General features: G+C 68.0%; 54 protein-coding genes and 1 tRNA gene (2 of these 55 cut by a window edge). 25 read left to right on the top strand and 30 right to left on the bottom strand.

Going from position 1 to position 54,808, the window contains the following annotated elements; translation table 11 throughout:
• On the bottom strand, positions 1–191 hold the beginning of the coding sequence (locus tag ACX9OW_RS14645) for an MFS transporter (RefSeq protein WP_053518114.1). 1,024 nt of this gene lie to the left of the window's left edge; only the first 191 of its 1,215 coding nucleotides appear in the window; the start codon lies at positions 189–191; the stop codon falls past the left edge of the window.
• Between the two features lie 104 nt (positions 192–295).
• Here ACX9OW_RS14645 and ACX9OW_RS14640 point away from each other — a divergent pair, with 104 nt between their 5' ends.
• A complete protein-coding gene (locus ACX9OW_RS14640) occupies positions 296–1,198 on the top strand; it encodes a LysR family transcriptional regulator (RefSeq protein ID WP_053518115.1) in 903 nt (300 codons plus the stop codon).
• Between the two features lie 92 nt (positions 1,199–1,290).
• Here ACX9OW_RS14640 and ACX9OW_RS14635 read toward each other — a convergent pair whose 3' ends face one another.
• Positions 1,291–3,411, bottom strand: a complete 2,121-nt coding sequence (locus tag ACX9OW_RS14635; protein ID WP_459062434.1) for a methyl-accepting chemotaxis protein — start codon at positions 3,409–3,411, stop codon at positions 1,291–1,293.
• A 184-nt stretch (positions 3,412–3,595) separates the two neighbouring features.
• On the opposite strand from ACX9OW_RS14635, the gene ACX9OW_RS14630 reads away from it, so the two are divergent.
• Complete coding sequence (locus ACX9OW_RS14630; protein WP_053518119.1) at positions 3,596–4,051, top strand: Rrf2 family transcriptional regulator; 456 nt, start codon at positions 3,596–3,598, stop codon at positions 4,049–4,051.
• Positions 4,041–4,943 carry an NAD(P)/FAD-dependent oxidoreductase gene (locus ACX9OW_RS14625; protein WP_164150470.1) on the top strand — a complete coding sequence of 301 codons (903 nt, stop codon included), beginning with the start codon at positions 4,041–4,043 and terminating at the stop codon, positions 4,941–4,943. The genes ACX9OW_RS14630 and ACX9OW_RS14625 overlap by 11 nt, the downstream gene beginning before the upstream one ends.
• Positions 4,944–4,991: 48 nt before the next feature.
• Here ACX9OW_RS14625 and ACX9OW_RS14620 read toward each other — a convergent pair whose 3' ends face one another.
• The 4 genes from ACX9OW_RS14620 to ACX9OW_RS14605 all read right to left on the bottom strand — a co-directional run bounded on the left by ACX9OW_RS14620 (position 4,992) and on the right by ACX9OW_RS14605 (position 9,417).
• Positions 4,992–6,212 carry an RtcB family protein gene (locus ACX9OW_RS14620; protein WP_459062433.1) on the bottom strand — a complete coding sequence of 407 codons (1,221 nt, stop codon included), beginning with the start codon at positions 6,210–6,212 and terminating at the stop codon, positions 4,992–4,994.
• Between the two features lie 56 nt (positions 6,213–6,268).
• Positions 6,269–7,393, bottom strand: coding sequence for a slipin family protein (locus tag ACX9OW_RS14615; RefSeq protein WP_459062432.1), 1,125 nt, complete (start codon positions 7,391–7,393; stop codon positions 6,269–6,271).
• A 356-nt stretch (positions 7,394–7,749) separates the two neighbouring features.
• A tRNA-Gln gene (locus ACX9OW_RS14610) sits at positions 7,750–7,823 on the bottom strand.
• Positions 7,824–8,460: 637 nt separating this feature from the next.
• Entirely contained in the window at positions 8,461–9,417 is a 957-nt protein-coding gene (locus ACX9OW_RS14605) for an aldo/keto reductase (protein ID WP_180876485.1), read from the bottom strand.
• A 170-nt stretch (positions 9,418–9,587) separates the two neighbouring features.
• Here ACX9OW_RS14605 and ACX9OW_RS14600 point away from each other — a divergent pair, with 170 nt between their 5' ends.
• The 3 genes from ACX9OW_RS14600 to ACX9OW_RS14590 all read left to right on the top strand — a co-directional run bounded on the left by ACX9OW_RS14600 (position 9,588) and on the right by ACX9OW_RS14590 (position 11,399).
• On the top strand, positions 9,588–10,445 hold the full coding sequence (locus ACX9OW_RS14600) for a class I SAM-dependent methyltransferase (RefSeq protein WP_459062431.1): 858 nt from the start codon (positions 9,588–9,590) through the stop codon (positions 10,443–10,445).
• A gap of 85 nt (positions 10,446–10,530) precedes the next feature.
• On the top strand, positions 10,531–10,791 hold the full coding sequence (locus tag ACX9OW_RS14595; RefSeq protein WP_065174290.1) for a hypothetical protein: 261 nt from the start codon (positions 10,531–10,533) through the stop codon (positions 10,789–10,791).
• A 68-nt stretch (positions 10,792–10,859) separates the two neighbouring features.
• On the top strand, positions 10,860–11,399 hold the full coding sequence (locus tag ACX9OW_RS14590) for a pseudouridine synthase (protein ID WP_197600288.1): 540 nt from the start codon (positions 10,860–10,862) through the stop codon (positions 11,397–11,399).
• Positions 11,400–11,458: 59 nt separating this feature from the next.
• Here the strand turns inward: ACX9OW_RS14590 and ACX9OW_RS14585 are convergent, their stop codons facing one another.
• Positions 11,459–11,848 (bottom strand): hypothetical protein, encoded by a 390-nt coding sequence (locus ACX9OW_RS14585; RefSeq protein WP_459062430.1) that lies wholly within the window; start codon positions 11,846–11,848, stop codon positions 11,459–11,461.
• A 118-nt stretch (positions 11,849–11,966) separates the two neighbouring features.
• Positions 11,967–14,471, bottom strand: a complete 2,505-nt coding sequence (hrpB, locus tag ACX9OW_RS14580) for an ATP-dependent helicase HrpB (protein ID WP_459062429.1) — start codon at positions 14,469–14,471, stop codon at positions 11,967–11,969.
• A 67-nt stretch (positions 14,472–14,538) separates the two neighbouring features.
• Here hrpB and ACX9OW_RS14575 point away from each other — a divergent pair, with 67 nt between their 5' ends.
• The gene (locus tag ACX9OW_RS14575) at positions 14,539–15,351 is read left to right on the top strand and encodes a TatD family hydrolase (protein WP_459040690.1); all 813 of its coding nucleotides are present in this window, start codon (positions 14,539–14,541) and stop codon (positions 15,349–15,351) included.
• Here the strand turns inward: ACX9OW_RS14575 and ACX9OW_RS14570 are convergent.
• From ACX9OW_RS14570 to ACX9OW_RS14555, 4 genes are all read right to left on the bottom strand, one after another.
• Entirely contained in the window at positions 15,342–16,274 is a 933-nt protein-coding gene (locus ACX9OW_RS14570; protein WP_459062428.1) for a Rossmann-fold NAD(P)-binding domain-containing protein, read from the bottom strand. The genes ACX9OW_RS14575 and ACX9OW_RS14570 overlap by 10 nt on opposite strands.
• Positions 16,271–17,209, bottom strand: coding sequence for a 2-dehydropantoate 2-reductase (gene panE, locus ACX9OW_RS14565; protein WP_053519584.1), 939 nt, complete (start codon positions 17,207–17,209; stop codon positions 16,271–16,273). Before panE ends, ACX9OW_RS14570 begins: the two co-directional genes overlap by 4 nt.
• A gap of 71 nt (positions 17,210–17,280) precedes the next feature.
• Positions 17,281–18,072, bottom strand: coding sequence for an ABC transporter permease (locus ACX9OW_RS14560; RefSeq protein ID WP_053519566.1), 792 nt, complete (start codon positions 18,070–18,072; stop codon positions 17,281–17,283).
• Complete coding sequence (locus ACX9OW_RS14555) at positions 18,069–19,037, bottom strand: ABC transporter ATP-binding protein (RefSeq protein ID WP_164150561.1); 969 nt, start codon at positions 19,035–19,037, stop codon at positions 18,069–18,071. Before ACX9OW_RS14555 ends, ACX9OW_RS14560 begins: the two co-directional genes overlap by 4 nt.
• An 84-nt stretch (positions 19,038–19,121) precedes the next feature.
• Here ACX9OW_RS14555 and ACX9OW_RS14550 point away from each other — a divergent pair, with 84 nt between their 5' ends.
• The gene (locus tag ACX9OW_RS14550) at positions 19,122–19,871 is read left to right on the top strand and encodes a ferredoxin--NADP reductase (RefSeq protein WP_080375334.1); all 750 of its coding nucleotides are present in this window, start codon (positions 19,122–19,124) and stop codon (positions 19,869–19,871) included.
• A gap of 50 nt (positions 19,872–19,921) precedes the next feature.
• On the opposite strand, the gene ACX9OW_RS14545 is transcribed toward ACX9OW_RS14550, so the two are convergent.
• Both ACX9OW_RS14545 and ACX9OW_RS14540 read right to left on the bottom strand, forming a co-directional pair.
• Positions 19,922–21,091, bottom strand: coding sequence for a lytic polysaccharide monooxygenase (locus ACX9OW_RS14545; protein WP_065174295.1), 1,170 nt, complete (start codon positions 21,089–21,091; stop codon positions 19,922–19,924).
• A gap of 213 nt (positions 21,092–21,304) precedes the next feature.
• Complete coding sequence (locus ACX9OW_RS14540; protein WP_111187199.1) at positions 21,305–21,805, bottom strand: DUF1203 domain-containing protein; 501 nt, start codon at positions 21,803–21,805, stop codon at positions 21,305–21,307.
• A gap of 211 nt (positions 21,806–22,016) precedes the next feature.
• On the opposite strand from ACX9OW_RS14540, the gene ACX9OW_RS14535 reads away from it, so the two are divergent.
• From ACX9OW_RS14535 to ACX9OW_RS14525, 3 genes are read left to right on the top strand one after another with little or no spacing between them, the layout of a single operon-like run.
• A complete protein-coding gene (locus ACX9OW_RS14535; RefSeq protein ID WP_128989921.1) occupies positions 22,017–23,543 on the top strand; it encodes an alpha/beta fold hydrolase in 1,527 nt (508 codons plus the stop codon).
• Positions 23,540–24,286: an ABC transporter ATP-binding protein gene (locus ACX9OW_RS14530; RefSeq protein ID WP_065174298.1), complete on the top strand. Its 747-nt coding sequence runs from the start codon at positions 23,540–23,542 to the stop codon at positions 24,284–24,286. The genes ACX9OW_RS14535 and ACX9OW_RS14530 overlap by 4 nt, the downstream gene beginning before the upstream one ends.
• The gene (locus ACX9OW_RS14525) at positions 24,283–25,467 is read left to right on the top strand and encodes an ABC transporter permease (RefSeq protein ID WP_065174299.1); all 1,185 of its coding nucleotides are present in this window, start codon (positions 24,283–24,285) and stop codon (positions 25,465–25,467) included. Before ACX9OW_RS14530 ends, ACX9OW_RS14525 begins: the two co-directional genes overlap by 4 nt.
• Before the next feature lie 72 nt (positions 25,468–25,539).
• Here the strand turns inward: ACX9OW_RS14525 and ACX9OW_RS14520 are convergent, their stop codons facing one another.
• On the bottom strand, positions 25,540–25,968 hold the full coding sequence (locus ACX9OW_RS14520; protein ID WP_459062427.1) for a DUF7832 domain-containing protein: 429 nt from the start codon (positions 25,966–25,968) through the stop codon (positions 25,540–25,542).
• A gap of 67 nt (positions 25,969–26,035) precedes the next feature.
• Entirely contained in the window at positions 26,036–26,821 is a 786-nt protein-coding gene (locus ACX9OW_RS14515) for an AraC family transcriptional regulator (RefSeq protein ID WP_368865415.1), read from the bottom strand.
• 77 nt (positions 26,822–26,898) lie between these two features.
• Between ACX9OW_RS14515 and ACX9OW_RS14510 the strand changes: the two genes are divergently transcribed.
• Positions 26,899–27,153: a hypothetical protein gene (locus ACX9OW_RS14510; protein ID WP_065181451.1), complete on the top strand. Its 255-nt coding sequence runs from the start codon at positions 26,899–26,901 to the stop codon at positions 27,151–27,153.
• A 59-nt stretch (positions 27,154–27,212) separates the two neighbouring features.
• On the opposite strand, the gene ACX9OW_RS14505 is transcribed toward ACX9OW_RS14510, so the two are convergent.
• Both ACX9OW_RS14505 and ACX9OW_RS14500 read right to left on the bottom strand, forming a co-directional pair.
• Positions 27,213–28,211 (bottom strand): energy transducer TonB, encoded by a 999-nt coding sequence (locus ACX9OW_RS14505; protein WP_053519576.1) that lies wholly within the window; start codon positions 28,209–28,211, stop codon positions 27,213–27,215.
• A gap of 201 nt (positions 28,212–28,412) precedes the next feature.
• Positions 28,413–29,018: a TIGR00645 family protein gene (locus ACX9OW_RS14500; protein ID WP_053519577.1), complete on the bottom strand. Its 606-nt coding sequence runs from the start codon at positions 29,016–29,018 to the stop codon at positions 28,413–28,415.
• Between the two features lie 109 nt (positions 29,019–29,127).
• Here ACX9OW_RS14500 and ACX9OW_RS14495 point away from each other — a divergent pair, with 109 nt between their 5' ends.
• From ACX9OW_RS14495 to ACX9OW_RS14480, 4 genes are all read left to right on the top strand, one after another.
• A complete protein-coding gene (locus ACX9OW_RS14495) occupies positions 29,128–29,817 on the top strand; it encodes a glutathione binding-like protein (protein WP_283219116.1) in 690 nt (229 codons plus the stop codon).
• A gap of 193 nt (positions 29,818–30,010) precedes the next feature.
• Entirely contained in the window at positions 30,011–32,239 is a 2,229-nt protein-coding gene (locus ACX9OW_RS14490) for a S9 family peptidase (RefSeq protein WP_164150492.1), read from the top strand.
• Positions 32,240–32,264: 25 nt separating this feature from the next.
• Positions 32,265–32,783, top strand: coding sequence for a cytochrome c oxidase assembly factor Coa1 family protein (locus tag ACX9OW_RS14485; protein ID WP_053519580.1), 519 nt, complete (start codon positions 32,265–32,267; stop codon positions 32,781–32,783).
• Positions 32,784–32,862: 79 nt separating this feature from the next.
• On the top strand, positions 32,863–34,665 hold the full coding sequence (locus tag ACX9OW_RS14480) for a DUF885 domain-containing protein (RefSeq protein WP_346480506.1): 1,803 nt from the start codon (positions 32,863–32,865) through the stop codon (positions 34,663–34,665).
• A gap of 92 nt (positions 34,666–34,757) precedes the next feature.
• Here ACX9OW_RS14480 and ACX9OW_RS14475 read toward each other — a convergent pair whose 3' ends face one another.
• Complete coding sequence (locus ACX9OW_RS14475) at positions 34,758–35,216, bottom strand: hypothetical protein (protein ID WP_053517962.1); 459 nt, start codon at positions 35,214–35,216, stop codon at positions 34,758–34,760.
• Between the two features lie 182 nt (positions 35,217–35,398).
• On the opposite strand from ACX9OW_RS14475, the gene ACX9OW_RS14470 reads away from it, so the two are divergent.
• From ACX9OW_RS14470 to ACX9OW_RS14455, 4 genes are all read left to right on the top strand, one after another.
• The gene (locus ACX9OW_RS14470; protein ID WP_006475755.1) at positions 35,399–35,647 is read left to right on the top strand and encodes a hypothetical protein; all 249 of its coding nucleotides are present in this window, start codon (positions 35,399–35,401) and stop codon (positions 35,645–35,647) included.
• A gap of 121 nt (positions 35,648–35,768) precedes the next feature.
• Positions 35,769–36,686 (top strand): bestrophin family protein, encoded by a 918-nt coding sequence (locus ACX9OW_RS14465; protein ID WP_111187206.1) that lies wholly within the window; start codon positions 35,769–35,771, stop codon positions 36,684–36,686.
• 19 nt (positions 36,687–36,705) lie between these two features.
• Positions 36,706–37,695, top strand: coding sequence for a porphobilinogen synthase (gene hemB, locus ACX9OW_RS14460; RefSeq protein ID WP_053517964.1), 990 nt, complete (start codon positions 36,706–36,708; stop codon positions 37,693–37,695).
• Positions 37,696–37,728: 33 nt separating this feature from the next.
• Positions 37,729–37,998: a hypothetical protein gene (locus tag ACX9OW_RS14455; RefSeq protein WP_053517966.1), complete on the top strand. Its 270-nt coding sequence runs from the start codon at positions 37,729–37,731 to the stop codon at positions 37,996–37,998.
• Positions 37,999–38,019: 21 nt separating this feature from the next.
• On the opposite strand, the gene ACX9OW_RS14450 is transcribed toward ACX9OW_RS14455, so the two are convergent.
• A complete protein-coding gene (locus ACX9OW_RS14450; protein WP_459062484.1) occupies positions 38,020–38,883 on the bottom strand; it encodes a TolB family protein in 864 nt (287 codons plus the stop codon).
• A 48-nt stretch (positions 38,884–38,931) separates the two neighbouring features.
• Here ACX9OW_RS14450 and aroE point away from each other — a divergent pair, with 48 nt between their 5' ends.
• The 3 genes from aroE (at position 38,932) to dinG (ending at position 42,455) form a co-directional block, all read left to right on the top strand.
• Positions 38,932–39,777 carry a shikimate dehydrogenase gene (gene aroE / locus ACX9OW_RS14445; RefSeq protein WP_459062426.1) on the top strand — a complete coding sequence of 282 codons (846 nt, stop codon included), beginning with the start codon at positions 38,932–38,934 and terminating at the stop codon, positions 39,775–39,777.
• 3 nt (positions 39,778–39,780) lie between these two features.
• On the top strand, positions 39,781–40,137 hold the full coding sequence (locus ACX9OW_RS14440) for a hypothetical protein (RefSeq protein ID WP_065181457.1): 357 nt from the start codon (positions 39,781–39,783) through the stop codon (positions 40,135–40,137).
• 215 nt (positions 40,138–40,352) lie between these two features.
• Entirely contained in the window at positions 40,353–42,455 is a 2,103-nt protein-coding gene (gene dinG / locus ACX9OW_RS14435; RefSeq protein WP_459062425.1) for an ATP-dependent DNA helicase DinG, read from the top strand.
• Positions 42,456–42,511: 56 nt separating this feature from the next.
• Here the strand turns inward: dinG and ACX9OW_RS14430 are convergent, their stop codons facing one another.
• Both ACX9OW_RS14430 and ilvD read right to left on the bottom strand, forming a co-directional pair.
• Entirely contained in the window at positions 42,512–43,123 is a 612-nt protein-coding gene (locus tag ACX9OW_RS14430) for a hypothetical protein (RefSeq protein WP_346480508.1), read from the bottom strand.
• A gap of 216 nt (positions 43,124–43,339) precedes the next feature.
• A complete protein-coding gene (ilvD, locus tag ACX9OW_RS14425) occupies positions 43,340–45,178 on the bottom strand; it encodes a dihydroxy-acid dehydratase (protein ID WP_459062424.1) in 1,839 nt (612 codons plus the stop codon).
• 234 nt (positions 45,179–45,412) lie between these two features.
• Here ilvD and ACX9OW_RS14420 point away from each other — a divergent pair, with 234 nt between their 5' ends.
• Together ACX9OW_RS14420 and ACX9OW_RS14415 are read left to right on the top strand one after the other, a co-directional pair.
• Complete coding sequence (locus ACX9OW_RS14420) at positions 45,413–45,985, top strand: DUF1190 domain-containing protein (RefSeq protein ID WP_053517972.1); 573 nt, start codon at positions 45,413–45,415, stop codon at positions 45,983–45,985.
• A 7-nt stretch (positions 45,986–45,992) separates the two neighbouring features.
• Complete coding sequence (locus ACX9OW_RS14415) at positions 45,993–47,171, top strand: glutathionylspermidine synthase family protein (RefSeq protein WP_065174309.1); 1,179 nt, start codon at positions 45,993–45,995, stop codon at positions 47,169–47,171.
• Positions 47,172–47,263: 92 nt separating this feature from the next.
• Here the strand turns inward: ACX9OW_RS14415 and ACX9OW_RS14410 are convergent, their stop codons facing one another.
• The 8 genes from ACX9OW_RS14410 to mnmG form a co-directional block, all read right to left on the bottom strand.
• Complete coding sequence (locus ACX9OW_RS14410) at positions 47,264–48,562, bottom strand: DUF58 domain-containing protein (protein WP_459062423.1); 1,299 nt, start codon at positions 48,560–48,562, stop codon at positions 47,264–47,266.
• Entirely contained in the window at positions 48,559–49,545 is a 987-nt protein-coding gene (locus tag ACX9OW_RS14405) for an AAA family ATPase (RefSeq protein WP_053517976.1), read from the bottom strand. The genes ACX9OW_RS14410 and ACX9OW_RS14405 overlap by 4 nt, the downstream gene beginning before the upstream one ends.
• Positions 49,542–50,726, bottom strand: a complete 1,185-nt coding sequence (locus ACX9OW_RS14400; RefSeq protein WP_459062422.1) for a DUF4350 domain-containing protein — start codon at positions 50,724–50,726, stop codon at positions 49,542–49,544. The genes ACX9OW_RS14405 and ACX9OW_RS14400 overlap by 4 nt, the downstream gene beginning before the upstream one ends.
• The gene (locus ACX9OW_RS14395; RefSeq protein ID WP_053517978.1) at positions 50,723–52,312 is read right to left on the bottom strand and encodes a DUF4129 domain-containing protein; all 1,590 of its coding nucleotides are present in this window, start codon (positions 52,310–52,312) and stop codon (positions 50,723–50,725) included. The genes ACX9OW_RS14400 and ACX9OW_RS14395 overlap by 4 nt, the downstream gene beginning before the upstream one ends.
• Positions 52,302–53,294, bottom strand: a complete 993-nt coding sequence (locus ACX9OW_RS14390; protein WP_053517980.1) for a stage II sporulation protein M — start codon at positions 53,292–53,294, stop codon at positions 52,302–52,304. The genes ACX9OW_RS14395 and ACX9OW_RS14390 overlap by 11 nt, the downstream gene beginning before the upstream one ends.
• Positions 53,291–53,980: an RDD family protein gene (locus ACX9OW_RS14385; RefSeq protein ID WP_053517981.1), complete on the bottom strand. Its 690-nt coding sequence runs from the start codon at positions 53,978–53,980 to the stop codon at positions 53,291–53,293. Before ACX9OW_RS14385 ends, ACX9OW_RS14390 begins: the two co-directional genes overlap by 4 nt.
• 122 nt (positions 53,981–54,102) lie before the next feature.
• Positions 54,103–54,633, bottom strand: coding sequence for a gamma carbonic anhydrase family protein (locus tag ACX9OW_RS14380; RefSeq protein ID WP_053517982.1), 531 nt, complete (start codon positions 54,631–54,633; stop codon positions 54,103–54,105).
• A 90-nt stretch (positions 54,634–54,723) separates the two neighbouring features.
• Positions 54,724–54,808, bottom strand: the 3' end of a protein-coding gene (mnmG, locus tag ACX9OW_RS14375; RefSeq protein ID WP_065174313.1) for a tRNA uridine-5-carboxymethylaminomethyl(34) synthesis enzyme MnmG. Its footprint extends 1,805 nt past the window's final position; the window shows 85 of its 1,890 coding nt (coding positions 1,806–1,890); the start codon falls outside the window, past its right edge — the gene reads right to left on this strand; the stop codon is at positions 54,724–54,726.

The raw sequence follows: 54,808 nt of genomic DNA, 5'->3' as shown, positions 1-54,808 counted from the left end.
GCGGTCAGCACCGGCGCGCCGATGGCTACGCCCAGGGCGTACAGCGAGACCAGCAGGCCGGCCGAAGGCAGGCTGACCTGCAGGTCGGCGGCAATGGTCGGAATCAGGCCGACGATGACGAATTCGGTGGTGCCGATGGCGAAGGCGCCCAGGGTTAGCGCCAGCAGGGCGAGAGGAATGCCGCGGATCATGGCGGGCTCCGGAGGAAGGAAGGCGCGCAGTGTGCGCGGCCCACCTTTGCCGAAAAACCGGTCTTCACGCCAATCACTCTTGCCTGGTGGTCAATAATGGCGCCATGAAGACCACCCTCGATGAAATGCAGGCCTTTCTGGCCGTGATCGACAGCGGTTCGATCAGTGCCGCCGCCGAGCAGCTGGGTCAGACCCCTTCCGGGGTGAGCCGGGCGCTGGGGCGGCTGGAGGACAAGCTGGGTACAACGCTGCTGACCCGTACCACGCGCCGGCTGCACCTGACCGCCGAAGGCGAGGCCTACCTGCGCCATGCACGGGCGATCATCGACGCGGTGGAGTCGGCCGAAGAGCAGATGGCGGCGCGCCGCGAGCGCCCGGCTGGACGCCTGCGGGTGGATGCGGCCATGCCGTTCGTGCTGCACGTGATCGTCCCCCTGGTGGCGGGCTACCGCGCGCGATACCCGGAGGTGCAGCTGGAGTTGAACAGTTCCGAACGCTACATCGACCTGCTGGAACGACGCACCGACGTGGCCATCCGCATCGGCCCACTGGCCGACTCAACGCTGCACGCGCGCTCGCTGGGCCGCTGCCGGCTGCAGCTGCTGGCCAGCCCGGGCTACCTGGCCGAGCACGGTGAACCGGCCAGCGTGGCGGCGCTGGGTCAGCACACGCTGCTGGGATTCAATGAACCCGAATCGCTGAACCGCTGGCCCGTGCCGGGCGACGCCGACGGCCAGCTGCTGGTACGGCCGGACATCGCCGTATCCAGCGGCGAGACCCTGCGCCGGTTGGCGGTGGAAGGGGTGGGCATCACCTGCCTGTCGGACTTCGTCACCGAACGCGACCGTGCTGCCGGCACGCTGGTGCCGGTACTGGCTGCACAGACGCTGGATGTCTACCAGCCGATCCACGCCGTGTACTACCGCAACACGGCGGTCTCGGCGCGGATCAGCTCGTTCCTGGACCATCTCGGTGACGCGATGGTGCAGTCGGATTACCTGCGCTGAGGCATGCCGCGCTCGCCGGGCATGGCCCGGCGTTACCTGCGCGTTCGGCAGAGCCGGACCCATGCTCGGCTGCACAGGGTCCATGCAGTCCTTCAGGCCGCGCGCGCCAGCGCATCGCCGCTCGCCGCGGGGGGCGACAGATCGAACACATCCACCGCGTCCATCAACCGGTCCGCCTGCTGCTCCAGGCTGCGCGCGGCGGCGCTGGCCTCTTCCACCAGCGCGGCATTCTGCTGGGTCGCGCCGTCCATCTGCACCACGGTCTGGTTGACCTGTTCGATGCCTGCACTCTGTTCCTGCGACGCGGCGGAGATCTCGGCCATGATGTCGGTCACGCGCTGCACCGAGGCGACGATCTCAGCCATGGTCATGCCCGCCTGGCGCACGCGTTGTGCGCCATCGGCCACCTGGTCCACCGAGGTATCGATCAGCGTCTTGATCTCCTTGGCCGCATTGGCTGAACGCTGCGCCAGCGTACGCACCTCACTGGCCACCACGGCGAAGCCCCGGCCCTGCTCACCGGCACGCGCAGCCTCCACCGCTGCGTTCAACGCCAGGATATTGGTCTGGAAGGCGATGCCATCGATCACGCTGATGATGTCGGCGATCTGCCGCGAAGAAGCTTCGATCGCCCCCATCGTCGCCACCACCTGCGTGACCACCTCGCCCCCCTGCGAGGCAACCTCGTGCGCGCCGATCGCAAGCTGGTTGGCCTGGCGTGCGTGCTCGGCGTTCTGGCGCACGGTGGAGGTCAGTTCCTCCATCGATGCTGCCGTCTCCTCCAGGTTGGCAGCCTGCTGCTCGGTGCGGCGCGACAGGTCGTTGTTGCCGGCGGCGATCTCGGCGGCCGCGGCATGGATGCTGCCCGAAGTGTGCTTGATGTCGGTGACGATGGTGGCCAGCTGCGCCGCAGTCGTGTTGGCATCGCCAGCGATGCGGGCGAACACGCCCTGGAAGCTGCCGTGCATGCGCGCGCCAAGCCGGCCATCGGCAATCGCGCGCAGCATCGTTGAGACCTCGCCGAGATTCTGCTCGGTGGTCTGCATGAGCTGGTTCAGGCCCTCCACCATCGCGCGGAAGTCATGCTCGAAGCGCGCGCTGTCACCGCGCTGGCTGAAATCGCCGGCCGCAGCGGCGGCGGCAAGGCGGCGGATCTCGCCGTTGATGGTGCCAAGGTTGGCCTTGGCAGTATCCAGCGCTTCGGTGATGACGGCCTTCTCGCCTGGCAGGCGCTCCATGTCCTCGCTGAGATCGCCCACCGCATAGCGGCCCATGATCGTGATCGCGCGCATCTTCACCCGGATGTGCGCGTCGACCAGCGCGTTGCTGTCGGCCACCATGGTTCCGAATGCGCCAGGGAAGGCGCTGGCATCCATGCGATAGCTGATCGAGCCGGCGTCATGCGCCTTCGCCATTGCCGCCTGCGCCTCGAGCACGCCGCCCACCGTGGCCTGCACGGCCTGCATGGCCTGCGCCAGCCGGCCCACTTCATCGCGGCTGCGAACCTGCACGACGTGCTGCAGGTCGCCAGCGGCCACGGCGCGCGCAGCCGCCTCCACCGCCAGCACCGGTTGCACCACCGCGCGGCGCAGCCACCAGGCCAGGCCCATCAGCAGCAGCGCAGCGGCGACCACGGTCAGCACCGCGCACAGCAGCAGCATCTGCCTTGCCTGCTGCGCGCGCGTGGCCACCGCGGCCTCGGCCACCCGGGCGGCCTGCGTGCTCAGCGCGTCCAGCGATGCGGCCACCGCGCGGTCCTTGCCCCGCACCAGGGTATCGCCGGCAGTGGCATCGTAGCCGGCCGCAGCAAACGCCTGCAGGGCAGCGTGATAGTCCTTCTGCAGCTGCGCATGCAGGCCAGCGAAGGCGAGGGCGAGCTCGCGCGTACGCGAATCGGGGCTGCTGGCCAGCCCGCGTGCCAGTCCATCGACGATTCTGCCTTCGCTGTCGAATGCATCCAGATGACGCTGGCGCAGGACCGGATCGTGGCCCCGCAGCAGCACGTTCTTCCATTCCTGCACCTGGCCACGGAACTCGCGCTGCAGGCGTTCGGCATCGCGGCCATGGGCGACTTCGGCAGGCACCTCGGCAGACAGCTTCAGCCAGGCCGACGCCAGGCCGGCCAAGGCACACAGCAGGATGACGGCGAGGCCAAGGGATACGGCGCCGAGCAGCTTCGTCTGCAGTCGCGGCGCATGGGGAGAGGCATTCATGGGGCGAGATCTCGGAAGGGGGGCGATGCGGTATCGACCTGATCTCGCGTGCTCTGAAGTGCGATAAGGATCACATTATCGTTTCGTTCAATGAGGTGAAGGAAATGTTTCATAGGACAGATGTGTCCATATGGAACGAAACAGGACGCTCGACAGGGGATATAAATGTAACTATTGTTGTTACATGAAATCCTCGAACCCGCTTTCCGACGCGCTGCACGTGATGGCCCATCTCGTGGGCCAGCAGGGGCCGCGCACCTCCGAACAGCTGGCCATGTGCCTGCCGACCCATCCGGTGGTGATCCGCCGGCTGCTGGCACAGATGCACAAGGCCGGGTTGGTGCGCAGCACACGCGGGCACGGCGGTGGCAGCCAGCTGGCGCGCGATGCCACCCGCATCACGCTGCACGACATCTACCTGGCGGTCGGCGCACCGCCGCTGGTGCAGATCGGCACACGCGGCGCAGGTCGTGGCTGCCCGATCCAGCAACTGGTCGACTCGGCGCTGCTCGATGGTGCCCGCGAAGCGCAGCGATTGCTGGAACACCGCCTGCAGTCCACCACGCTCGACCAGCTCGGCGCGGAGTTCGCGCGCCACCTCGCCCATCACCGCTCCCTGGAAGGACACCATGAATCCTGAAGTGATCATCGTCGGCGGCAGTTACGCCGGCATCGCCGCGGGCCTGATCCTGGCCCGCGCACGCCGCGCGGTCACCGTCATCGACGCCGGCCTGCCCCGCAACCGTGCGGCCAGCCATTCGCATGGCGTCCTCGGCCTGGACGGCATCAGTGGTGCCGAGCTGTTGAAGACGGCGCGCCAGCAGCTGCTGGACTATCCCAGCGTGCGCTGGATCCATGCCGAGGCCGCGCACGCCACCGCCAGCCCCGACGGTGTCGAGGTCCGCACCGCGGATGGCCAGGTGCTGGCCGCACGCAAGCTGCTGCTGGCCAGTGGCATCAGTGACCAGCTGCCGGACCTGCCCGGCCTGGCCGAGCGCTGGGGCAGCACCGTGCTGCATTGTCCCTACTGCCATGGCTACGAAGTCGGCGGCGGAGCGATCGGCGTACTCGGCGGCCATCCGATGTCGGCCGGCAAGGCACCGCTGTTCGCCGACTGGGGCAATGTCACCTTCTTCAGCCAGGCGGGGGAGATCAGTGAAGAGGAACGCGCGGCCATGCAGCAGCGTGGCGTGCAGATCGAGATCTCGCCGGTGATTGCCGTGCAGGGCGACCAGCCGACCTGGCTGGAAGTGGAACTGGCCGATGGCCGTCGCATCGCCCAGCGCGCGCTGTTCGTTCCAGCCACCCAGGCGATGGCCACGCCGCTGGTGCAGCAGCTGGGCTGCGCGCTGGTCGAAAGCCCGCTCGGCGTGCTGATCGAGGTGGACGCGATGAAGCAGACCTCGGTGCCGAACGTGTACGCCGCAGGCGACGCGACCACGGTTGGCAACATCACCCTGGCCGCCGCCGAAGGGGTGCGTGCCGGGATCGGCGTGCATCACGCGCTGGTCAGCGAAGACAGCATCGGGTGACGGAAAGGGCCGGATTCCGCTCTCTTGAACGACATCCGGCCCGCCCCATCAGCCTTTGACGCACAGCACCTGGCGCAGTGTGTGGACCACGTCCACCAGGTCGAGCTGGGCGGCCATCACATCGTCGATCGACTTGTACGCCGCCGGCGATTCATCCAGCACGCCGCTGTCCTTGCGGCACTCCACATGCGCGGTCGCCTCGCGGTGCTGGGCCAGGGTGATCCGCTCGCGTGCCGTGCCGCGGCTCATCACCCGGCCTGCGCCGTGGCTGCAGCTGTGGAAACTGTCTGCATTGCCCTTGCCACGCACGATGTAGCTGCGCGTGCCCATGCTGCCGGGGATGATGCCCAGCTCGCCCTGGCGTGCACTGACCGCACCCTTGCGGGTGACCAGCAGTTCCTGCCCGGCGTGCGTTTCCTTCTGCACGTAGTTGTGGTGGCAGTTGACGGCCATCGCCGCCAGCCGGAACGGCGGCAGCCGATGCCGCATCTCGGCCAGCACGCGCGCCATCATCGCCTCGCGATTGTGCCGCGCGTAGTCCTGCGCCCAGGACACCGCTTCCACGTAGTCGTCGAACAGCGGCTCGCCTTCCATGAAGAAGGCCAGGTCCTTGTCAGGCAGATGGAAGCCGAGCACGCGGCGCTCCAGCTCGCGACGCGCCTGCTCGATGAAGTACGTGCCGATCAGGTTGCCGGTGCCACGCGAGCCGCTGTGCAGCATTACCCACACGGCATCCGCTTCATCCAGGCACAGCTCGATGAAGTGGTTGCCACCTCCCAGCGTGCCCAGCTGGCGATCGAGCTTGTCGGTGCGGATCCGGCGATGCCTGTCCTTGATCTTCTCCAGGCCAGCGGCCAGGCCGGACTGCACCAGCCGCGTGTGGATGCTGTCGGGCATGCGCTGATGCTCGCCACCGCGACCGTTGCCGACCGGGATGCTGCGCTCGATGCTGTTGCGCAGCTGCCGCAGGTCATCGGGCAGGTCGTTGGCCTGCAGTGTCGTGCGCACTGCGGCCATGCCGCAGCCGATGTCCACGCCCACCGCCGCCGGAATGATCGCCCCGCGGGTCGGGATCACCGAGCCGACGGTCGCGCCCTTTCCCAGGTGCACGTCCGGCATCACGGCCACCCAGGGCCCGACGAATGGAATGGCGGCGATGTTGCGCAGCTGCTCATGGGCCTGCGCTTCCAGCGGCACGCCGTTCACCCAGCCCTTGATCGGCGTGGTGCCCTCGGCATGCAGCCATTGATAGGTGTGTTGAGTATCCATGTTGCAATCCATCTCCTTGATGGGCCGGCGGCGCGTCCCTGCGCCGCCCCAGCCCCCTACTTCATCGTCACCAGCTGCTTCAGCACGCCATCCAGGCCGCCGAACACGGTGAGCTTGTCGATCTTCTCGGTGACCTTCTCCAGCGCTTCCAGCTCCTTCAGCCGCATCAGCACCGGGTTGTCCTCGATCAGCCTGGCGGTATTGAGCTGCGAGCGGGTGGCGTTGGCCTCCTCGCGGCGGCGGATCACGCTGGCCTGTGCCTGCTTCTCGGCCAGCACCACGCCGTTGAGGATCTCCTTCATCTCGCCCGGCAGGATCACGTCCTTGATGCCGACACCCAGCAGCTGCACACCGTGGCCCTCGATCGCGGCGCGCACGTGCGCGGCGATCTCACCGTCCAGCGCCGCCTTCTCGCCCAGCAGCTCATCCAGGCTGCGCGTGGCGATTGCCTGGCGCAGCCCGAACTGCAGCTGCCGGTAGATGAACTCGTCGGCGTTGCTGAGCGTGCGGTGTGCACGCACCGGGTCGACCACCTGCACGGTCGCGGCCAGGTTCACCCGCAGGGTCACCTTGTCGCGGCTGAGCAGCTCCTGGCCGGACACGTCGAGCGAACGCGCACGCAGTTCGACGCGCTCCACCGACACGTTGCCGTTGAAATTCCAGAACGCGTGCAGTCCGGCATCCAGGGTCTGTCGCAGCGTACCGTCGACGAACAGCAGGCCGACCGACTCGCTCGGCACGGTGCTGATCACCGCCACGCGCGGCAGTACGCCCAACTGGCCCAGGCGCTGCTGCACGTCGGCCGGCACGCGCGGTTCGTCATCCAGGGCCATCACGCGCACCGCGGTCTCGACCGAACCCCGCCAGTAAAGATGGCGGCTGCCGGGCGGCAGGACATCGTCGATACGGCCATTGCGCAGCAGCAGACCCACCTGTGCAGCGCCGATATCGGCCAGCACGAAGTGTTCGTGCAGCTGTGCTCCCAGCGCGTCGATCAGGCTGTCCTGGTCGCTGCCGCTGTAGGCGCTGCCCTTCGATGCGTTGTGCACGGTCACGTGCGGCGAGCCGCCGAACCGCGACAGGCGGTGCACGCCCGGCAGCAGCACCTGCTGGAAACGACGGTTGCGATACACCAGGCCGCGCTCGCCGTCGCCGATCACGACCTTGATGGTCCAGAACATGGGAGTCTCTCCTTGTATGGCTCTGGTGGTTCGACCCGATGGAAATCCATCGCCGCGACCCGGGCCGATCAGGTCGTGGCGAGGCGGCCTGCACACCCCGTGCAGGCCGCGGAAGAGGGCGGCCACCGGTGGACGGTCCGCGCGCGGAGCCTTCGGTGCGCCGGCAGTACCGCCATGGGCGCCGCCGGCAGGCAGCACCGGGGTGGACCAAGGCGGGCAGTGACGGCGGACCGGGGCCCGGCGTGCGGTCCGTTGCTTCCACTTCTCCGCCCGAAGGCGATGTCCGTGGATGGCGACGATGGCCGCTGGGACGTGCGTCCCGGGTGTTGCTTCAAGTCATGACGTGACAGGTCATGTGGTTTGGAGTGGGAATTGAACCCACGACAGACGGACTCAGGATCCGTTGCTCTGACCAGGCTGAGCTATCCAGTTGGGAACCGCGCGGAATCGAACCGCGTGCCGGCGAACCGGCGCCTGCGACCAGCAGGCGATCCAGGCGAGGGCATGTCCGCGACCTCCGGCATACGCTACGGCAGCGCCGCGCGCACCAGCCCGCCATTGAAGCGGGACCGTTGGAAAATCGAGGGTGCAGGCCATCGACATTATCGGCGGGCGATAATGTTGTGAGGCGATGCAGATAATGTCCGGGCACGGCCGCCCGCGCGAAGATAAACTCCGGCGTGCAGGTAATGGCCGATCAGTGTGCGGCGGAATGCCGCGCGGGGTGCAGTTCTGGCATCGCGGGTCCTTGTGCCGACGCAAACGAAAACGCCCCCGAGACATGCGTTCCGAGGGCGTCGTCAAGCCTCGGAGATCGGGGTGGCCGATCTCCGCAGGGCGGGTATCAGGCCGTTGTGGGCAGTGCTTCCTTGCCGGACGCGCGCGCCAGCACATCCATGCGCAGGCATGGCAGCAGTGTGGCGATGGCGGAGAAATGCGCGTTCAAGGGAAACATCCAGGCGGGTGTTGAAACGAGGTGCGCACGATAAACCACGATTTAGTCGTGCGCAACCATTTTGTTGAATTATTTTCTTCTGCCCGATGCCGGCGACCGCCCCCGGCCAATCTCAGCCTTCCGCGCTTGCCGCGTCCAGCTGCGCGACATCCTGCACGCTCAGCGATACATTCGCCGCGGCCAGCAGGTCGTGCAGCTGTTCGACGCTGGTGGCGCTGACGATCGGCGCGGTGATCGACGGCCGTGCGATCTGCCATGCCAGTGCGATCTGTGCCGGGCTGGCAGTGTGCTTGCTGGCCACGTCATCCAGCGCTTCCAGGATGCGCAGGCCGCGCGGGTTGAGATAACGCTTCACCACGTTCTCGCCCCGCGCCGGGCTTTTGCCCGCATCGGCTGCCGTGCGGTACTTGCCGCTCAGGAAGCCGCTGGCCAGTGCGTAATAGCCGATCACGCCGATCTGCTCGCGCTGCACCAGCGGTTCCAGCGCGGTCTCGTAGCCGGCGCGGTCGTAGAGGTTGTACTCCGGCTGCAGGGTTTCGTAACGCGGCAGCTTGTAATCGGTGGATACCTTCAGCGCATCGGCCAGGCGGGTGGCGCTGTAGTTGGAGGCACCGATGGCGCGCACCTTGCCGGCTTCGATCAGGCGACCGAACGCGGCCAGCGTGGCTTCCAGCGGTGTCGACTCATCATCCTCGTGCGCCTGGTACAGATCGATCACATCGGTCTGCAGGCGACGCAGCGAGTCTTCCACCGCCGCATTGATGTTGTCCGGGGTCAGCCCCGGGCGCTCGGCCCATTTGCCGACCTTGGTCGCCAGCACCACCTTCTCGCGCTTGCCGCTGCGGGCGAACCACCTGCCGATCAGCGTCTCCGATTCGCCGCCTGCATTGCCGGGCACCCAGGCCGAGTACACGTCGGCGGTGTCGACCAGGTTGAAGCCGGCGTCGACGAAGGCATCGAGCAGGGCGAAGCTGGCCTTCTCGTCGGCGCTCCAGCCGAACACGTTGCCTCCGAAGGCGAGCGGACGTACATGCAGGCCGGAACGGCCCAGTTCACGGGTTGCCGTCATGGGCACGGTCTCCTTGGGGGAAGTGCTCCAGAATAGAACGCGTTGTGTTACCGCGCTGCGGCGCTGACCACAAAACAGTGTTCCGCGACGGGCGCGCGGCTAACGATTTGTGAACACCTGGCGCGCGGTGACTGCTAGTCTCGCCGCATCATTCCGCTGGAGTCGCCCCGATGATGCCTGCTTCGTCCCTGCGTGGTTGCCGCCTGTTGCTTGCTTCCGCCCTGCTTGCTGCCGTGCCCGCGTACGCTGCGCCGACCTTGGTGGCGCCGGCGCAGATCCAGGTATCGCCCGCCATCGACGCTGCGGTGAAGGCGTCGACCCGCGATCCGGCCAACGTCAAGCGTGATGGCTACCGTCATCCGGCACAGTCGCTGGCCTTCTTCTCGGTGGCACCGGAGAAGACCGTCATCGAAATCACTCCGGGCAACGGTTGGTACTCGGAAATCCTCGCGCCGCTGCTGCATGACAAGGGCCGGTACGTGGCATCCGTGGTTGACCCGATGGCGGTGGCAGAAGGCCGTGGCCGCGATTACCAGCAGCGCAGCCGCGATGGCCTGGAAAAGAAGTTCGCCGGTGCGCCGGCACAGTTCGGCAAAGCAGTCGTGGTCGCCTACGATCCGGCCACGCCGGTGTTCGGACCGGCCAACTCGGCCGATGTGGTGCTGACCTTCCGCAACGTGCACAACTGGCGCAAGGCCGGCCAGGCGCAGGGCATGTTCCAGGGCTTCTTCAACGTGCTCAAGCCGGGCGGCGTGCTGGGCGTGGTGGAGCACCGCGCCAAGGCCGATGTGGCCGACGATGATGACACTGGTTATGTCGGCCAGCAGCAGGTGATCGCCCTGGCCGAGGCCGCCGGCTTCAGGTTGGATGCGCGCAGCGAGATCAATGCCAACCCGCGCGACACCAAGGATCATCCCAACGGCGTGTGGACCCTGCCGCCGACCAACCAGCATGACAAGGCCGACGCCGCGAAGTACCAGGCCATCGGCGAAAGCGATCGCATGACCCTGCGCTTCATCAAGCCCTGAGGCGAAGCCTCGCAGCCGCAAGCGGCAATGGACACACGTGTATCCGCCGGGCCTGGCCCGGCGCGACAGTCAAAGGAGTGAGCGGTTGAAGAAGATCCTGTACATCGTGATCGCAGTACTGGTGCTGGTACGCCTGTTCGACTTCACCTTCCATGGCGGCAATACCTATGACCTGCTGGGCGCGGTGGGGTTCGCGGTGCTGTTGATCGGCATCCTGCAGGATGAACGCGCGCGCCGTGCGAGCCCGCCATTGGCGTCCCAGCGGCGGCGGGCGGCGATCGCATCGGCCTGTGGCATTGCGCTGGTGCTTGTTTCGTTCCTGCTGAAGTGGAAAGTCTTCGGCTGAGGCGCCCGTGATCGCGATGGCAGCGCCGGGATGGGACAATGCCGCATCCACCGCCTGCCGTGCCTGCGATGCTGATTGCCTTCAACAAGCCGTTCAATGTGCTGTGCCAGTTCACCGATCGCAGCGTCCCGCCGCGCCCGACCCTGGCGGGGTTCGGCCTGCCGCCGCGTGTGTATGCGGCCGGCCGGCTGGATCATGACAGTGAAGGCCTGCTGCTGCTGACCGACAACGGCCCCTTGGCGCACAGGTTGACCGATCCGAAGCACAAGGCCGACAAGACCTACTGGGTGCAGGTGGAAGGCACGCCTGGCGAGGACCAGCTGCAGCGCCTGCGCAGCGGCGTGATCCTCAATGACGGGCCGACCCTGCCGGCGAAGGTCGAACGGCTCGATCCCGCGCCGGAGCTGTGGACGCGCGATCCGCCCGTGCGTTTCCGCAAGACCGTGCCGGATACCTGGCTGGCGATCACGATCCGTGAAGGGCGCAACCGCCAGGTACGGCGGATGACCGCCGCCGTGAACCTGCCCACCCTGCGCCTGGTGCGGGTGGCAATGGGTCCTTACCGGCTGGATGATCTGCGCCCCGGACAGTGGCGGCAGATCGGCTGAAACGAAACGGGCCGGAGATCACCCACAGGCGATCTCCGGCCCGGATGCAGCCGCCTGCCTCAGGCGTCGCTGCCGATATCGCTGTGCTCGTCGACCACGGTGTCGTTGCGGCGGTCGCGGGCACTGATGCGCTGCGCCTGGCCATCGACGACGTGACCATTGGCCGCCTTCTTCTTCTGCTGCTTGCGATACAGGGCATAGCCGAGCAGACCCACACCCACTGCCGCGGCGGCGATGGTCACTGCCGGATTGCGGCGGGCGAACTTGCTGGCAACCTTGCCACCGGTCTTCACTGCGCCGAGTGCGGCTCCCGTCTTGATCCAGTCGCTGGCCTGCGGACCCAGATGGCGCAGGCTGCCGCCGGCACTCTTCAGGCCGTCGCCCGCAGTGTGGGCCAGGTCCAGGGCGCGCTCCAGGGCGCGGTCGGTAATCACGGTCAGTCTGCTCATGCGGGGGTCCTTTGCCTCGGGTCGAAGTCCAGTGTGGCGCGTTGCCCGTAAACGGTATGTCAGTCGGGCAGTCACACGGCGTGACTCTACGCGCTCCATTCAGGATCAGGCAGGATTGCTATGTTCCCCGTGGTTTGGCCCGGTGGGTGGCGGTGGCCGTCCACGGGTCGTCCGGCCAGGGATGGCGGGGATAGCGGCCCTTCATCTCTTTCTTCACCTCGGCATAGGTGTTTTCCCAGAAGTTGCGCAGGTCCTGGGTGACCTGCAGCGGACGACCGCCGGGTGACAGCAGGTGCAGGGTCAGTGGCACGCGCCCATCGGCGATGCGGGGAGTGTCTGCCAGTCCGAACAACTCCTGCAGCTTCACGGCCAGCACCGGTGGCAGCGGTTCGCCGGACTCGCTGTCCAGTGCATAGGTGATGGGCCGCTCCAGCCCGGAGGGCACAGTGATGCGGGTTGGCGCATGCCGCTCCACGAGCTGCCGCTGTGACCATGCCAGGGGCGACTTCAGCGCTTCTGCGAAGCTGGCTTCGTCCAGCGCATCGAGGCGGCTCTTGCCGGCAAACGCAGGCTGCAGCCACTGCGCGCGGGTGGCGAGCAGCGTGGCATCGCTGCAGTCGGGCAGCTCCAGCTCGGGCATCCAGCGACGCAGCGACTCCACCCGTGCCTGCCATTGGCGCAGGGCCTCGGTCCACGGCAGTGCCTGCAGGCCGAGCTCGGCAACAGCCTCGGTCAAGGCGCCGGCCGCGTGTTCCGGGTCGACCCGGCCCGCCGAGCGACTGTCCAGCACGATGCGATCGAAGCGGGTTTCGCGCAGTGCGACCAGCGCACGCCGTTCGCCGTCCCAGCGCACCGTGTCGGTGGTGACGAAGCGCTGCGGGTAGATCCTGCGCAGATGGTCCTCATCGACCGGCGCGGCGCGCAGCAGAAGCGCATCGCGGGCCTCGAAACGCAGTTCGCTGGCGACCAGCCACGGTTCGCCACGCAGATCGCTCAGTTCATGCAGGCGCGCGCTGCGCCCGTTGGCGAGCAGGTAGCGCAGCGGATCGCCCGGATGCTGGAAGCCGATACGATCGGGAAAAGCGTGCGCCAGCAGATCGCCCAGCGCGTGCGCTTCGATGCTGGCAGGGGGCGCGGCATCGCAGCGCAGCCGACGCCGCCACTGGCGCGCGGCGGCATCAATGGCAGCCAGTCCACCACGACTGGCATCGGCCGGCGCGCGGCCAGCACGGAACGCGGCCAGCGCGCGCCAGCGTGCCGCCAGTGCGTCGCCGCCCTGGCGCAGGGGGTCGCGTGCTTCCAGCAGCGCCGCCAGATCGGCCGCCAGCGCCTGTGCGTGCGGGTCAGGGGCGGCGAGCAGCATCGCAGCCATGCGTGGATGGGTACCCAGCGCCAGCACGCGTCGGCCCAAGGCGGTGATCGCGCCCGACTCCGACAACGCGCCCAGGCGGTGCAGCAGCTCGCGCGCCGCACCCATCGGTCCGCTTGGGGGCGGATCGAGAAAGCGCAGGTCGCTGCTGCCCCACGCCGCCAGCTCCAGCGCCAGTCCTGCCAGTTCGACCTGGTCGATCTCGGCACGCCGCTGAGGCTCCAGCCGCTGCGACTGCGGCCACAGGCGCCAGGCCACGCCCTCGGCCACGCGGCCGGCACGACCGGCACGCTGGTCGGCCGAGGCCTGCGCAATGGCCACCACGTCCAGGCGGGTGAAGCCGCTGTTCGGGTCATAGCGGGGCTCGCGTGCCAGGCCGCTGTCGATCACCACGCGCACGCCGGGCAGGGTCACCGAGGATTCGGCCACGTTGGTGGCCAGCACCACGCGGCGGCGGCCCTCATCTGCGGGTTGCAGCACGCGCGCCTGCTGCTCCACCGGCAGTTCGCCATGCAGTGCCAGGACCTCGGTGTTGCCGCCGATCGATTCCTGCAGACCGGCCTGCACGCGGGCGATCTCCCGCTGGCCAGGCAGGAACACCAGCACGTCGCCCGGGTGCTCGACCAGCGCCTGCTGCACTGCACGGCGGACCTGCAGTTCCAGCGATTCTTCGCGACGCGCCGGGAAGTGGCTGACGGTCACGGGGTAGCTGCGGCCCTCGCTGCTCAAGCGGGGTGCGTCGAGGAAGCGTGCCAGCCGCTCGCCATCCAGGGTCGCCGACATGACCACCAGCCGCAGGTCGTGGCGCAGCTGTGCCTGTACGTCCAGCGCCAGTGCCAATCCCAGGTCGCCGCTGAGGTGGCGCTCATGGAACTCGTCGAACAGGATCGCGCCCACCTGTTCCAGCAACGGGTCGTCCTGCAGCATGCGGGTCAGGATGCCTTCGGTCACCACCTCGATGCGGGTGCGCGCGGACACCCGGTTCTCGAAGCGGATGCGGTAGCCGACGGTATCGCCGACCTCCTCGCCGAGCTGCCTTGCCATGAACATCGCTGCGCTGCGCGCGGCCACCCGGCGCGGCTCCAGCAGGATGATCCTGCGGCCCTGCAGCCACGGTGCATCGAGCAGCGCCAGCGGTACCTGGGTGGTCTTGCCGGCGCCCGGTGGTGCCTCCAGCACGAGCCGTGGCTGTGCGGCCAGATGCTGCTGGATCTGCGGCAGCAGCGGAGAAATGGGGAAGTGCGGGGCGTCCATGCGCAAAGGATAAGGGGCCACGCTGGGCGCGGGTACAATGCGCAGGCACATTTCCTCCGCGATGACCATGCACCTGATCGATATCGGCGCCAATCTGACCCACGACTCCTTCGACCGCGACCGCGACGCCGTGCTGCAGCGTGCCCGCCAGGCCGGGGTGGTGCAGATGGTGGTCACGGGGGCCAGCCGCGAGCACTCTCCGCTGGCGCTGCAGCTGGCCCAGCAGCAGCCGGGATTCCTGTATGCGACGGCCGGCGTACACCCGCATCATGCGGTGGAGTACACCGAAGAATGCGATGCAGAGATGCGCGCCCTGCATGCCCACCCGGAAGTGGTGGCGGTCGGCGAGTGCGGACTGGACTACTTCCGTGACTTCTCGCCGCGACCTGCCCAGCACCGTGCGTTCGAGCGCCAGCTGCAGCTGGCGGCGGAGAACGGCAAGCCGCTGTTCCTGCACCAGCGCGACGCGCACGCCGACTTCATGGCGCAGATGAAGAACTTCGAGGGTCGCCTCGGGCCGGCGGTGGTGCACTGCTTCACCGGTGAACGGGAGGAGTTGTTTGATTACCTCGACCAGGACTGGTACATCGGCATCACCGGCTGGCTCTGCGACGAGCGTCGCGGGGCGCACCTGCGCGAGCTGGTGAAGAGCATTCCAGCCGATCGCCTGATGATCGAGACCGATGCGCCGTACCTGCTGCCGCGCACGCTCAAGCCGATGCCGAAGGATCGCCGCAACGAACCGATGTTCCTTTCGCACATCGTCGAGGAGTTGGCCCGTGATCGTGGCGAGGACGTCGTGCTGACCGCAGCCCATGCAACGGCGGCGGCCCGTGCCTTCTTCCGGCTGCCCGACGCCGACACTACACGTCAGCCGTGAATGCCCGGATCCGGTAACGCTCGGCCATGCCCGGCGAGCGAAGCGGCAAGATCCGTCAGCCCTTCCCGATACGTCGGAAACTGCGGCGCCCACCCCAGCGCTTCGCGCGTACCGCGGCTGTCGATGCGCTTGCTGCCTTCGTAGAAGCGGCGCAGGGCCGGGCTCAGCGCCGGGTCGTCCCACGCCATTGCCGGTGGCATCGCAAAGCCTCCCAGCTGCGCGGCGAAGGCCAGCACGTCCTGTGGCGGTGCCGGCTCATCGTCGCTGGGCAAGTACAGCGCCTGCAGGGCGGGTCGCCGCATCGCCGCGATGATCACCGCCACCAGGTCCTGCACATGCAGGCGGTTGAACAACAGGCCCGGCTTCAGCACATGGCGGGCACGTCCCTGCGCGAGCTGCACCAGTGCGTTGCGGCCGGGACCATACAGCCCGGGCAGCCGGAACACTGCCGAGGCGATGCCGCGCCGGCTGGCCAGTGCGCGCCATTGCGACTCCGCGCGCAGGCGCTGCAGGCCCGCAGGCCCGGTGGCGTCGGCCACGCTGTCCGCATCGATCCAGCCGCCCTGGCGGTCGCCGTACACCGACGTTGACGACAGATAGCCCACCCACTGCAATGCGGGACTGTCTTCCAGTGCCGTGCGCAGCATGCGCACTGCCGGGTCGCCGTCGGCATCGGGCGGTATGCTGCCCAGCACCGCATAGGCGCGCGCGATGTCATCCAGAAGCGCGGGTGCAGGTGCTGTTCCAGCGCAGAGTCGATGGCAGCGCAGGCCATCCACGGCTGCCGTGGCCGGATCGCGTACGGTGCCGGCGACCTGCACGCCCAGCGCTTCCAGGCGAGCCGCCAGTACGCGCCCGCTCCAGCCCATGCCCAGGATCAGCACCCGTCCGGGCAACGGACCGACCGGCAGCGTCAGGCTCACGCCCGGCGCTGCGCCTGGTAGGCCTGCAGGCTGCTGTAGGCGACCTGCAGCAGCACGCCCTGCTGGCCGGCGCTGCGTGCACGCGCCAGCATGTCACCGACGATGTGGCCGGCCTCCACCTGCTGCCCGGCCTCCAGGTCACGCAACATCGAGGCCTTCAATGCCGAGCCGGCCTGGGTCAACGTGCCGCGCGCAGTGTCCTGCGCTGCCGCCGGGACTGCCTCACCGGCCGCCTCCGCCACGGCCAGGCACTCGTCGTACAGGCCCTGCACGATGGCCGTGCCATCATCGGTCGCGACAATCGTGCCGATGTCCGCGCGCAGCAGGCAGGTCGCCGCGGCAAGCGCAGTGAGGAAGGTGTACTTGATCCACTGCTCCTGGCCGATGCGTTCGCTGGCCAGGTGATCGAGGTTGGCCTGCGTGCAGGCGGCGGCGAAGGCACGCACGCGCGCCGAGAGCGCGCCACCGTCGCGTTCCCCGAAGGTGAGCTTGGCGGGTTTTCCCAGATGCACCACCGCACCGTCCGGTGCCTTGGTCGCACTGATGAAGCACAGCCCACCCAGCACCGCCTCGCGGCCGAAGCGTGCATCCAGATCGTTGTAGTGATGCAGCCCGTTGAGGATCGGCAGCACGGTGGTGCGGGGGCCCACCGCCGGCGCGATGGCCTCGATCGAGCTGTCCAGGTCGTAGGCCTTGCAGCTGAGGATGACCAGGTCGAAGGGCCTCTCCCGGGCCAGCGCGGGCAGCGCATCGGCTGTCACGTGCTGCACCGGGAAGGCGGCATCGCCGACCGGACTGCGGATCACCAGTCCATCGCGTGCAAGCTGCCCGGCGCGGGCAGGGCGGACCAGGAAGGTCACGTCCACACCGGCCTGGGCCAGGCGGCCGCCGAAGTAACCGCCGGTACCGCCGGCGCCGAGAATCAGGATGCGCATTGCACGTTCACCGTTGTCTGCGGAACCAATGTTGCGGGTGTGCCGGGGATCGCGACCCCGGCGATCGGCGCTCAGCTGCGCATGCCCACGCCGCGGCGCAGCAGCCACAGCGCCACCGCCGTCAGCACCACCACGAAGCCGATCATCAGCGCATACGCGACCCACAGCGGCACGTCACTGCTGCCCAGCAGGCCGTAGCGGAACGCGTTGACCATGTAGAAGATCGGGTTCGCATGGGTCGCCGCTTCAGCCCAGGCCGGCAGCAGCTTCACCGAATAGAACACGCCGCCCAGATAGGTCAGCGGGGTCAGGATGAAGGTCGGAACGATCGCCACGTCGTCGAACTTCTTCGCGTACACGGCATTGATGAAGCCGGCCAGCGAGAAGATGGTGGCGCCCAGCAGCACCGTGGTCAGTGTCACCAGCGGGTGCGGGATGCGCACGGGGGTGAAGAACATCGCGATGATCAGCACGATCACGCCGACCATCAGGCCGCGCAGTACCGCACCGGCCACGTAACCCCACAGGATCACCCAGTTCGGCATCGGGCTCACCAGCAGCTCTTCCACGTGGCGGCCGAACTTGGCGCCGAAGAAGGACGAGCTAATGTTGCCGTAGCTGTTCTGGATCACGCTCATCATGACCAGCCCGGGCACGATGAACTGCATGTAGCTGTACCCGCCCATCTCGCCCACGCGCGAGCCGATCAGGCCGCCGAAGATGAGGAAGTACAGGGTCATGGTGATCGCCGGCGGCACCAGCGTCTGGCCCCAGATGCGCATGATCCGGGTCACTTCGCGGCGCACGATGGTCAGCAGCGCGACGCGGTTGCGCTGGCCGTCGGTCAGCTCGGTGGTGCTCATGCGGATTTCTCCTGGTTGCCGGTGAGGCGCACGAACAGCTCCTCCAGGCGGTTGCTCTTGGTACGCATCGAGCGCACGCGGATGCCGGCTTCATTCAGCGCGGCGAACACGCGGTTCAGATCCATCGCCCGTGGCATGTCGATGTCCAGGGTGTGCGCGTCGGGCGCGCTGAGGGTTGCGCCCTCGATCGCCGGCAGCTGCACCGGCAGATCGCCATCGATGTCCAGCAGGAAGCCTTCCACGTCCAGCTTGGCCAGCAGCGCACGCATCGGCCCCTGCTCGACGATCCGGCCGTGGTTGATGATCGCCAGATGCCGGCACAGGTACTCGGCCTCCTCCAGGTAGTGGGTGGTGAGGATGATCGTCGTGCCAGCCGCATTGATCTCCTTCAGCACCCGCCACATGTCGCGGCGGATCTCGATGTCCACGCCCGCGGTCGGCTCATCCAGGATCAGCAGGCGGGGACGCGTCATCATCGCGCGGGCGATCATCAGCCGGCGCTTCATGCCGCCGGACAGGGTGCGGCTCATCACCTGCGCCTTCTCCCACAGATGGGCACGCTTGAGTTCCTCTTCCGCGCGCTGCTCCGCTTCCTCGCGCGGTACGCCATAGAAGCCGGCGTAGTTCACAAGAATGTCGAAGGGTTTTTCGAACAGGTTGAAGTTGATCTCCTGCGGCACCAGGCCGATCAGGCGCATGGTCGCGCTGCGGTTGCGCACCAGGTCGCTGCCGAAAACCTCCACCTGGCCCTCGCTGAGGTTGACCAGGGAGCTGATGATGCCGATCAGGGTGGACTTGCCAGCCCCGTTGGGGCCCAGCAGGGCGAAGAAGTCGCCCGGGGCGACCTCCAGCGAGACCCCCTTCAGGGCCTGGGTTCCGTTGTCGTAGGTTTTGCGCAGGTCGCGCACGCGCAGGGCGGGCGCCGTATCGTTCAGGGATGCCAAGCTCGAAGCCTTCGCGCCTATGGGCTGGCGCTGGAGAGGGGCGGGGAAGGGCTATTATAGAAGACCCCGAGGGCTCGCCCCGGCTACACACTGTCCCGAAAAGTCGTGCCTGTTCAATTCCCCCTCAAGCTGGTCGGCCGCCGCATGCTGGCCCCGACCGTCGGCCACTACCAGTTCGTGCGCGACGATGGCCAGCCGCTGGATTTCCAGCCCGGCCAGTTCATCCAGGTCCATTTCAGCTACGCCGATGGCACCGAGACCAAGCGCAGCTATTCCCTGGCCACCCTGCATGATCACGCACTGGGGCCCGGCGAAGCCGTGGATATCGCGGTCAGTTTCGTGCCCGGCGGCGCCGCTACAGCGCTGTTCGAGGCGCTGGAAACCGGCGGCCAGATCAGCGCGTCCGGCCCGTACGGGCGGTTCTGCCTGAACCCCGGCGATCACAACGCGCGCTATCTGCTGATCGCCACCGGTACCGGCGTGACCCCCTATCGCTCGATGCTGCCACTGCTGGAAAGGGCCATGACCGAACGCGGCGTGCAGGTCGTCCTGCTGCAGGGTGCACGCAGCCCGGGCGAACTGCTGTACAGCGAAGATTTCTACAGTTTCGCCGAAAAGCACGCGAACTTCCGCTATGTTCCGTGCCTGTCGCGGGAGTTGCCGGAACAGGCCCACGCCGACGTCCATCATGGCTACGTGCAGCAGGCCCTGGCTGGTTTCACGCCGGACCCGGCCACCGATATCGCCTACCTGTGCGGCAACCCGGACATGGTTGATGCCTGCGCCGAGCTGCTCAAGGCGGCCGGGCTGGGCAACCCGCAGATCCGCCGCGAGAAGTACGTCAGCAGCAAGTGAGTGCGCTGCGGAGAGGCGGCGCCAGCCGCCTCCCGCAGACCGCGCCGGTCTCAGTACGGCACCCAGGCATCACGCCAGGCTGCGCCCACGCCCGGCCGGTACGCGTCGGCGTTGACGTTGCACCACGCGCCTTCAGGGAACGGACGGCAGGCGTACAGCCGGCCATCGCTGCCCTTCACCACGGTCTGCCCGGGCACATAGCTGCCGATGCCTGCCGGGTACACGTAGTCGAAGTCGCCGCCCGGCGAAGGCGTGCCCGGATCGGGTACCCGGGTGTCCAGCTGGAAGCGGTTGCCTTCTTTCAGATAGACCCGGTTGCCGGTCGCCGACGCCGTCGGCGTGATCGTGCCGTTGGACAGTACGCCCACCCGAGCGTGCTGGCTGGCGCCATTGACCTTGCGGGCCAGCACCAGCGGCCACTGCGCGGCCGCCGTCTGGCCGCTGGCCAGTGTGGCCTCCACCCGCTCCACATCGTTGCCGCTGGCGTTGAACACGCGCAGCGCCAGGACGGTGCCGACCGGCAGATCGCCACGCGCGGTGAGCGGGCCGGCATCCTGCCACTGCGATGCCGGGGGAGTGCTGCCGCCCTCGAAACGCACATCCATGCAGGTGTAGAACGCTTCGGTCGAATCCGCGCGCTGCCACGTGTTGTAGATCACGTGCTGGCCCGTGCGCTGTGGCAGCGGGCACTGCAGCCTGTACGTGCCATCGGCGGACAGCGGAGTGTTGCCCAGTGTGCAGAACTCCTGCAGGTCCGCCCAGCGCAGAGGACTGCCCGGTGTCCAGCCTTCGCGGGTAACGAAGAATCGCCAGTCACGCGTGGCATGCGGTGCGGTGGCCTTGAACACGAAGGTGAACCTGCCGTTCGCATCGGGTTGGATCGGCGTGGTCTGCCAATCACTGCGGTTCAGATCCAGGCCGCGGAAGGTCGGGTTGTTGCCGCTGCACAGCGTGCCGTCGGGTACGACGGCCTGATGGTTGCCATTGGCGTTGGCCTGGTTGATGCCGTTCCAGTCGTAGAACGCCTGCGAGCCGGCGAGTGCTTTCGCGGCGGCGCAGGCCGGGTTGGTTGGATTCTCCGGATTGCCCTGGAAACAGGCGTAGACGCGACTGGCCGGCGTGGTCATGGTGCCGTGCGCGAATGCGCTGCTGGCCAGGCAGATCAGGCCGGCGGCTGCGAATGAGCTGGCCAGCACTACACGTGTGGATCGGAATGACATGGCGCATCCTTGTGGTCGTCGATGGGAACGGTGACCGCAGGCGTTGCGCTGCGCAGCGGACGGTCGGCGGCACCTCGGCGAGTATCGAGGTGCGTTGCATCGCGCGGTACCTTGGAAGTGCCGTTCCGTGACTGCCTGCGTGAAGCCTTTCCCACAGGCTTCACGCAGGCCTGAACGGATGCGCAGAAGGTCACGCGTCGTGCGTGGTGCCGATCACGCGACGCCGTGTGTCAGCGCGTCCTGATCCACCCGGTCCGCCTGGCACGAAAAACACCCGTAGCCTGCGTTGTGCAACTGCACGAAGGCCACCGCGGGATCGGCGAACAGCACATCGAGCTGCACCCCGACCTCGTTGCCGGGGCAGACCTGCCCGCTGATCATCAGTGCATCCTCGTCGTAGGCGCGCAGTGAGATCAGCCGTCGCTCGACGTAGGGCGGAACGACCCCGGCGGGCAGGACGCAGCGCGTAGCGCCGCGCTGCACGAAGATCGGACCGGACGCGCGATAGGGCGAGTGCGTGGCCAAGTGGGTATGGGGCAGCAGAAGCAGTTCGGCGCCACTTGGGGGGTCGGACAGGCTGACCCGGCACGGATGGCCGCCGCGATCCCCGGCCCAGCGTCGCAGGATGCCCTGCGCAGCCAGCGCGCGGTCGCTCTGTTCGAACAGGTGCTGGAAGGGGCGGTGATCGAGGCCGCTGAGGTACCACGCGTTCATGGGAATCTCCTGGGTTCTCCATGAGTCTGCGTGGCCGACTGCTGCGCTGCTCGCCATGATGCGACGCCGCATTCGATCCGGCCGACATGGGCCTGGCTTTCCAGTGACGATTGCCCATCGCCGCCAGCCTCCTGCCCGTGTAAGTTGGGTCACATCTTCCGCGGCAGTCCGTCGTGGTCGACAGGAACGTCTTCCAGGGGAAACGAGCACGATGCAAAGACACCACCTCGCACTGGCCGGCGCGCTGGCCAGCCTGCTGCTTGCCGGTTGCGGCGCAGCGCCTTCCGGCAGCGCCGATGCGGCGGCGGAAACGCCCGGCCGCCGCTACGGACAGATCGACTTCCAGCCCTGCACATTGACCACGATGGGCGCCAGCGCCAACGTCGAGGCACAGTGCGCCACCCTGCAGGTGGCCGAGGACAGGGCGCAGCCGCAAGGGCGGAAGATCAACCTCCGTATCGCCTGGCTGGAATCGGGCAACAGTGGCTCCGGCCAACCGGATCCGGTGTTCTTCCTCGCCGGCGGGCCCGGGCAGGCGGCCAGCGAGGTGGCGGTCATCGTCGATACCGCCCTGCGCCAGGTTCGCAAGCAACGCGACATCTTCCTGATCGACCAGCGCGGCACCGGTGGCTCCAACCCGCTCAACTGCCTGGGCGCAGATGGCAAGGAACTGGCGTTCGACGAAGAGGCCCCCCCCAGCGAGGCGCTGCTGCGCGACTACGCCCAGCGCTGCGCAAGCTCTCTGCAGGGACGTGCCGATGCGCGGTTCTACACCACCCGCGACGCCGTTGCCGATCTGGATGCCGTGCGCCAGGCGCTGGGCGTGGATGCGCTGAACCTGGTGGGTGGTTCCTACGGAACCCGCGTGGCCCAGCGCTATGCCGCGGCCTATCCGCAGCACACCCGCAGCATCGTCATCGACGGCGTCGTTCCGAACGAGCTGGTGGTCGGGGGTGACTTCGCCAATACCTTCGAAGACGCGATCAATCTGCAGTCGGCCCAGTGCCGCAAGGACCCGGCGTGCAGCAAGCGCTTTCCGACCGACACCGGCAAACAGCTGCGCGGCGTGCTCGATACGCTCCGCGCCGCGCCGGTGACCGTTGACTACCGCGACCCCGGCACGAACGCGCCGCGGCGCGACGTGCTGACGCCGGACAGCGTGATGGGGCTGGCGTTCGCCTTCTCCTATGTTCCGCAGTACGCCTCGCTGTTGCCGCTGGTGCTGGACGAGGCTGCGCAGGGCCGCTATGCACCGCTCGCCTCGCTGGCACGCGGTGCCAACCGCAGCATGGGCTTCCAGATCAACCGCGGCATGCAGTGGTCGGTGATCTGCAGCGAGGACGCTCCGCGCTACCACGCGCCAGCCGCCAATGCCGAGCGCCTGTTCGGCAACGAGGTGGCCAGCGCCTTCTTCGCGCCGTGTGCTGTCTGGCCGCACACCGCGGCCCCCGCCGCGGATGCCGCACCGCTGCGCAGCGAGGTGCCGGCGCTGCTGCTGTCCGGTGAACTGGACCCGGTCACGCCACCGCGCTACGCCGCACAGGTGCTCAAGGGGCTGCCGCAGGGGCGCGCACTGGTCGCGCGCGGCCAGGGCCACGGCACGCTCTCCGCCGGCTGCATGCCCCGCCTGCTGGGCCAGTTCATCGACAGCACCGATGCCAAGGCGCTGGATGCCAGCTGCCTGGATACGCTGAGCTACGTGCCGGCGTTCACCTCGTTCAACGGATGGGAACCATGATCGTCGCCGACAACCTGCACAAGGCCTTCGATACCCGCACCGGCCGCATCCAGGCAGTGGCCGATGTCGGCTTCCGCGCCGAGGACGGTCGCATCACCGGTCTGCTTGGCCCGAACGGTGCCGGCAAGACCACCACCATGCGCATGCTGTACACCCTGATGACGCCTGACCAGGGCAGCATCAGCGTCGACGGCATCGATGCCGCGCGCAATCCCGTGGAGGTCCGTCGCCACCTGGGCGTGCTGCCCGATGCGCGGGGCGTCTACAAGCGGTTGACCGCGCGCGAGAACATCGCCTATTTCGGCCGGCTGCACGGCCTGTCCGAAGCACGCATCCGCGAGCGCATCGACGTGCTGTCGCAGGCGCTGGACATGGGCGACATCCTCGACCGCCAGACCGATGGCTTCTCGCAGGGCCAGCGCACCAAGACCGCGATCGCGCGCGCACTCGTGCACGATCCGCGCAATGTGATTCTCGACGAGCCGACCAACGGCCTGGATGTGATGACCACCCGTGCACTGCGCCGGTTCCTGCTGGGACTTCGTGAGGAAGGGCGGTGCGTGATTCTGTCCAGCCACATCATGCAGGAGGTGGCTGCACTGTGCGACCACATCGTGATCATCGCCAAGGGCACGGTCATGGCCGCCGGCAGTGCCGATGAGCTGCGCGCGCAGTCCGGCGAAGCCAATCTGGAAGATGCGTTCGTGAAACTGATCGGCAGCGAAGAGGGCCTGCACGCATGAGCATGATGTCGACCCTGATGACGGTGATGCGCAAGGAGCTGCGTGATCTCTCCCGCGACCGCCGCACGCTGATGCTGACCCTGCTGTTCGGTCCGCTGCTGTACCCGGTGCTGCTGCTGGGCATGGGCAAGCTGGCCGAGAGCCGCGTGCGCACGCAGATCGAGCAACCGCTGCAGATTCCGACCATCGGCGCGGACAACGCACCGAACCTGGTCCGCTTCCTGGCCGCGCAGGGGCTCAACGCCAGCGCAGCACCCAAGGACCTCGCCGCGGCCATCCGCAACCAGGACATCGACGTCGCGCTGCGCATCAGCGATGACTTCGGCGAGGACTGGGCCGCGGGCAGGCCGGCGCTGGTGGAGGTGATCAAGGACAGCACCCGGCGTGCCGCCGAAGTGCCCAGCGCACGCCTGGAAGCGGCGCTGGCCACCTATAACGGCCAGGTGGGCGCACTGCGGCTGATGGCACGCGGCGTGGATGCCCAGGTCGCGCGTCCGTTGGACGTGGGCAGCCAGGATCTGGCCAGTGCCGAAGCGAAACGGGGCATGATCCTGTCGATGCTGCTGCCGGTGCTGTTGACCCTGACCTCGTTCATCGGCGGCGCCTATCTGGTGATGGACGCCACGGCAGGCGAACGCGAGCGGCAGTCACTCGAGCCCCTGCTGGCGACGCCCGGCTCACGCAGCGCGATCGTCAGTGGCAAGATCGCCGCCGCCTGCGTGGTCGGCTTCGCGTCGCTGCTGTTGACCCTGGTGGCTTTCAAGGTCAGCGCGCAGATCGCCCCGGGCAACATCGGCCGCCAGTTCAACATGAATGTCGGCTCGATGCTGCAGATGCTGCTGGTGATGTTGCCGATGCTGCTGATCGGTACCTCGCTGCTGACCTTCCTGTCGGCTGCGGCCAAGAGCATGAAGGAAGCGCAGAGCCACATGACCTGGCTGATGCTGCTGCCGATGCTGCCCGGCTACGCGCTGGTCGCTTACCCACTGAAGAGCGAGCTGTGGCAGTACGCAGTGCCGTTCCTGTCGCAGAACCAGATGCTGCTGAAGGTCATCCGCCACGAAGTGATCAGTCCCAGCGTCTGGGCGATCTATCTGGGCGCCAGTCTCGGTCTGGCCGCACTGCTGTGGTTTGCCGCCGTGCGCCGCTACCACAACGAACGCCTGGCGATTTCCGGCTGACCGCCACTGGAAGCGCCGGGCCCTGCCCGGCGGATAGGGAACGAGGCCCGGTCATTCCGGGCCTCGCTGTTTTCAGGTTCGCGTTGCCTGCCAAGCGGCGAAGCGCCGGGCGATCACCGGGGCCAGCCGGTCGACGTTCTCCCAGGTATCGGCGACGTGGTACAGATCCGGGACATCGGCCCCCAGCTGTTCCTCATAGTCTTCGAGATACTGGCCATCTTCGAGGTCGTAGTATGCGGCTGTGAACGTGTTGGCCTCATCACTGATCAGGTCATCGACGAATTTGCCATCGCTGTATTCCAGCAGGAACCGGCCGGGTGTCGTTCTGCGCTCCCGCAGTGCCTGCAGGTCCTCTTCTGCATCCTCGGCGAGCTCTTCATTTGCCATGCCCTGTAGCAGCAGCCATGCCAGGTACATGCCAATGTGAGTGGCTCCGGCCTCAGCCGGAAGATCTGCGGGGAAGTCACCGCCGGAATGCCAGCTGGCGTCGTCGTACTTCATCTGTTCCCATCCTGAAATCAGCAGGCAGTTTGGGGCGCGAAGGCAGGCAGAGGAAGTGCTGAATACGTCAGCCCTCTGCATACCGCGCAGGCGTCACCCCCATCTCGCGCTTGAACACGGCGATGAAGGCGCTGGGGGTGTCGTAGCCGAGCGACAGCGCCACGCTGATCACCGGTTCCCCGGCCAGCAGGCGTGGCAGCGCCAGCAGGACGCGCAGGCGCTGGCGCCATTGGCTGAGTGTCATGCCGGTTTCGGCGCGCCAGTGGCGCGCAAGGGTGCGGCTGGACAGTCCCATGGCAAGGGACCAGGCCTCGACGCTGCGGGTGTCCTGTGGTGCACGCGCCAACGCCGCAGCAACGCGCCGCAGGCGCCGATCGCGTGGCTGCGGCAAGGCCAGCGGCAGCGGCGTGCTGGCGTCGATCTCATCGGCAATGACGCCGGCAAGACGCTCCTGCACCGCGTCGAGCGGTGCGGGCGCCCAGCGCAGCGCGCGATCCACGGCTGCCTGCAGCAGGGCGCCCGGTTGCACGATGCGTGGGCGTGCCGGGAGTCGCGTGCAGGTCGCTGCGTCGAGGTACAGGCTCCAGCCATTGAACGGGCCGATGCTGGCCAGCGCATGCGGCAGTCCGGGCGGAACCCACGCCATATGGCCGGCTGGCAGCAGCCAGTGCAGGTCGCCTGCCTCGATCCGCAGCAGGCCCTGTCGCGCCCCCAGCAGCTGCCCGCGGGCGTGCTGGTGCCGGGCGGTCCGGCGTGGACGGTCCAAGGCCAGTTGCGCGGTCAGCAGCACCGGCCCTTGGGCGGTGTCGACCAAGGGCGGGTCAATCAGGGCGGGGGATGTCTGATATGCCATATCAACTGGCAGTTATACGGCAGATCCGGCAGACAGGAGCGTCCACACTGCACTCCACCCGCCGAAAGGAGTTCCTCATGCAGCCTCAAGACATCCTCCCTGACCATCAGAACGACGTGGTGGCCAACGGCCTCACCGTGCGCAAGGGCAGCGTGGGCGCTTTCCTTGCCAGCGTCCGCGACTGGCAGGATCCCGCCGGCAGCCCTGCGTCCCGGGCAGCGGCGGAAGCCGACCTGCGCGCGCTGCTGCCGGGTCTGCATGCGTTGGGCCTGTTCCGCATCCTGAGGGCACGCGATCCGGCCCTGCAGCACCTGATCGACGGCGAGCGCTGATACGAACAAGGCCCGGACAGACCGGGCCTTGTCGTGATCGTTGGCGGGGATGTCCCGGCTCAGCCGCCCGGCGCGAACACCAGAGTGCGGCGGGTGGTGACCGGAGCGCTGACCGGCTCGAAACGCCAGCGCTTCACGGCGTTCATGGCTTCGCGGTCGAAGATGCGCGCGGGCGTCGCACGCAGCACGCGGGCGTTCACCACCGAGCCGTCGGTACCCACGGTGATCTCCACCAGTACCTCGCCGGACGTGCCAGCGCGCAGGGCGTCGGCCGGATAGCGGGGGGCCGGCGTACTGACCGGACGCAGGCTGGGCGCGGCGGCAGGTGCCTGGCGTGCGGCATTGGCCTGCTGCGCAGCGGCCTGTTGCTGCTTCTGCTCCGCTTCACGCCGTGCGGCGGCCTGGCGCTCGGCTTCCTCGCGCTCGCTGTCACGGCGGGCGGCATCCTGCTGTGCGGCGATCTGCCTGGCCGCATCGGCTTCCTTGGCACGCTGCTCGGCCAGGCGCTGCTGCTCGGCCTGCTGCCGGGTACGGTCCTCGGCGTCCTTCTTGGCCCGCTCCGCTTCCGACTCGGTGCGCTTGGCCGCGTTCTCCACACCCTTGGCCAGGCCTTCCTTCAGGCGTGGCAGGGCCGGTGCGGAGGCATCCACCTTCTCGATCAGGGCGACCAGGCGCTGCGCCTCGGTGAAGTCCTCGCGGCCCAGATGCTGCTCGGCCGCGATCAGGGTGTAGGGCAGCAGGTCGGTCAGCGCACTTTTCACCGCGGCATCGTCCGGCGTCTTGTCGCGCAGGGCCAGGTAGTACTCGATGGCGTTGTCGCCGGCCGGGGCGTACATGCGGTTCTCGCGCAGCGCCTGGCTGGCCGACTCGCGCAGCTGCTCGGTGCCCATCGACTGCACCTTGGCGGCCACTACCGGTGTCGCCGGCGCCGCAGCGGCAGGCGATCCTGCCGGGGCAGGGGCAGGCGTTTCTTCCTTGCCCGAGCAGGCGGCCAGGGCCAGTACCAAGGCAACCGGCAGCCACCGGCGCGCGGCGGTGATCGTTGTGACGTGCGACATCCTGCTCCCCTCTAAGAAGACGACGTTACGTAAATCATTGATATGCATGGCCGGGACCGTGGGTCCGAGCACGGCAGGGTGGCGTTTCCCGACGCCACCGCCGGCAACGGCGAGGAAGCAATCTAGCATCCCCGCCAGCGCTGCGTACAAGGGCGGCAGCGACGACCGGCGGTGGCGTCCGCGCCACCACCGGCCAGCGCCTCAATGCGCCTGTGCCTTGTCGTGGCTGTTGGACATCAGCTTGTCGGTCCAGGCGATGCCGATCGCCGAGAGGATGAACACGCAGTGGATGATGGTCTGCCAGAGCACGCCCTGCTCGGTGAAGGTCGAGCACCTGGCGGCACCGATGTTGGCAGCGGCGACGTTCATCAGTTCCGGCGCGCACAGCGGCAGGCCGCCCAGCGAACCGCTGGCGATGAAGGTCTTGAGCAGGTGGATCGAGGAAATGCCGATGATCGCCATCGCCAGCTTCACCTTCAGGACGCTGGCATTGACGTGGCTCAACCATTCCGGCTGGTCGGGATGGCCTTCCAGCCGCAGGCGCGAGACGAAGGTTTCATAACCGCCGACGATCACCATCACCAGCAGGTTGGAAATCATCACCACGTCGATCAGGCCCAGCACGATCAGCATGATCTGCTGTTCGCCCATCGAGGCCGAGTGGGAGATCAGGTGCCACAGTTCCTTGCCGAACAGGAACACGTAGACACCCTGGGCGACGATCAGGCCCAGGTACAACGGCAGCTGCAGCCAGCGCGAGGCGAAGATCAGCGAGGACAGCGGGGAGAGGGGGCGTTGGGGGGACATGCAGGACAGTGCGTTGCGGGGGAGGAGCGAGGTTACCGGCCCGCCATGACGGTGCCAAGCCAACTCCCGCACTAGACTTCAGGTTCCTTACCGCACCCGAGCCGCTGCCATGATCGATCTGTATTACTGGCCTACCCCGAACGGCCATAAAGTCACCCTGATGCTGGAGGAATGCGGGCTGGAGTACCGCATCCACCCGGTCAACATCGGATCGGGCGACCAGTTCAAGCCGGACTTCCTGGCGATCTCGCCCAACAACAAGATGCCGGCCATCGTCGATCATGCGCCGGCTGACGGCGGCGCGCCGCAGAGCGTGTTCGAATCCGGTGCGATCCTGCTGTACCTGGCCGAGAAGACCGGTCGCTTCCTGCCCACCGATGCGCGTGGCCGCATCGCCACGCTGGAATGGCTGTTCTGGCAGATGGCCGGGCTGGGCCCGATGAGCGGCCAGATGGGGCATTTCAATGTCTACGCACCGCAGAAGATTCCTTACGCCATCGAGCGCTACGACAGCGAGGTGCGGCGCCTGCATGGGGTGATGGACAAGCGGCTGGCCGGGCATGCCTTCCTGGCCGGCGAGGAGTACACCATCGCCGACATGGCCAGCTATCCGTGGGTCGGTGCCTACGACGCGCTGCCGGCAGATTTCGATGCCTTCCCGAACCTCAAGCGCTGGCATCAGGCCATCGCCGCGCGCCCGGCCACCCAGCGGGCGTATGCGCTGCGCCAGCAGGTCAATCCGAACGCCGGCAAGCCGCTCAGCGATGACGAGCGCAAGCATCTGTTCGGCCAGCGCTGAGGGTCCTGCGCAGGCCGCTGCGCTCGCCGGGCATGGCCCGGCGCTACCCGCCCGTCAACGGCCGATGTGCCGTGCCCGGTCCCTGCCATGGGCAGAAGGTCATGCTGCCTTCCCGCACGGGCTTGGTTAGGATGGGGGCTGATCGCCACCGCACATGCTGCGGTGGCGGACCTGCCGTTTGCCGGGATCCTCCATGCGCCACCTGTTCGCTTCGCTTGCCCTCATGCTCGCCACCAGTACCGCCGCCCACGCTGAAAAACTGACGCTGGAAGCCATCACCGGTCCATTGCCGCTGTCCGGGCCGACCCTGATGAAGCCCAAGGTCGCTCCGGACGGTTCGCAGGTCAGCTTCCTGCGCGGCAAGGACAGCGACCGCAACCAGCTGGATCTGTGGACCTACGACATCGCCAGCGGCCAGACCCGCCTGCTGGTCGACTCCAAGGTGGTGCTGCCGGGCACCGAGACCCTCAGCGACGAGGAGAAGGCCCGCCGCGAGCGCCAGCGCATCGCGGCGATGACCGGCATCGTCGATTACCAGTGGTCGCCGGACGCACAGCGCCTGTTGTTCCCGCTCGGCGGCGAGCTCTACCTGTACGACCTGAAGCAGCAGGGTCCGGCAGCAGTACGCCAGCTGACCCACGGCGAAGGCTTTGCCACCGACGCCAAGCTGTCGCCGAAAGGCGGCTTCGTCAGCTTCATCCGCGGCCGCAACCTGTGGGTGATCGATCTGGCCAATGGCAGCCAGCTGCAGCTGACCGGCGATGGCAGCGCCACCATCGGCAACGGTGTGGCCGAGTTCGTGGCCGACGAGGAAATGGACCGCCACACCGGCTACTGGTGGGCGCCGGATGATTCGGCCATCGCCTTCGCCCGCATCGACGAAGCACCGGTACCGGTACAGAAGCGCTACGAGGTCTATGCAGACCGCACCGATGTCATCGAACAGCGTTACCCGGCCGCCGGCGATGCCAATGTGCGCGTGCAGCTGGGCGTGATCGCGCCGGCCGCCGCGGCACAACCGCGCTGGATCGACCTGGGCAAGGAACAGGACATCTACCTGGCGCGCGTGGATTGGCGTGATGCCCAGCACCTGACGTTCCAGCGCCAGTCGCGTGACCAGAGGCAGCTGGATCTGGTGGAAGTGGCATTGGACTCAAACCGTCAGCGCGTGCTTGCCCATGAAACCAGCCCCACCTGGGTGCCACTGCACAACAGCCTGCGCTTCCTGCAGGACGGCAGCATGCTGTGGTCGTCCGAGCGTACCGGCTTCCAGCATCTGTACCGCATCGACAGCACGGGCAAGGCCACCGCGCTGACCCACGGTGACTGGCCCGTGGATGAACTCCTGGCTGTGGATGAAGCGGCCGGCAAGGCCTATTTCCGCGCCGGCATCGAGACGTCGCGCGAGAGCCAGATCTACTCCGTCCCGCTGCAGGGCGGACAGGCGCCACAGCGGCTGTCCAAGGCGCCGGGCATGCACAGCGCCAGCTTCGCGCGCAACGCCAGTGTCTATGTCGACAGCTGGTCCAACAGCACCACACCGCCGCAGATCGAGCTGTACCGCGCCAACGGTGAGAAGATCGCGACGCTGGTGGACAATGATCTGGCCGATCCCAAGCATCCCTACGCGCGCTATCGCGATGCGCAGCGACCGGTCGAATTCGGCACCCTGACCGCTGCCGATGGCCGGACACCGCTCAACTACAGCCTGATCAAGCCTGCCGGCTTCGATCCCTCCAAGCGCTATCCGGTGGCGGTGTACGTCTATGGCGGCCCGGCCAGCCAGACCGTCACCGACAGCTGGCCCGGACGTGGCGATCATCTGTTCAACCAGTACCTGGCGCAGCAGGGCTACGTGGTGTTCTCGCTCGACAACCGTGGCACCCCACGGCGTGGCCGTGAGTTCGGCGGCGCGCTCTATGGCAGGCAGGGCACGGTGGAGGTGACCGACCAGCTGCGCGGCGTGGCATGGCTGAAGCAGCAGCCCTGGGTCGACCCCGCGCGCATCGGCGTGCAAGGCTGGTCCAACGGCGGTTACATGACCCTGATGCTGCTGGCCAAGGCGTCCGACAGCTATGCCTGCGGCGTGGCCGGTGCACCGGTCACCGACTGGGGGCTGTACGACAGCCATTACACCGAACGCTACATGGATCTGCCGGCACGCAACGAGGCCGGTTATCGCGAAGCGCGCGTGCTGACCCACATCGACGGACTGCGCTCACCCCTGCTGCTGATCCACGGCATGGCCGATGACAACGTGCTGTTCACCAATTCGACCAGCCTGATGAGTGCGCTGCAGAAGCGCGGCCAGCCCTTCGAACTGATGACCTACCCGGGCGCCAAGCATGGCCTGTCCGGTGCCGATGCGCTGCACCGCTACCGTGTGGCGGAAGCGTTCCTGGGACGTTGCCTGAAACCCTGAGTCACAACCGGGAAGGAGCCCGCCGATGAACCACCTGCCACCCCCTGTTCCTGGCCATCCCGCCCATCCCCCCGGCTGGTGGCGCCGTCACTGGCGATGGGCGATGCCACTGACCGTGGTGGTGTTCCTGGGCGTACTGGGCGGTTCCGCGGCATGGAGTGTGATGCGCTGGGGCGAAGCCGCACGCGAGAGTCCGCCGATGCGTGAGGCGATGCGGCGCGCCGGATGCAGCATCGAGCTGGTGGAGGCCTTCGGCGAACCGCTGCGCGCCGGCTCGCTGCCATTGGGCAGCATGCAGACCGCGATCACCGGTGAGCGCGATGTGGGCCTGACCGTGTCGCTGGAAGGGGCCCATGCGCACGGTCGCCTGTTCGTGCAGGGCATCCGCCGCGACGATGTCTGGGACTACCCGGTGATGTATGTGCTGGGTGCGGACAAACAGACCTTCGATCTGACCGCGCTGGACGATGAGGAGGCTGCGCAGGAGTGCGAACTGCAGGCCTGCCGCGAGCGCGGTGGCTGCCCGATGACGGCCGCGTTCTGACCGGCGCCATGACTTCCCACCGATTGTCGCCATCGCCATGAGCGCGTAGGGTGCGGGCAACCCTGTCCTGGAGTGCTTCATGAAGCCGATCGCGCTGGCCGTCGCCCTGGCCCTGACCGCTGCACCGCTGCTGTCCGCCCCCCCGGCCCTGGCCGCACCGGCCGCCAAGGCCACCACGCCTGCCAGCCCCGCCTGGGTCGCGCGCAGCAATGCGCTGGCGCAGATCCTGCTCGACGCGCAGGGACCGTTCCAGCCCGAGCAGACCGGCTTCTTCGGCGTGCCGGGCTATGACGACAAGGTGGCCGACCTCGGCCCGGACAATGGCGCGCGCTACCGTGCCGCGACCGCCAAGGCGCGCGACGAGCTGCAGACCCGGCTGGCTACGGAGAAGGATCCCAACGTCCGCCAGGACCTGCAGATCATGATCCACGCCGCCAACCAGAACATCGAGGGCAGCGAGCTCAACGACAAGTACCTGCTGCCGTGGACCGATGCGCCGCAGACGGTGTTCAGCGGCCTCAATCTTCTGCTGTCCGACCAGGTGCCGGCCGAGCGCCGGGCCAAGGCGCTTGATCGCCTCAAGGCGTACGCCGGGCTGACGCCGGGCGGCACCGCCTTCACCACGCTGGCGCGCCAGCGCTACGAAGAACGCCTGAAGGACAGCGCGCTGCTGCAGCCGACGAAGATCGAAGTGCAGCAGTCGCTGGACAATGTCGAGACCTACATCAGCGGCATCGAGTCGCTGCTGAAGAAGTACCAGATCAGCGGCGCCGATGAAGCGATGAGGGCCCTGGCGGGGCAGATGAAGGAGTACGCGGCCTGGACGCGCAAGGAGGTGCTGCCGAAGGCGCGTACCGACACGCGCCTGCCGGCGCCGCTCTACGCATACCAGCTCAAGCAGGTCGGCATCGACATCGACCCGAAGCTGCTGATGCAGCGTGCCCAGCTGGAGTTCATGGAAACCCGCTCGGCGATGCAGCAGCTGGCGCCGCTGGTGGTGAAGGAGAAGGGCCTGAAGGTCGCCGACCCGACCGATCCGGTCGCCGTGATCCGCGCACTGAAGGCCGACAAGATCGCCGACGACCAGCTCGAAGGCCACTATCGCAAGGTGATCGACGCCATCGATCCACTGATCCGCGAGCACGGCATTGTCGACGTGCCCAAGCGCGCCATGCAGATGCGCCTGGGTTCGGCTGCCGAGAGCGCCGCCAGCCCGGCACCGCATTTCCTGCCGGCACCGCTGGTGAACAACACCGGGCAGCAGGGCACCTTCGTACTGCCATTGGGCAACCCGGCGGCCGGTGCCGGCGCCCAGTACGACGACTTCAACTTTGGTGCGGCCGCGTGGACCCTAAGCGCACATGAGGGCCGTCCCGGCCATGAGCTGCAGTTCACCGCGATGGTCGAGCGGGGCGTCTCGCTCGCGCGCACCATGTTCGCGTTCAATTCGGTGAACGTGGAAGGCTGGGCGCTGTACGCCGAAGCGGAGATGGTGCCGTACGAGCCTCTGGACGGGCAGATGATCGCCCTGCAGTTCCGCCTGCTGCGCGCCGCGCGCGCGATGCTTGATCCGATGCTCAACCTCGGCCTGACCGACCGTGCAAACGGCGAACGGGTGCTGATCGAACAGGTCGGCCTGTCCAAGGCCATGGCCACCCAGGAGCTGGACCGCTACACCGTGCGCATGCCTGGCCAGGCGGGCAGCTACTTCTATGGCTACACCCGCATCCTGGAGCTGCGCATGCAGACCGAACTGGCACTGGGCGCGAAGTTCGACCGCCTGGCGTTCAACAACTTCCTGCTCGACCAGGGCCTGCTGCCGCCGGATCAGCTGGCCGACGCAGTGAACCAGGTGTTCGTGCCGAAGTACCGGAAGAAGTAACGGTAGCGCCGGGCCATGCCCGGCGAGCGCAGCGGGGAAGAGCGAAATGCCGCCGGGCACGGCCCGGCGCTACCCGCGGTGACGCTGCTGCGTCACCGCTGTGGCGTGATCACCTGGGTCGGCAACCGTGCCGGCGGCGCCGGGTTCGGCACCCAGATCGCCACGCCTGCGGCGCGCTTCTGCGTGGTCGGAATACCAATGCCGAGACCGCCGCCCACATGCGAACCATAGCTGCCGGCGCCCACGGACATGCCCACCGGCGAGCCGCTGCTGCCCACGCCCATCAGCACTACGCCGTTGGCGCCCAGTGCTGCGGCTTCGCGCTTCAGCCGCGCCACGGCGGCGTCGGTCTGGCCCTGGGTGCCGAAGCCCACCGCCGAGGCGGATTCCAGCTGGGCGATCTCCTGCGAGCCGGCCGGCGGCGTTGAATAGATCTGCACCTGTGCCGGGTCGATCGGCGCCCGCGCGCGGCCCAGCATGACCTTGGAGGTGCTGGCACAACCGGCGGCGGCCAGCAGCATGGCCGCCAGTGCGGCCCAACGGATGTTCATGGCAATACCCCTGCAGGACTGGATGGGATCATCGGTGGGCCACTCTGAATCGGCGCCAACGCCCTGTGCGCTGGGCATCCAGACGCTAGCACGGCCGAGGTGAGCGGCCCGCCAACGGGAGTAGGCGACGGCGGCCGGAACGTCTATGGTTGGGGCCGGGAACCAACTGCGGGAGAGCGGCGATGGGTGTGATCAGTCTGTTGTGGGGTGTATTGGCGCTGCTGTGGATGATCCTGGCGCTGATACCGCTGCTGGGCTGGGGCAACTGGTTCCTCATTCCGTTCGCTGCGGTCGGCGCGGTGATCGCCGCGCTGGGCATCCTGTTCACCCACCCGAGCAAGCGCGGCCGGGCCTGGGCCGGCCTGGTCCTGAACGGCATCGTGGTGGTGGTGGGCATCCTGCGCCTGGGCCTGGGCGGTGGCGTGATCTGAACCTGCGGCCGGGTGCGACCGGGCGTCGCAGGGCTGCGGCCCGCAGCCGGGCAGGGGCGTACAATGAACGGCTGCGCGAGCCTGCGCGTGCCTGTGAATCCGCGCCCGGCGCGGCTGCCCCATGATCATCCGACCTCGTCCCCACGGCTGGCAACTGCTGTACATCCTGCGCGGATCGATCGTTCCGGCGATCGCACCGAAGGTGCTGGCCATCCTGATCCTGTCCATCGCCGTCGCCGCGGTGGTGGAACTGGCGCCGCCGATCGGCATCGAGCGCGTCTCGGTCACGCCGTTCACCCTGCTGGGCCTGGTCCTGTCGATCTTCCTGAGCTTCCGCAACAGCGCCTGCTACGAGCGCTGGTGGGAAGGCCGCAAGCTGTGGGGGCAGCTGGTGTTCGAATCGCGCTCACTGGCCCGGCAGGTGAACCTGCTGCTGGTGGATGACGCAGGCCGCCGCCGTCGCATCGCCTATCTGGCCACCGCCTTCGCCCATGCGCTGGCCGCCCGCCTGCGCGGCCGCATCGTGGCGCTGGCGGCCCTGCCGTGGCTGGACAAGCGCCAGCGTGCGCAGCTGGCCGAGCGCGAGAACGTACCCGATGCATTGCTGGCGATGATCGCCGCCGAACTGGCGCAGGCGCTGCGCAGCGGCGATCTCGATCCGATCCTGTACGCCCAGCTGGAAGACCGCCTGCATGCGATGTCCTCGATCCAGGCAGGCTGCGAGCGCATCCTGAACACGCCGCTGCCGTTCGCCTACACCCTGCTGCTGCACCGCTGCGCGTGGATGTTCTGTGTGCTGCTGCCGTTCGGCCTGGCCAGTTCGCTGGGCTGGGGCACGCCGGTGCTGTCGGCGGTGCTGGCCTACGCCTTCTTCGGCCTGGACCAGCTTGGCGAAGAAATGGAAGATCCGTTCGGCCTGGAGCCGAACGATCTGCCGCTGGACGCGCTGGTACGCACGATCGAGATCGACCAGCTCGACGCGCTCGGTGAACGCCCCCTGCCCGAACCCCTGCTGCCGCAGGGCTACCTGTTGCACTAGCCACTCCTCGGAGCCTGCCATGCCTCATCCCCACTACCGCCCGCGGCGCATGCGCCATGACGAGTTCTCACGCCGCCTCATGCGCGAGAACACGCTGACCACCGACGATCTGATCTATCCGGTGTTCGTGCACGAACCGGCCGGCCGCACCGCTGTGCCGTCGATGCCCGGTGTGGAGCGGTTGTCCATCGAGGAACTGCTGAAAGTGGCCGAAGAGGCGCTGGAGCTGGGCATCCCGGTGATCGATCTGTTCCCGGTGATCGACGCCTCGCAGAAGTCGCTGGATGCCTCGGCGGCATGGGCGGAGGACGGACTGGCGCAGCGTGCGATCCGCGCCCTGAAGTCGCGCTTCCCGGAGCTGGGCGTGATGACCGATGTGGCGCTGGACCCCTATACCACCCACGGCCAGGACGGCATCATCGATGACAAGGGCTACGTGCTCAACGACATCACGGTCGAAGCGCTGGTCAAGCAGTCGTTGTCGCATGCCGAAGCCGGCGCGGACATCGTCTCGCCGTCGGACATGATGGATGGCCGCATCGGCGCGATCCGCCGTGCGCTCGATGCCGACCATCACCTCAATGTGCGCATCATGGCCTACTCGGCCAAGTACGCCTCGGCCTTCTACGGCCCGTTCCGCGACGCGGTGGGCAGCGCGGCCAGCCTCGGCAAGGCGGACAAGAAGACCTACCAGATGGACCCGGCCAACGGCGACGAGGCGATGCGCGAGATCGCGCTGGATCTGGAAGAGGGCGCTGACATGGTGATGGTCAAGCCGGGCATGCCGTATCTGGATCTGGTGCGTCGCGTGAAGGAACAGTTCGGCGTGCCCACCTTCGCCTACCAGGTCAGTGGCGAGTACGCGATGATGAAAGCGGCGTTCGCCAATGGCTGGCTGGACGAGCGCGCCTGCGTGATGGAGTCGCTGCTTGGTTTCAAGCGCGCCGGCGCCGATGGCGTGCTGACCTATTTCGCGCCACAGGTGGCGCGCTGGCTGCGCGAGCGCTGACAATAGCGCCATCGATGGAGGGAGGAACGGCTGATGGGACCCGAACTGGGATGGATGCAATGGCTGATCTGGGGCGTCGGCACGCTGGTGTTCGGTGCCGTCATCGTCGGCGTGTTCATCGCAGCCTGGCGGGCGAGCAAACGCCCTCCCGAGCAGCTCTCCGCCGCCCGTCGGATCGCCCGTGAACAGTCCCTGCCGGACAGCGTGCAGGCCGAACTGGCCGCGCTCAACCAGCGCAAGGACAGGGGCCAGCTGAGCGAGGCGGACTACGAACAGCAGCGCGCCAAAGTGCTGTCGCGCTGATTGCGGTGCCCGGGCCGGGATCTACCGCATGCACCCGGCCACGGCAGGCACTTTCGGTACCGCCAACCGGTAGAGATCCACGCCCCCGGCACGCGGCGCCTTCGCCGCACTGCTGGCGACCAGCATTTCCCCCGGCTTGGCGTTGTCGATCACCGGCGCACCGGTCCAGCCGCCTGCCTGGTTGAAGGACAGCCCCAGCGGCTGCAGCGCCACGCCGCTCCAGGCGCAGCCGGTGCTCCATACCTGCGCGCTCGTGCCGCTGCCACGACTGAACACCACGGCGCCGTCATTGCCCAGCCAGTCAGCGTCGGTCTCGTCATCGGCGCTGTTCAACGCGGCCAGCGCGGTGGCCGGGCCCCGCACGCCCTCGGCATCCAGGGTGGCCACGAACAGATCCCAACCGGCGCCACGGCCCTGCTGGCGCGCGAACAGCAGCCGCCGGCCATCCATGCTCAGCGCTGGACCGCGCTCTTCGTACCGCCCACGCTCGCCGCGCAGGGCCTGTGCGTTGCCAAGTTGGCCATCGCCGGTCACGGCGGCACGGTACAGCGCCAGCTGGCCTCCGGTACCCGCCGCGAACAGCAGCCAGCGGCCATCGCGGCTGAAGTAGGGATCCCGGGCCTCACCGCTGACGTCGACCGCCAGCGCCTGTGCCTGCTGCCAGCGGCCATCGATCAGGCGGGCCTGCCACAGGCCCCAGCCGCCCTCGCCGCGGCGGGCGAAAACGATGCGCTGGCCGTCGGCACTGATCGTGCCGCGAGCCTCGTCGGCACGGGTCGAGACCACGCCCATGCCTTCGATGCCGTACTCGTTCAACGCCATCGCCACGGGGGCAGAGAGTAGACTGGCGGCAAGCACCAGCAGGGTCGGGGTGATGCGCATCATCCGGGTCCGTACACGAAAGAGCATCAGTCTAGCCAGCTTGAGGAATCCATGACCGACCGTTACGCCGTCTTCGGACACCCCGTCGCCCACTCGAAGTCGCCGCAGATCCACGCGACGTTCGGTCGCCAGGAAGGCATCGCCATCGACTACCGCACGATCGACCTTGCCCCCGACGCCTTCCTCGCCGGCCTGGAAGCATTCGCCGCCGAAGGTGGTGTCGGTGCCAACGTCACCCTGCCGCACAAGGAAGCCGCGTTTGCGGTCTGCACTACGCTGACGGCCCGTGCGCGCCGCGCCGGTTCGGTCAACACGCTGCTGCGCAAGGGCGAGCGCTGGCATGGTGACACCACCGACGGCATCGGCCTGGTGCGCGACCTGACCGACCGCCATGGCCTGGACCTGCGCGGCCGCCGGGTGCTGATGATCGGCGCCGGCGGCTCGGCCCGCAGCGTCGCCCCGGCGCTGCTCGATGCCGGCATCACCGAGCTGGTGGTGGTCAACCGTACGCCGGAACGCGCCGATGAACTGATCGACGCGATGGGCGAGCCGGGCCGCGCCATCAGCCGCTACTGGGAAGACCTGCGCGAGCTGGGTGACTTCGAGCTGATCGTCAACGCCACCTCTGCCGGCCGTGACCGCGACGTGGAGTTCAAGCTGCCGCTGTCGCTGGTCAATTCGATGACCACCGCAGTCGACCTGAACTACGGCGAGGCGGCCATCGCGTTCCTGGCCTGGGCGCGTGCGGCGCAGTGCCGCAATACCGTCGATGGCCTGGGCATGCTGGTCGAGCAGGCCGCCGAGAGCTTCCTGCAGTGGCATGGTGTGCGCCCGCAGACCGACGAGATCTACCAGCAGCTGCGGCAGGGCGCCCTGGCGCTGGCCGGCGAGGACTGAGCGATGGACAACATGACCCTGCTGGTGACGGTGCTGAGCATGGTGGGCGTGCGCCTGCCGGTGCTGATTGCGCTGTGCGTGGGTCTGGTGTGGGTGGTGGGCGCGCCGCGCGATGCCACCCGCAGCGGCGCGCTGGCCGGGCTGCTGCTGTTGCTGCTGGCCAGCCTCGGCAGCATGGCAGCGGGCATCCTGCCGATGTGGATGGTCAGCAGCGGTGACTTCAGCGCGGTTTCGAGCATGAGCGCCATCCTGGGCGTGCTGCATTTCGCTCTGGCGATGGTGGAAGCGATCGGCATGGTGCTGCTGGTCTGGGCGCTGGTGCGCCTGCTGCGCCAGCGGCCGCCTGTGGTAGGCCGGTAAGGTCGTGCCGTGCATGGCCCGGCGCGACCGTCGATGGGCGGGTAGCGCCGGGCCATGCCCGGCGGAAGCGCCGCATCTGCCCCGGCGCTGTACGGCCATCCAGCCCATGACCGCCAAGGCCCGACGCCGCTGACCCTGTTCAGCGCACGCGCCTCGGTCCCGGCCGCCGGCCATGCGACAATGACCGGCCTGATCCAGCCACGGTAGTTCCCGGCGTGACCGAAACCGTCGCCGCTCCGCGCACGCTCGATGAGCCCTTGAAGGACGCGATCCGCAAGGCCTATACGACGCTGCAGGCCAACACTCCCGGCTTTTCCACGCGCCGCTCGCAGAGCCAGATGATCGGCGTGGTGTCGCGCGCGTTGTCGAAAAGCGGTGGCGTGGGCGTGGTCGAGGCACCCACCGGCGTCGGCAAGAGCCTGGGCTACCTGACCGCCGGCGTGCCGATCGCGCTGGCCAGCAAGAAGAAGCTGGTGATCAGTACCGGTACCGTGGCGCTGCAGTCGCAGCTGGTCGAGCGCGACATCCCGAACTTCCTCAAGGCCACCGGACTGGAAGCGACCGTGGCCCTGGCCAAGGGCCGCACCCGCTACCTGTGCACGCGCAATGCCGCCGAGGCCCAGGGCGAGGGCTCGCAGGGCGGCATGTTCGAGGATGACGCGCCCCTGTTCGACCGGCCGCTGGCGCCGATCGAAATGGACATCGCCAAGCGCCTGACCGACGCCTTCACCAGTGGCAGTTGGGATGGCGACATTGACAACGCACCGGAGACCATCAGCCCGGGCCTGCGTGGCCGCATCACCACGCCGGCGTCGGGTTGTGCCGGGCGGCGCTGTGCGTATTCGGCGCAGTGCGCGGTGCTGCGCTCGCGCAACACCGTGCGTGATGCGCAGATCGTGGTGACCAATCACGCGCTGCTGCTGTCGGCGCTGTCGATCGGCGACAGTGACAATGGCCAGCCGTTGATCGCCGCGCCCTCGGAGATGCTGCTGGTGCTGGACGAGGGCCATCACATCGGCAACGTCGCCATCGACCAGGGCGCGGCCAGCCTGGCGCTGGACGAGATGGCCAAACGCACCGGCCGCCTGCAGATCCTGATTGCCGGCGCGTATCGTGCGGTCGACAAGGACCGCCTCGGCAACCTGCTGCCGAACGAAGCCATCGACGTCGCCAGCAACGTGGCCAAGCAGCTGCGCGCATTCCGCGACCAGGTCGAAGCGGTGTGGATGCCAGCGCCGGCCGACGAGGAACCGATGTGGCGCGCGGCCAACGGTCGCTTGCCGGAAGCGTGGCGCGAGCCGATCGAAGCGCTGGCCGACGATACCCGCAGCCTCTACAACTGGGCGCATGCCGCCACCGCGCAGGTGGCCAAGGGCAAGCCGGACGACCCGGCGCGTGAACGCCTGCAGCGCAACCTCGGCATGGCGCTGGAGATGATCGAGCAGCAGTACAACCTCTGGCAGGCCTGGCGCCGTGAGGACAAGGACGGTGCGCCGCCGATGGCGCGCTGGGTCACCGCCACCCGCGACGGCGATCTGGTCCTGCATGGCTCACCGGTCTCGGCCGCGCATGTGCTGCGCAAGCTGCTGTGGGACGAGGTGGATTCGGTGGTGATGACCTCGGCGACGCTGACCGGCGGTGGCGATTTCCGGTCGCTGGCGATCGACAATGGCATTCCCGAGGAAGCCGAGATGGTTTCGCTGTCCTCGCCGTTCGACCTGCCGAACCAGGCCGAGCTGATCGTGCCGAAGTTCCCGGTCACGCCCGACGACCGCGAAGGCCATCCCCGCGAGGTGGCGCGCTACCTCGACACGGAGCTGGACTGGGCCAAGGGCTCGATGGTGCTGTTCACCTCGCGCTGGAAGATGGAGAAGGTGGCCGGACTGATGCCTGCCTCGCGCCGCAAGCAGGTGCTGGTACAGGGCGAGATGTCCAAGACCCGGCTGATCGACGAACACCTGCGGCGCGTGGCGGCGGGCGAGGGCTCGGTGCTGTTCGGGCTGAACTCGTTCGGCGAGGGCCTCGACCTGCCCGGTGAAGCCTGCACCACGGTGGTGATCACCCAGGTACCGTTCGCGGTGCCGACCGATCCGCAGACCGCCACCCTGAGCGAGTGGTTCGAGGCGCGTGGACTCAACGCGTTCAACCTGATCGCCATTCCACACGCGCTGCGCACGCTGACCCAGTTCGCCGGCCGCCTGATCCGCACCTCCACCGATACCGGGCGCGTGGTCATCCTCGATTCGCGGCTGCTGACCCGCCGTTACGGCAAGCGCATCATCGACGCACTGCCGCCGTTCAAGCGCGTGATCGGCTGAGACGGGGTCGGACCCCTTCCGCAGGAAGGGCTCTGACCCCCGCAAGCACGTCCCCCTCAGCCCCCTTCCGGTTTCCTGCAGGCCTGGTCGCCCATCGCAGTGGGGTAGTCGCGTTCAAAACAGCGCAACAACCCGTCGAGGACCTCCAGGTTCGGCGGCCACGGCACATCCACCTCCTGGCCTGCCGGCGTGGTGAAGTGGTATCGCCCGTTCTTGACGGCCTCCGCGAGCACCTCCGGCGTGGGAATTTCAACCAGCGTCGCACGGGCCTTCTCCAGCGCAGCGCGATCGCGCTGCAGGAAGGCGATCGTGCCGTCCACGTAGGCGTTCCAGTAACCGGGGTCGGTGTCCTTGGGCTTGTAGGTTCGCTGCATCAGCGCAACTGCCTGCTTGTACTGGCCCGCCTCGGCGCGCATCTGGCCCTCATGCCAGAGAATCGTGGTGTTGCCTGCAGCCTTGGGCAGTGCAGCGTAGGCGGCGAGCAGCTCAGCGGCCTCGCGGTGGCAGCCGCGGTCAGCCAACGGGCGCCACCCGCCTTCCAGATCCTGGTCGAACGCATCCGGTTCCATCGCCAGCATCGCATCGCGGTCGTAGCTGCAGTCCGGCGCCTTCGACGGTTCGGGTGGGGCGCCCAACGCAGCGGCCAGGGCAAGCGAAAGCAACGTCATCACAACCTCCGTGTCGGTGAGTACCCGGACACCGTAGCAGATCGTACGGGTAGTACCGGCCGCTGGCCGGCAGCCTCGAAGATTGGACTGATACTGCGCGATTGCACGCGCGGCGAGTCACATGCACGGCTGGACCATCATTGCGATCCACAGTGACTGGAATGCTGTGCCGGGATCGGAGCCCTTTCTGCGAAAGGGATCCGACCCCACGGCAATTCAATCGCCCAGCAGCGCGGTGTTGCGTACGGCGCCCTTGTCGGCGCTGGTGGCCAGCAGGGCGTAGGCCTTCAACGCGCTGGTGACCTTGCGTGGGCGCGCCTCACGCGGCTTCCATCCCAACGCATCCTGCTCGGCACGGCGCCCATCCAACGTCGCCGCATCCACCAGCAGATCAATCCGCCGCGCCGGAATATCAATGCGGATGCGGTCGCCGTCGCGTACCAGCCCGATCGCACCGCCCGCTGCCGCCTCCGGCGAGGCATGCCCGATCGACAACCCGGACGTACCGCCCGAGAAGCGCCCGTCGGTCAGCAGTGCACACTGCTTGCCCAGGCCCTTCGATTTCAGGTAGCTGGTGGGGTACAGCATCTCCTGCATGCCGGGGCCGCCTTTCGGGCCTTCGTAGCGGATGACCACCACGTCGCCCGCCTTCACTTCGTCGGCGAGGATGCCGGCCACGGCCGCGTCCTGGCTCTCGAACACGCGCGCGCTGCCTTCGAACACGTGGATGGATTCATCCACGCCTGCGGTCTTCACCACGCAACCGTCTTCGGCCAGATTGCCGCGCAGTACGGCCAGTCCGCCTTCTGCCGAGTAGGCATGCGCGACGCTGCGGATGCAGCCTTCGGCGCGGTCCACGTCCAGCGTGGGCCAGCGCGTGGCCTGGCTGAAAGCCACCTGGGTGGGGATGCCGGCCGGGCCGGCACGGAAGAAGTCGTGCACGCTTGATTCGCTGCTGACCGCCACATCCCAGCGCTCGAGAGCATCGGCCAGGGTGCGGCTGTGCACGGTCGGCACGGTGGTATCCAACAGGCCGCCACGCGCCAGTTCGCCCAGGATGCCGTACACGCCACCCGCGCGGTGCACGTCTTCCATGTGGTACCTGGGCGTGTTCGGCGCCACCTTGCACAGCTGCGGCACGCGCCGTGACAGCGCATCGATGTGGGTCAGGTCGAAGTCCACTTCGGCTTCCCGCGCGGCGGCCAGCAGGTGCAGGATGGTATTGGTCGATCCGCCCATGGCGATGTCCAGGGTCATCGCATTGGCGAACGCGGCCTGCGTGGCGATGCCCCGCGGCAGCGCGCTTTCTTCCTCGCCGCCGTACCAGCGGTGGCACAGTTCGACGATCAGGCGGCCCGCGCGCAGGAACAGCTGTTCGCGGTCGGCATGGGTGGCCAGGGTGGAGCCGTTGCCCGGCAGCGACAGGCCCAGCGCTTCGGTCAGGCAGTTCATCGAGTTGGCGGTGAACATGCCCGAACAGGAGCCGCAGGTGGGGCAGGCGCTGCGCTCGAACTCGGCCACCTTTTCATCGCTGGCGCTCTCGTCGGCGGCGATGACCATCGCATCGACCAGATCCAGCTTGTGCTCGGACAGCCGGGTCTTGCCCGCTTCCATCGGCCCGCCGGACACGAACACCACCGGGATGTTCAGGCGCAGTGCGGCCATCAGCATGCCAGGGGTGATCTTGTCGCAGTTGGAAATGCACACCAGCGCATCGGCGCAGTGCGCGTTGACCATGTACTCGACCGAGTCGGCGATGATCTCGCGGCTGGGCAGTGAATACAGCATGCCGTCGTGGCCCATCGCGATACCGTCGTCCACGGCGATCGTGTTGAACTCCTTGGCGACGCCGCCGACCTTCTCGATCTCGCGCGCGACCAGCTGGCCGAGGTCCTTCAGGTGCACGTGGCCCGGTACGAACTGGGTGAACGAGTTGGCGATGGCGATGATCGGCTTGTGGAAATCGCCGTCCTTCATGCCGGTGGCACGCCACAGGGCGCGGGCGCCGGCCATGTTGCGGCCGGCGGTGGAGGTACGGGAGCGGTATTCGGGCATGGCTGGCGGAACGGGCGGGCCGTACGACATGGGGTGTCGGACGATCATCGCCAATTTTTTCGGTTGCTGCTGCAACCACCGCTCGCCTGCGCGGCGCCGCCGGGCGATGCGGCGATGGCGGATCGGGCCTGACGAAAATGAAACGCCGTTCATCTTTCGGACTTTGCCGATTCCGGTTGTTGGCCCGGATCGGGCATCATTGGGGTATTGATCCGCTGCTTGAGGCATGAGGCCATGAAACGTTCCCGCACCACCGCGCTGCTGCTGATGAGCGCCGCACCGCTGCTGTTCACCGCCTGCCAGAAGGAGCCGGAGGTGAAGGTGCAGGAAGGCCTGTTCACTTCGGTCGAGGCCTGCACCGAGGCCACCGGTGATCCGTCGTCGTGCCGCAACGCGTTCGCCGAGGCGCAGAAGCAGGCCGCCGACGCTGCGCCGAAGTACGCCACCAAGGAAGCCTGCGAGCAGGACTACAAGCCCGAGCAGTGCGTGCAGCAGCACACGTCGGCAGGTACCTCGTTCATCGGCCCGATGATGATGGGCTTCTTCATGTCCCAGATGCTGAGCAACCGCGGTGGCCTGGCCCCGCAGGCGCCGGCGTCGGCACCGGCCTACCAGGACAAGAATGCGGGTTGGGCGCGTTCGGCCCCGGGCGGTACGGGGGGCCTGAATACCGCCAGCGGCATCGGCGCCGGCAAGGCTGGCCTGGCACCGGTCACCAGCGAGCCGAACCGTGCCGTTACCGCCAGCCGGGGTGGCTTCGGCAACACCAGCGCGCGTCGCAGCACCAGCGGCAGCTACGGCGGCTGATCGACCCATGCAGCGTATCCGTATCGCCGAGCGCGCCCACTGGCGGGCGCGCGCGGAGGAAGCCGGTTTCCGCTTCCACACCATCGACGGCCAGCCGTACTGGGATGAAAGCGCGTATTACGCCTTCACCCTGCGCCAGATCGAACAGGACATCGAAGATCCCAGCGCCGAGCTGCACCAGATGGCGCTCGACCTTGTGGGCGACGTGGTGGCCAGCGAGCGGCTGATGGACCAGCTGGCGATTCCCGCGCATTACCGCGACTGGATCGCCGACAGCTGGCGCCAGCGCCAGCCGCATCTGTACGGCCGGCTCGATCTGGCCTATGACGGTACCGGTCCGGCCAAGCTGTACGAGCTGAACTACGACACGCCAACCTCGCTGTTCGAGGCCAGTTTCTTCCAGTGGCAGTGGCTGGAGGACCAGCGCAACGCCGGCCGCCTGCCGCAGCATGCCGACCAGTTCAACGCCATCCATGAGGCACTGGTCGAACGGTTCGGCGAGCTCGCCGGCCGCCTGCCGCCACCGCTGTACTTCAGCGCCGTGGGCAGTTCGGAAGAGGACCGCGGCACGGTGGAATACCTGCGCGACTGTGCTTCGCAGGCAGGCCTGCACGGGCAGGGCATCGCCATCGAAGACATCGGCCTGTCCGCGGATGGCCGCTTCACCGCGCTGGACGATTCGGTGATCGGCACGCTGTTCAAGCTGTATCCGCTGGAAGACCTGATGGCCGAGGAGTTTGGCCGCGCGCTGCCCGGCTCGGGCGTGCAGCTGCTGGAACCGGCATGGAAGGCGGTGCTGAGCAACAAGGGCATCCTGCCATTGCTGTGGCAGCGCAATGTCGGCCACCCGAACCTGCTGGAGGCGCACTTCGACGACGGCAGCGCGCTGGCCACCGGATGGGTGCGCAAGCCGCTGTTCTCGCGCGAAGGCGCCAACATCGAAATGCACCTGGCCGATGGCAGCACCCAGCGCAGCGACGGCCCCTACGATGGACCGGCGATCATCCAGCGCGCGCATCCGCTGACCCGCTTCGAAGGCGGTTATCCGCTGATCGGCAGCTGGGTGGTCGGTGACCACGCCTGCGGCATCGGCATCCGCGAGGACGACAGCGCGATCACCCGCGACAGCGCGCGCTTCGTACCGCACGCGATCGTTGACGAGGCGCCGACGCGGATCTACGTCTGAGCACGGTGCGCACCCGCACACGTAGTGGACGGTAGCGCCGGGCCATGCCCGGCGTGTGCGGTGATCCGCCGGGCATGGCCCGGCGCTACCGGTCAGAGCAGGCCTTCGCGCTTCACGGCCAGGTAGCGTTCCACCAGCGCGGCCGGCAGGGCATCGGCGGTCACGTCCAGAACCATCACCTTCTCGCTGCGCAGTGCCTCGTGCGCCTTCGCGCGCTGCTGCAGGTACAGCGCCGCGGCGCCGGCCTGCGCGGCGTCCTCCAGCGTATGCACCTCGCCTTCGAGCGCGCCGTCCAGCTCGTGCTCGCGTAGGCTGGCCACGCACACCAGGTGGCGGCGCTGCAGCAGGCGCACCGCGGCCAGGAGGTCCTCGATGTCTTCGTCGCGCACGTTGCTGACCAGCATCACCAGCGCACGGCGTCGCTGGCGCAGGGATACTTCGGTGGCGGCGGCCAGGTAATCGGTGGCTACCGGCTGCGGCTGCAGGTCGTAGCTGGCCCGCAGCAGATGCTCGACGGTGCCCATGCCGCGCTGTGGCTGCACCCACCGACGCTCGCCGCCGACGGCGAACAGGCCAGCCGCATCGCCCTGCCGCAACGCCAGATAGGCGACCACCAGCGAGGCGTTCAAGGCATGGTCGAAGTGCGAGAGTCCGCCTTCGCTGGCCAGCATGCGGCGGCCACTGTCGAGCATCAGCAGCAACTGCTGGTTCTTCTCGTCCTGGTACTCGCGGGAGATCAGCTTGCGTGCGCGGGCGGTGGCCTTCCAGTCGAGCTGGCGCAGGCTGTCGCCGACGCGGTACTCGCGCATCTGGTGGAAGTCAGTGCCTTCACCACGCCGGCGCTTCACGTGGGCGCCCACCAGGCGTGAGGCCTGATCGGCGCTGAACAGCGCGAAGCGGGTCAGCGGCACGAAGTTCGGATAGACGCGGACGTCCAGCAGAGGGGGCAGGGTGCGCTGCTGCCACCACAGGCGCCATGGCGAGCGGATGCGCAGCTGCACGCCCTCGAAGCGGAAGCGTCCGCGCTGCTGCGGCTGCAGGGTGTAGTGCAGCGCGCAGGCATGCCCGGGACGCAGCTGCACGCGCTGGGGCAGCGACTCCAGCGGCCAGCCACCCGGCACCAGATCGAATACCTGCACCCGCATCGGCTCTGTGGTCTGCAGGCGCAGGCCCACCTCGCGGCGCACGCCCAGGGCCAGCGCTTCGGGCAGCTCGCGCTGCACCTGTGGCGACGGTCGCCGGGCCTGCTGCCACAGGTCCAGCAACGCCAGCGTACCGATCACCGTGGCGACCAGTGCCCAGCTCCAGCGCGGCAACGCGCCGGCCAGCACCACGCCTCCCAGCGCAGCCCAGGCCAGCAGCAGGACCAGCAGCAGCGGCGCAGGCCTCATCGGCGCGGTGCTTCCACCTTGGCCAGCAGCGCACCCAGCACATCGTCGGCGTCCTGGCCTTCGATCTGCAGTTCCGGTGCCAGCGCGATACGGTGGCGCAGCGCCGGACGCGCGATGTCGCGCACGTCATCGGGGGTGACGAAGTCACGACCGGCCAGCACGGCCTGCGCGCGCGCAGCACGCACCAGTGCGATGCTGCCGCGCGGTCCAGCGCCCACGGCGATACCGGGCCATTGCCGGGTGGCGGCGACGATGCGCACGGCGTAGTCGATCACCTCGTCATCGACGGTGATCGCGGCCGTGGCCTGCTGCAGCTGCAGCAGTTCTCCGGCGCCCAGTACGCGCGGCACCCGGCTCAGATCGAAATCGCTGGCGGCGCGGCCACGGGTGATGGCCGTGACCATGCGTTTCTCGTCCTCCAGCTGCGGATAGTCGATCAGCACCTTCAACAGGAAGCGATCCAGCTGCGCTTCCGGCAGCGGGTAGGTGCCTTCCTGTTCCAGCGGGTTCTGCGTGGCCAGGGCCATGAACGGGGGCGCCAGGGTGAACGCCTTGCCTTCGATGGTCACCTGGCCCTCCTGCATCACTTCCAGCAGTGCGGACTGGGTCTTGGCCGGTGCCCGGTTGATCTCGTCGGCCAGCAGCAGGTTGGTGAACACCGGCCCGCGACGGATCTTGAAGCTCTCGCTCTTCGGATCGTAGACGGCGTGGCCGCTGACATCGCTGGGCATCAGGTCCGGCGTGAACTGCACGCGGCCATAGTCCAGTTCCAGTGCCTGCGCCAGTGCGCGCACCAGCAGTGTCTTGCCCAGTCCGGGCACGCCTTCGATCAGGACATGGCCGCCAGCGAGAAGGGCAACCAGGATCTGGTCAAGCACGTCAGCCTGGCCGATGAAGGCGTGGCCGACGGCCTGGCGGATGGCGTCGACGCGTTCGATCAGGCGGGCATTGGCGGCCGCCGGACGTTCGGGGACTTCGGTCATAGCAGGGATCTCATCTGGAGCAGCAAGCGGATGCGCTCGCGCAGGGCGGAGGAATCGTGCGGCGGAGGGGGAGTCAGGGCACTGGCAACGCGGCTGCGCGGCCACTGCAGCAGTTCGGCGATGGCCTGTTCGCGTGGCGCGCCTTCCAGCGCAGCAGCGAGTGGCGCGCGCAGGCGCAGGCGATGCACGAACAGGGCATGCACGGCCTGGTACAGGCGCACGCCCTGGCCGAAGCGCAGCAGCAGTTCGCCGCTGGCGCGCACATGTTCCAGCAGCGAGCGGCGCTCGATCACGGGCGATGGCAACAGGCTGCCGAACCGCTGCGAGCGCGCCCACAGCCAGGCCAGCAGTGCCATCAGCAGCGGTACCCACAGCGGCCAGCCCTGGTAGAACAGGCGCACCCACAGTGACGGCGGACGACTGGCATAGACCAGCCACATGGCGCCCTTGCCGTAATTGGGATCGAGCAGGTAGCGGGTCAGATCGCGGTGGGAACGGTCGTGCAGGCCGTCGCTGGTCTGGCCCTTGGCTGCGGCCATCCGCGCGGCCTGCGACTCCACTTCGCTGCGCATGAAATCCATGTCCGCCAGCACGCTCACCCGGCCCTGGCCGTGACGCAGGCGCGCGAACACCAGGTCGTGCCCGCTGCCCCACCGGCGTTCGGTCCGCGCCTCGGCGGCGAAGCCTAGCGTGAAGCGGCGGCCCTGGCAGAATTCCACGTGGCCGGGATCGTCCTGGACATGGAAGGGCTGGCAGTCGCTGCGCTGGTAAAGGCTGTCCACGCCGAGTGCATCCAGCAGCGGCCCCTGCGTACTGCCGGCATCGTCCTCGGCCGGCGGCGGCGTGCGCAGCAGCAGATGGCCACCGCCGTCGACCCACGCCAACAGCGCCCTGGCGGCCGGCGCCGGCAGCTCGCTGCTGTCCTGCAGCAGCACCACCGTGTCCTGCGGCCCCAGCGCCATCTGCTGCAGGTCCAGCCGCGGCCGCGCATGCACCTCGATGCCATCGGCGCGCAGCGCCTGCCCGAGCACGTACAGCGGGTTGTAACGGGCCTCGCCCTGCGGTGGCAGCGTGACCGTTTCGGTGACCCGCTCATGGGTACGCATGAACAGGATCGCCAGTGGCACGCCGAGCAGCAGCAGCGTCCCCAGCAACAGTGACCAGAACAGGCGCGGGTTCATGCCTGCCACCCGTACTGCTGGCGCAGGGTCGTGGCCAGCGCATCGAAATCGCCGCGGCTGGGCAGGTGACCACCGTAGGCGGCGTATTGCCACATCCGCACGATGCGCGCGAACAGTTCACGGTCGACGCTGTCGGGCATGCGTCGCGAGGCACGCAGGCACTGCGATTCGGTGGCGCCCGGAGGCAGTGCGATGCCGGCACGCTCGCTGACCGTGCGCACGCTGGCCCGGTACAACAGGGCCAGCGCCTGGCGCGGCCGGCCCTGGTCCCACAGCAGACCAGCCTGGGTCGCCACGTCCGGCGGCAGCACCACCGGCAGCTCGACCTGTTCCTCGACCACGTGCGGCGCCGCTGCGGCCCGGCGGCGGCCCGAGCCGCGCAGCCACGGCAGCCACAACCGTGCAGTCAGCACCAGCACCAGAAGGAGGGCACCGAGCAGGCCCCACAGGCCCCATTCGGCCAATCGCGCCAGCCAGGCGATGCTGCTGCTGCGCGACGTGCGTTGGCTCTGGCTGCTGCCGTCGCGTTCCAGTTCCTTGCGTGCGTCCTTTTTCTCTTCCGCCTCTTCGATCGCTTTCCACTGCGTGACCTGGCGGGTCGGGCGCTGCAATGGATCCTCGTAGGCGCGGCTCACGGCCTGGCGGAAGCCCGCGGTATCCACCGGGGTGTCGCCGAAGATCATGGCGGGTGTATCGCCGGGGTTGATCTGCGGTGCCCGGCGCGCGTCGCTCTTGCGGTTGCTCGATGCGTCACCCTCCTGCGCGTGCACCGGCATGGAGGTGAGCGGCAGTGCCAGGCACAGCAGCAGCGCCAGCGACGAGGCAACCGGCAGCAGGCGTTCGCGCAGCCGGCGCAGGGCGATCTCCACGTCCCAGGCTTCCATCTGCGTACGTCGATTCAAGTACAGGCCGAACCCGGCGCCGACGTAGAACGGCCCGATCAGCACGGAGGCCAGCCAGCAGGCCAGATTGAATCCCAGCTTCGCCCAGGCGGGCGTGTCCTTGCCGATCATGTCCCAGGCCGCGCGCCAGGAATCGGAGAGCAGCTCGAACGGGATGAACATGAACACCGCGCCGATCGCGCCTGCGACCAGTACGCCCTCGAACACCATGCAGGCGACGGTCAGCACCAGCGCCGGACCCGCCGCGCCGGCTGCGACCGCGCGCCGGCGCGGGCCACGCTGTTCGGCGGTGTTGCCCTCCAGCAGGTTGACCGGCAGGCACAGGCTGCGCAGCACGCTGAAGCGACGCCAGCCCAGGTAGCCCCAGAAACCACGGTTGCCCCACTGCCGCTGTGCCCGCAGGGCGGCCAGGGCGGTGACCGGCTCGCCGAACACACCGCGTGACAGCACATACAGCGGCGCGCGTTCGAACACGGGCTTGCACCACCACATCAGCAGCCAGGCCAGGCCGAATGCGTCCAGCCACCAGCCCAGTGCGTTGGCGATCACGAACAGTGGTGCGCTGGCCAGCAGCCAGCTGCCCCACACCGCACGCGCATGCCGGCGGGTCAGCGCGCTGCCCAGCTCCATCGCTTCCCAGCCGCTGCGTGCGCGCAGCACGACGTCCAGGCGATCAATGCGCATCGCCGCCTCCGCGTCCGCCACGCCACAACCACAGCAGCACGCCGGCCCACAGCACCCCGGCCACACTGAACTTGCCCCACGCCGGCACTTCGGCAATGGACGACCAGAACGCCTCCACGAACGCCGCGACCAGCAACATGAAGGCCACGCCCAGGCACAGCCGGGCACCGATGCGGCCACCTTCGACCAGTGCGTCCAGGCGGCTGCGGCGTCCGGGCGCCAGCAGCTTCATGCCCAGCTGCAGACCGGCGCCGCCTGCGATGACGATGGCGGTGAGCTCGAATGCACCGTGGCCGACCACGAAGCGCCAGAAGGGATCACCATGGCCGATGTGCTGCAGGTGGCCGGCCACCGCGCCGATGATGACGCCGTTGAACAACAGCACCAGCAGCGTGCCCAGCCCGGCCAGCAGGCCGCTGGCGAAAGTGCGCAGGGCGATGCTGATGTTGTTCATGATGTAGTGGCCGAACATCATCCAGTCGGTACCGCTGTCGCGGCCCAGGCGTTCGGCAGCCGGGTCGTACATGCGTTCCATTTCGGCGATCTGGCGGTTGTCCATCACCTGGTGGATCAGGTCCGGGTACAGCTGCACCAGCACGAAGCAGCCCACCGCCGGCAGCGCGAACATCGCCAGGGCGGCCCACATGCTGCGTGCCTGGCTGCGCACCAGCAGCGGGAAATCGGCCACCAGGAATTCAAGCGCGCGCCGCCAGCGCGTGGGAGGCGTCCGGTACAGCACGCTGTGGCCCTGCTGCATCAGCTGTTGCAGGCGCTGCACCAACTGCGGGCTGTAGCCCCGCTCACGGGCCAGTGCCAGCTGCTGGCACAGCCGCCGGTAACGCTGTGGAAACGCAGTGTCGTCCAGCGTGGTGGCCGCGGGCTGGCGGCGGCGACGGCGGGAGGCGCCGGCACGCAGCAGCAGCCACTGCTCCAGGTCCAGCCATTCCTGCTGATGGCGGGCGACGAACTGTTCCTGCTTCATCGCCGTCCCAGCAACCAGTTGGCCATCGCATACAGGCGCAGCACGCCGACCTGGCCATGGGTGCCGGTCAATGGTTCGGCGATGGCGGCCAGTTCCTGCTGGCGGAGCGGTGCCAGCCGCGGGGCACGCTCGGCGAAGGCCAGCAGCGCCGCCTGTTCCTCCGGCCGCAGCGGCTGCGGCGGCGCCAGCACGCTGTCGATGGTGGCCGGCGGCGGCAGGTACAGCGCCGGCGCGTGCACCACCACGGTGCCGGCGACCAGATCGCCCAGGCGGCGGCCGTGCGCGTCGAACAGGCTGCTGAGCAGGCCCAGCGCGTAGGCGAACGGCAGCATGTCGACGGTCCGCAGCAGGTTGCGGGTGATCGCCGCCATCCAGCCCACCGGCGCGCCATCACGGGCCAGCACGCGCAGGCCCAGCGCGCGCTTGCCCGGGGTGCGGCCCCACAGCGCCTCGCAGACGATCGGATACGCCCAGTACACCAGGAACATCAGGGCCAGGTAGAGGCCGGTGCCGAATTCCTTCAACAGTGCCAGCGGGATCGACAGCGCGGCAAGAATCGCGAAACGAATGGCCAGATCGACCAGCCAGGCCAGCGCACGTGGCACCGGACCGGCGGCCGGCAGCTGCAGCGGCACGCCTTCCGGCGTCACCACCTCGCGGTAGGTGTCGAGCATCGGTGCGGCCATCAGAGCGACGGCCTTCGTTGTGGGCGCTGGAGTCCTCTCCGGCTGGCAACCACAGGCATGGGGGTCTCGACAGTTCCTGGTCGGGCCCAGACTTTAGCAGAGCGCGCCGGCAGTCGAGGGCCTCAGCCCAGGTATTCGTCCTTCAGCCGGACGTAGTGGTCGGCCGAGTAATGCAGCGACTCGATCTCCCTGTCGCTCAGCATGCGCGCCGGCCGGGCGGGATTGCCCAGCCAGAGTTCGCCTTCGCCGACCACCTTGCCAGGGCCCACCACTGCACCAGCACCGACGAAGCCGTGGCGCTCCACGCGCGCGCCATCGAGGATGCAGGCGCCCATTCCGATCAGGCTGTAATCGCCGATGCTGCAGGCATGGATGATGCAGCCGTGGCCGACTGTCACGCCTTCGCCGATCAGGGTCGGATGGCCGGCCTTGTTGTACGGGCTGTGATGGCTGACGTGGATGATGGTGCCGTCCTGCACGTTGGTGCGGGCGCCGATGCGGACGAAATTGACGTCGCCACGGATGACGGTACCCGGCCAGATCGAAACATCGTCGGCAAGCTCCACGTCACCAATGAGGGTACACGCCGGGTCGACGTATACGCGTGCGCCGAGCACCGGCATCTTGTCGCGGAAAGGGCGCAGCGGGGTCATCGGTGTCTCCGGAAATCAGGGCGATCGCGACGATGATACGCGGGCCGCTGCGCTCGCCGGGCATGGCCCGGCGCCACCGTCGATGCTGCGTTACGCCACGCGTCCGCGGCGAGCGCGCTCCAGGTGCACCAGCAGCAGCGAGATCGCGGCCGGCGTCATGCCGGGGATGCGCTGC

This window comes from Stenotrophomonas genospecies 5 (genome assembly GCF_054473825.1).
This window is presented reverse-complemented; position numbering and strand designations above follow the sequence as displayed.

Bases quoted from the DNA above. Each gene is read 5' to 3' on its own strand.
- ACX9OW_RS14465 (WP_111187206.1), top strand. From the start codon at position 35,769: ATGATCATCCGACCTCGTCCCCACGGCTGGCAACTGCTGTACATCCTG.
- ACX9OW_RS14400 (WP_459062422.1), bottom strand. From the start codon at position 50,726: ATGAACCCGCGCCTGTTCTGGTCACTGTTGCTGGGGACGCTGCTGCTG.
- ACX9OW_RS14545 (WP_065174295.1), bottom strand. From the start codon at position 21,091: ATGTCATTCCGATCCACACGTGTAGTGCTGGCCAGCTCATTCGCAGCC.
- panE (WP_053519584.1), bottom strand. From the start codon at position 17,209: ATGCGCATCCTGATTCTCGGCGCCGGCGGTACCGGCGGTTACTTCGGC.
- ACX9OW_RS14430 (WP_346480508.1), bottom strand. From the start codon at position 43,123: ATGACGTTGCTTTCGCTTGCCCTGGCCGCTGCGTTGGGCGCCCCACCC.
- ACX9OW_RS14490 (WP_164150492.1), top strand. From the start codon at position 30,011: ATGCGCCACCTGTTCGCTTCGCTTGCCCTCATGCTCGCCACCAGTACC.
- ilvD (WP_459062424.1), bottom strand. From the start codon at position 45,178: ATGCCCGAATACCGCTCCCGTACCTCCACCGCCGGCCGCAACATGGCC.
- ACX9OW_RS14455 (WP_053517966.1), top strand. From the start codon at position 37,729: ATGGGACCCGAACTGGGATGGATGCAATGGCTGATCTGGGGCGTCGGC.
- ACX9OW_RS14635 (WP_459062434.1), bottom strand. From the start codon at position 3,411: ATGAATGCCTCTCCCCATGCGCCGCGACTGCAGACGAAGCTGCTCGGC.
- ACX9OW_RS14575 (WP_459040690.1), top strand. From the start codon at position 14,539: ATGCACCTGATCGATATCGGCGCCAATCTGACCCACGACTCCTTCGAC.
- ACX9OW_RS14415 (WP_065174309.1), top strand. From the start codon at position 45,993: ATGCAGCGTATCCGTATCGCCGAGCGCGCCCACTGGCGGGCGCGCGCG.
- ACX9OW_RS14590 (WP_197600288.1), top strand. From the start codon at position 10,860: ATGCTGATTGCCTTCAACAAGCCGTTCAATGTGCTGTGCCAGTTCACC.
- ACX9OW_RS14380 (WP_053517982.1), bottom strand. From the start codon at position 54,633: ATGACCCCGCTGCGCCCTTTCCGCGACAAGATGCCGGTGCTCGGCGCA.
- ACX9OW_RS14540 (WP_111187199.1), bottom strand. From the start codon at position 21,805: ATGAACGCGTGGTACCTCAGCGGCCTCGATCACCGCCCCTTCCAGCAC.
- ACX9OW_RS14585 (WP_459062430.1), bottom strand. From the start codon at position 11,848: ATGAGCAGACTGACCGTGATTACCGACCGCGCCCTGGAGCGCGCCCTG.
- ACX9OW_RS14505 (WP_053519576.1), bottom strand. From the start codon at position 28,211: ATGTCGCACGTCACAACGATCACCGCCGCGCGCCGGTGGCTGCCGGTT.
- ACX9OW_RS14405 (WP_053517976.1), bottom strand. From the start codon at position 49,545: ATGACCGAAGTCCCCGAACGTCCGGCGGCCGCCAATGCCCGCCTGATC.
- ACX9OW_RS14480 (WP_346480506.1), top strand. From the start codon at position 32,863: ATGAAGCCGATCGCGCTGGCCGTCGCCCTGGCCCTGACCGCTGCACCG.
- hrpB (WP_459062429.1), bottom strand. From the start codon at position 14,471: ATGGACGCCCCGCACTTCCCCATTTCTCCGCTGCTGCCGCAGATCCAG.
- ACX9OW_RS14630 (WP_053518119.1), top strand. From the start codon at position 3,596: ATGAAATCCTCGAACCCGCTTTCCGACGCGCTGCACGTGATGGCCCAT.
- ACX9OW_RS14495 (WP_283219116.1), top strand. From the start codon at position 29,128: ATGATCGATCTGTATTACTGGCCTACCCCGAACGGCCATAAAGTCACC.
- ACX9OW_RS14600 (WP_459062431.1), top strand. From the start codon at position 9,588: ATGATGCCTGCTTCGTCCCTGCGTGGTTGCCGCCTGTTGCTTGCTTCC.
- ACX9OW_RS14560 (WP_053519566.1), bottom strand. From the start codon at position 18,072: ATGAGCACCACCGAGCTGACCGACGGCCAGCGCAACCGCGTCGCGCTG.
- ACX9OW_RS14390 (WP_053517980.1), bottom strand. From the start codon at position 53,294: ATGAAGCAGGAACAGTTCGTCGCCCGCCATCAGCAGGAATGGCTGGAC.
- ACX9OW_RS14510 (WP_065181451.1), top strand. From the start codon at position 26,899: ATGCAGCCTCAAGACATCCTCCCTGACCATCAGAACGACGTGGTGGCC.
- ACX9OW_RS14515 (WP_368865415.1), bottom strand. From the start codon at position 26,821: ATGGCATATCAGACATCCCCCGCCCTGATTGACCCGCCCTTGGTCGAC.
- hemB (WP_053517964.1), top strand. From the start codon at position 36,706: ATGCCTCATCCCCACTACCGCCCGCGGCGCATGCGCCATGACGAGTTC.
- ACX9OW_RS14535 (WP_128989921.1), top strand. From the start codon at position 22,017: ATGCAAAGACACCACCTCGCACTGGCCGGCGCGCTGGCCAGCCTGCTG.
- ACX9OW_RS14605 (WP_180876485.1), bottom strand. From the start codon at position 9,417: ATGACGGCAACCCGTGAACTGGGCCGTTCCGGCCTGCATGTACGTCCG.
- ACX9OW_RS14500 (WP_053519577.1), bottom strand. From the start codon at position 29,018: ATGTCCCCCCAACGCCCCCTCTCCCCGCTGTCCTCGCTGATCTTCGCC.
- ACX9OW_RS14525 (WP_065174299.1), top strand. From the start codon at position 24,283: ATGAGCATGATGTCGACCCTGATGACGGTGATGCGCAAGGAGCTGCGT.
- ACX9OW_RS14530 (WP_065174298.1), top strand. From the start codon at position 23,540: ATGATCGTCGCCGACAACCTGCACAAGGCCTTCGATACCCGCACCGGC.
- ACX9OW_RS14440 (WP_065181457.1), top strand. From the start codon at position 39,781: ATGGACAACATGACCCTGCTGGTGACGGTGCTGAGCATGGTGGGCGTG.
- ACX9OW_RS14470 (WP_006475755.1), top strand. From the start codon at position 35,399: ATGGGTGTGATCAGTCTGTTGTGGGGTGTATTGGCGCTGCTGTGGATG.
- ACX9OW_RS14420 (WP_053517972.1), top strand. From the start codon at position 45,413: ATGAAACGTTCCCGCACCACCGCGCTGCTGCTGATGAGCGCCGCACCG.
- ACX9OW_RS14620 (WP_459062433.1), bottom strand. From the start codon at position 6,212: ATGGATACTCAACACACCTATCAATGGCTGCATGCCGAGGGCACCACG.
- aroE (WP_459062426.1), top strand. From the start codon at position 38,932: ATGACCGACCGTTACGCCGTCTTCGGACACCCCGTCGCCCACTCGAAG.
- ACX9OW_RS14395 (WP_053517978.1), bottom strand. From the start codon at position 52,312: ATGCGCATTGATCGCCTGGACGTCGTGCTGCGCGCACGCAGCGGCTGG.
- ACX9OW_RS14640 (WP_053518115.1), top strand. From the start codon at position 296: ATGAAGACCACCCTCGATGAAATGCAGGCCTTTCTGGCCGTGATCGAC.
- ACX9OW_RS14450 (WP_459062484.1), bottom strand. From the start codon at position 38,883: ATGATGCGCATCACCCCGACCCTGCTGGTGCTTGCCGCCAGTCTACTC.
- ACX9OW_RS14615 (WP_459062432.1), bottom strand. From the start codon at position 7,393: ATGTTCTGGACCATCAAGGTCGTGATCGGCGACGGCGAGCGCGGCCTG.
- ACX9OW_RS14485 (WP_053519580.1), top strand. From the start codon at position 32,265: ATGAACCACCTGCCACCCCCTGTTCCTGGCCATCCCGCCCATCCCCCC.
- ACX9OW_RS14520 (WP_459062427.1), bottom strand. From the start codon at position 25,968: ATGAAGTACGACGACGCCAGCTGGCATTCCGGCGGTGACTTCCCCGCA.
- ACX9OW_RS14385 (WP_053517981.1), bottom strand. From the start codon at position 53,980: ATGGCCGCACCGATGCTCGACACCTACCGCGAGGTGGTGACGCCGGAA.
- ACX9OW_RS14625 (WP_164150470.1), top strand. From the start codon at position 4,041: ATGAATCCTGAAGTGATCATCGTCGGCGGCAGTTACGCCGGCATCGCC.
- ACX9OW_RS14475 (WP_053517962.1), bottom strand. From the start codon at position 35,216: ATGAACATCCGTTGGGCCGCACTGGCGGCCATGCTGCTGGCCGCCGCC.
- ACX9OW_RS14410 (WP_459062423.1), bottom strand. From the start codon at position 48,562: ATGAGGCCTGCGCCGCTGCTGCTGGTCCTGCTGCTGGCCTGGGCTGCG.